The following is a 57,671-nucleotide window of genomic DNA, read 5'->3' as shown; positions in this document are numbered from 1 at the left end:
CGATTGACCCGCGCGATTTGGGCCGCACCTACGAGGCTATTATTCGCGTGAACTCGCAGTCCGGTAAGGGCGGCATGGCCTACCTGCTCAAGCAGGATCACGGCCTGGACCTGCCGCGCCGTGCGCAGGTGGAGTTCTCGAAGATTGTTCAGGCTCGCACCGACGCCGAGGGCGGCGAGATGACCAGCAAGAAGCTGTGGGACATCTTCGCGGACGAGTACCTGCCCGCCACCGATTCCGAGAAGCGCTGGGGTAAGTACCGTATCGAGTCGATTAACATTGATTCGGCCGATACCGGTGCGACCACCCTGCGCGTGGCTCTGAACATTAACGGTCACACCTACAACCGCACCGCATCGGGTACCGGCCCGGTGGATGCTCTGCAGAACATCCTCTCGGGTGAGGGCGTGGATATTCGCGTGATGGATTACTCCGAGCACACGATGTCTTCCTCCTCGACCGCGAACGCGGCCTGCTACGTTGAGGCCGCCGTGGATTCGCGCGTGCTGTGGGGTATTGGCGTGGATAACTCGACGACCCGTGCGGCTCTGAAGGCCATGATTTCGGCCGTGAACCGTGCGCTGCGCGACGCCTAAGCTACGCGGGTTTTCCGCGAGGGCGGGGGAGCGCATCCGGCGCGGATAGGCGCGTTTGACTCGCCCGGCGGCGTTCCGCGGTGTGGACGGGGCGGTTTGCGGAGGTGATATATCACTCTCCGCGGACCGCCCCGTCGCCGTACCCCTGCTGTATCCTTGAAGGCGTGGAATGGATTCAAGCGATTATTTTGGGCTTCGTTCAGGGCCTGACAGAGTTTCTGCCGATTTCGTCATCGGCGCATCTGAACATTGTTGGCCAGATCCTACCGGAGAAGGCCGACCCGGGTGCCGCGTTCACCGCGATCACCCAGCTGGGCACTGAGACCGCGGTTCTGATCTTCTTCTGGCGCGATATTGTGCGCATTGTGAAGGCGTGGTTTGGTGCTCTTGCCGGCCGCGTGCCGCGTAACGACCCGGACGCCCGCATGGGTTGGCTGATTATTATTGGCTCCCTGCCCATCGGCATTTTGGGTCTGGTGCTGGAGGACTACATCGACACGCAGTTCCGCAGCCTGTGGATTGTGGCGACCATGCTGATTGTCTTCGCCGTGTTCCTGGGCCTTGCGGACCGTTTTGGCCGCGAGCAGCGTGAGCTGAAGGATCTGACGTTCCGTCACGGCCTGCTGTACGGTTGCGCGCAGGCGCTGGCCCTGATCCCGGGTGTTTCCCGTTCGGGCGGTACGATTACTGCGGGTCTGTTCATGGGCTACACCCGTGAGGCCGCGGCGCGTTACTCGTTCCTTCTGGCCATGCCCGCCGTGTTCATGTCCGGTCTGTACAAGACCTTCAAGGTGGTCACCGGCGAGGAGGCCACCGGCTTCTACGGTATTCCCTCGACCATCGTGGCTACTCTGGTTGCGTTTGTGGTGGGTTACCTGATGATTGGCTGGTTCCTGAAGTACGTGTCGTCGAAGTCTTACGGCATCTTCATCTGGTACCGTATCGCCCTGGGTATCCTGATTTTTGTGGGTCTGGGTACCGGCGTGCTGAACGCTACTTCTTCGGCCTTCTAAGGCTTTAGCCCTCAGCGTGATATGACATACCCGTCCGTGAGTTTCTCACGGGCGGGTATTCTTATTGGAGTAGATTTTTTGGCACCCGCATGCCTTGAGGTTGGGCGGCGGGTGTGGCGCGTCCACCGGTTGTGGGCGTTTTTACGGAAAGGAAACCCATGCGAGCTTGGGATGCCCCCGCCTCTGTGACTCTGCCCGGTCAGGCCGCGTTGCCGCGTATTTTTGATACTTCTGCCGGTGAGATTGTTCAGGTTCAGGAGGATAAGGCGGCGAGCCTGTACGTTTGCGGTATCACCCCGTACGACGCGACGCATATGGGTCACGCCTCCACCTATGTGGCTTTTGACCTGCTGCACCGCGCCTGGCTGGATGCGGGCGTGCCGGTGACGTACGTGCAGAACGTGACCGATGTGGACGACCCGCTGCTGGAACGCGCGACCGCCACGAACGTGGATTGGCGTGAGCTGGCTGAGGATCAGACGGAACTGTTCCGCACCGACATGAAGGCGCTGAACGTGATTCCGCCGGCGCACTACGTGGGCGTTGTGGAGTCTATCGAGTGGCTGTTCCCGATTATTGAGGACCTGTACCGCCGCGGCCTGGCGTACCGCGTGCCCGGCTACACCGGTGAGCAGGGCGTTGAGCAGCCCGACGGTGACGTGTACCTGGACCTGCAGGCCGTGCGCGCGCTGCCGGCCAACGCCGAGGGCTACTCGTGGGCACCGGGCGAGGTATCGCACCTGAGCCGCGACGAAATGCTCGAGATTTTTGCTGAGCGCGGCGGCGACCCGAACCGCCCCGGCAAGCGTGATGCGCTGGATCCGCTGCTGTGGCGCGTCAAGCGCGAGGGCGAGCCGAGCTGGGACGCCGGCGAGCTGGGCGCGGGCCGCCCGGGCTGGCACATCGAGTGCACCATGATTGCCCGCCAGTTCGTGGACGGTTCGCTGACCGTTCAGGCCGGCGGTAACGACCTGACCTTCCCGCACCACGACCTGGGTGCGGGCCACACCTGGGCCGTGTCTGACCGCCCGCACGCCAAGCATTACGCGCACACCGGCATGGTCGGTTTGGATGGCCACAAGATGAGCAAGTCCCGCGGCAACCTGGTGCTGGTTTCGCGCCTGCGCGCCGCCGGTGAGGACGCGAACGCGATTCGCCTGGCGATTATGGGTCAGCACTACCGTTCGGACTGGTTCTGGACCGACGAGCTGCTCGAGCACGCGAAGGCCCGCCTGGACACCTACCGTCACGCGGTGTCGGTGGCTGAGGGCCGTGAGGGTTCCGAAGGTGTCACCGATGAGGCAGCGGTTGAGCTGCTGGCCGCTGTGCGTGAGGCGCTCGGTGAGGACCTGAATGCTCCGGCGGCGTTGGCGGCTGTGGATGCGTGGGCTGTGAAGGCTCTGGCGGACACTACCGTCGGCGGTGGCGCGCTGGTGCGTGACATCCTGGCGGCACGCCTGGGCGTGGTCCTCTAAGACGGCTTCTATAGCAACGCCCGGCTAGGACGAGACAGCGCGGGGGAGCGGCGCTACGGCATACGGCCGTAGCACCGCCCCTCGCGCTTTTCTGTGTTCACTCCGTGCACGCCGTAACCTCCGGTAGAATGAGTAGAGATTTTTTGCTGGAAACGCTCTCCCCGCCGAGAGGACCCAGCCCGTCAGCACAGACCCACCCGAGGAGAACCACCCCGTGAGCAGCGGCACCCCCACCCCCACCGGCGCAATCAACCGCCGCGGCCCCTTCCGCCCCGGCGAGCGCGTCCAGATTACCGACGAACGCGGCCGCATCACCACCATCACCCTCGCCGAAGGCGGCGAATACCACTCCCACAAGGGCTTCCTCAAGCACGACGACCTCATCGGCGCACCCGAAGGCACCGTCATCGCCAACACCCACGGCATCCTCTACCAGGCGCTGCGCCCCCTCTACAAAGACTTCGTGCTCTCCATGCCGCGCGGCGCGGCCGTCGTCTACCCCAAGGACGCCGCCCAGATCATCGTCAAGGCAGACATCTTCCCCGGCGCGCGCGTCGTCGAGGCCGGCGTCGGCTCCGGTGCGCTGTCCATCGCCCTGCTGCGTGCAGTCGGCGACTACGGTTGCGTGCACTCCTTCGAACGCCGTGAAGAGTTCGCAGACGTCGCCCGCGGCAACATTGAAACCATGTTCGGTGGACCCCACCCGGCGTGGAAGCTGAGCATCGGCGACCTGCAGGACACCCTGCCGCAGGTCGAGGAGCCCGGCAGCGTCGACCGCGTGGTCCTCGACATGCTCGCCCCCTGGGAATGCCTGGACGCCGTGGCGGAGGCGCTCGCACCCGGCGGCGTGCTCATCTGCTACGTTGCGACCGTGACCCAGATGTCGCGCCTGGTTGAGGGCATGCGCCTGGACGGCCGCTTTACCGAACCCGAGTGCGACGAGACCATTGTGCGCGGCTGGCACGTGGAGGGTCTGGCGGTCCGCCCCGACCACCGCATGGTGGCGCACACCGCGTTCCTGGTGGTGGCTCGTCGCCTGGCTGACGGTGCGGTACGCCTGGCGCCGAAGCGTCGCGCCTCCAAGACGGACTTCTCCGAGGAGGACATGAACGCGTGGATCCCCATGAACGTGGGTGAGCGCGAGGTGACCGACAAGAAGATTCGCCGCGCAGCCCGCGATGCGAAGAACCTTGCCGCGCACGCCGCCCGCGCGAACGAGATTGCGCTGGAACAGAACGGTACCGCGCAAAACGGCCTGGAGCCTGAGAAGACCGCCGAGGCTACGCAGAGCACTGAGGCCGCGCAGGACGCCGAGGCGGCTGAATAATTCATACGGGCACGCGGGGGCACGGGTATCAGCCGGTGCCCCCGCGGAGCGCCCGCAGGTTTTGCTCTCAGGAGCCGCCGCGCCCTCACCCCCGGGCCAACCCTCAGAACCCCGAGATGCCGGGGCAAGAGCTTAGAACCGCCGGAAAAATCTAAAACCACCGGGATGAGCGGGAAATAGCTGAGAACTACCGAGAACTACCGGGTCAGCATGTGAGCCCGCAGAGAATTTGGCGCCCCGAACCCCGGCCGAGCCGCGCGTTCTCGATAGACTGAAAGTACCAACCCCGTCCTCGGTGCGGCCCTGACGGAGCCCGCGCATCGAGGCAGCCGAAGGGCCCGCCAGCAACAGCCCGACCCGCCCGGACACGCATAGGAGAGACCGTGACCCCCCACGAATCCGCAGACCGCAACGGAACCCCGCAGCACGGCACCGCGCACAGTGCCGCATCCGCCGCGCCGCACTACTCCGCCGCGTTCGGTTCGACCTCCCTGCCCGGCAGTCAGCCCGTCAGCGCCCAGGAGTATGACGCCGTGCTGCGCCGCCTCACCGCCGCCGAGGCAACCCGCGATAATATGAGCCGACAGATTCGCGGCGCGGGGGAGAAGAACCGCAAGCTCGTCGAGGCCATCACCAGCATGCGCTACCAGGTGGAGCGCCTGCGCGCCTCCCTCTCGCAGAACGTCATGCCGCCGCTGAACTCGGCGATTGTGCTGGCCGTGCACGAGGGCCAGACCATGACCTACGAGCAGGTTGCCGACGATAAGACCCCCGCCGAGATTGACACCTACCTGGACGTGCAGGTTGGCGGCCGCCTCATGCGTATTCCGGTGTCCCCGCTGATTGACCTGTCCACCCTCACCCCCGGCATGACGGTGCTCCTCAACGACAAGTCCGAGGCCGTGGTCGCCCTGGACACCGAGCCCTTTGGCGACGTGGTGACCGTGCGCGAGGTGCTCGACGGCGAACGCGTGCTGGTCGATACCTCCTCGGGCGCCCAGCAGGTGGCGCGCGTGGCCGGTTCCCTCGACGTTGAGCAGCTGCGCACCGGCGACGCGGTGACCCTCGATACGCGCACCCGCATGATTACCTCGCAGGTGCCCGCCTCCCGTTCGCAGGAGCTCGTGCTTGAGGAAATCCCGGACGTCACCTACAGCCAGATCGGTGGCCTGGGCGCGCAGATCGAGCAGATTCGCGACGCGGTGGAGCTGCCCTACCTGCACCCCGAGATTTTCGAGCGCTACCACCTGGCACCGCCCAAGGGTATTCTGCTCTACGGCCCTCCCGGTAACGGTAAGACCATGATTGCTAAGGCTGTGGCGAACTCCCTGGCGGCTCGTGCGGCTGCGCTGAACCCGGGGTCGAATACCCGCGGCTACTTCCTGAACATTAAGGGCCCCGAGCTGCTCGATAAGTTCGTGGGCGAGACCGAGCGCCAGATTCGCGATATTTTCGTGGCCGCCCGCGAGAAGGCTGAGGCCGGTCACCCGGTCGTCGTGTTCTTCGACGAGATGGAGTCGCTGTTCCGCATGCGCGGTTCGGGCCGTTCCTCCGATATCGAGACAACCATCGTGCCGCAGCTACTGGCCGAAATTGACGGCGTGGAGTCACTGCAGAACGTCATCGTGATTGGCGCGACCAACCGTGAGGACCTCATCGACGCCGCCGTGATGCGCCCTGGCCGCCTGGACCTGAAGATTCGCATTAACCGCCCGGACGCCGCCGGTGCCGCCGAAATCTTCGGCCTGTACCTGACCGAGGACCTGCCGCTAGACGCTGCGGAGGTGGCCGCCGCCGGATCCGTCCGCGCCGCCCTGACCTCGATGATTGCCGCCGCAACGGGCCAGCTGTACGCGCGTACCCCCTCCACCGCGTACGCCGTGGCGACCGTGGATTCCTCCATGATTGTGGGCTCTTCGAACGCCGCGACCGGCCACCTCTCCACGCACACGCTCTACCGCGGCGACTTCGCCTCGGGTGCGGTGATTCGCAATATTGTGGACCGCGCGAAGAAGGCCGCGATTAAGGAGCAGCTGCAGGCGCTGACCGCCGCCGGTGCTTCCGGTGCGGCCGAGGTAAACGGCGCGGCGGGTGTGGGTATTGGCACCCGCCACCTGCTGGAGGCTGTGCGCGCCGAGTTTGAGGATCAGGTGGATTTGCCGCCTCTGCCCGATATTGAGGATGCGCTCGCCGTCGCCGGTGTGCGTGGCCGCCTCGTGTCGGTGGAGCCGGCCCGCTAAACTGCCTTTACACGCATGAGCCGGGTCGCGCTCATCCGGCACTCACCGAGCGCTTATCCCGCGACACAACCGGCATTACCGCAGGTCCAGAATTTATATAGGAACCTTTCAGGAGAACCCCATGAACTCCACACCCAGCTACGGCGTGCACCGCATCATGGGCGCCGAAACCGAATACGGCGTCATCGCACCCTCCGCGCCGGGCACCAACCCGACCGTGCTGTCCGCACTGGTGGTCAACACCTACGCCAAGCTCGCCTTCCGCCGCGGCGAGGCCTTCCGCGAGCAGCTGCAGCGCCGCGCCCTGGCCGCCGAGCTCGTCGCCGAGGAGGCCCGCCAAGCCGAGAACTACTCGACCGAACCCAGCGCCCCCGCCGCACCCGAGGGCCAGTGGCTGGGGGAGTCCGAGTCGCCCCTGCGCGACGCCTTCGGCCGGGTGCAGGACGCCTCCACCGCGCACTCGAGCCAGATGACCCACACCCGCACCGAGCTGACCAGCCAGGACATCGCCCTGGAGATTATGCGCGAGGCGGGCGTGCAGGCACCGGGCGAACCCGCCGAGCCGCGCAGCGCCCTGGATGCGCTCGCCGGCGTGCACGGCCGCGGCGGCTTCCCGGAGCGTCTGGATTGGGACCGCGTGACGATGAACGCGATCCTGCCCAACGGTGCGCGCCTGTACGTGGACCACGCGCATCCGGAGTATTCTTCGCCCGAGGTGCTGAGCCCCGCCGACGCGGTGCTGTACGATGCCGCCGGTGACGCGCTGGCCTACCAGGCGCTCGTGGAGCTGGGCAAGCACGCCGAGGACCTGCCGCAGGTGAAGCTGTACAAGAACAACACCGATTCGAAGGGTCAGTCCTACGGCGCGCACGAGAACTACCTGATCAGCCGCGAGGTTCCGTTCGAGCAGGTGGCGGATGCGCTCCTGCCGTTCTTCGCCACGCGCGCGATTTTCACGGGTGCGGGCCGCGTGGGTATCGGCACGCACGGTGAGGTTCCTGGCTTCCAGATTAGTTCGCGTGCTGATTTCTTTGAGCGCACGATTGGTTTGGAGACCACGATTCGCCGCCCGATTGTGAACACGCGCGACGAGCCGCACGCGGACGAGTCGAAGTACCGCCGCCTGCACGTGATTCCGGCGGATGCGAACCTCTCGCACTACTCGAACCTGTTGAAGTTCGGCACGGCGGCGCTGGTCATGAACCTGATTGAGTCGCACAGCGAGCAGCACCCGGTGCTGCCGGGTGTGCGCCTGTCCGACCCGGTGGCGGCGATGCACGCGGTCAGCCACGACCTGTCTCTGTCGGCGCAGCTGCTGCTGGCTCCTTCTTCGGCGACCCTGCCGAACCCGGTGTCGACGAGCGGTTCGGCGAGCGCCCTGCAGATTCAGCGCGCCTACTACGAGGCCTCCCGCGCGCACGAGGAGTCGAACCCGGCGGGTGTGGATGCGGCGACCGCGCAGATTCTCGACCTGTGGGGCGAGGTGCTGGACGCCCTGGAGACCAACCCGCTCTCGCTGGCGGACCGCCTGGACTGGGTGGCGAAGTACGCGCTGGTGCGCGGCTACGTTGAGAAGGGCGTGGATTACGCGAACCCGAAGCTGAAGGCGCTGGATTTGCAGTACGCTGATATTGATCCGTCGAAGAGCCTGTACCATCGTCTGGTGGCGCGCGGGCGCATGCGCACGCTGTTCTCTGCGGAGCAGGTGGAGCGTGCGGTGTCTGAGCCGCCGCGTGAGACGCGCGCGTTTTTGCGCGGCACGCTGATGTCCCGCTGGCCCGAGGAGATTCTGGGTATTAACTGGGATACGGTTTCGTGCCGTGGCCGCTATTCGAAGGAGCTGACTCGCTTTACGATGATGGAGCCGACCCGCTACGGTGCCGCCGAGGTGGAGCCGCTGCTGGAGGAGGCAAACCACTCGGATGCGCTGCTGAACGGCCTGCGCTAGGGCGCGGGGCGGTATCGGGGTTTGGGCCCGACGCGGGGTGCTTCAGCCCCCAAACCCACACGAACTCACATTCCGTCCCGGGGCTGATACCCCCATTCGGAAGGGCGAAAACCACAAAACCCACAAAACCCACTGAGGCGGTGCATCCGGCGCATCCGGCGCGGGAACGCAACCCGCGCCGACCGGCACCACCGCCACAGACCAACTAACCAAACTAACTAACCTAACCAACCTCAAGGAGAGAACCATGAGCCGCGAACGCATTAACGCGCAGCAGACCGAAACCACCGCCGCCGAGCAGGAGCAGGAACTGACCCTGGCCGCCTCCCACGTGGTTTCTGACGTGAGCGAGGTCGACGACCTGCTCGACGAAATCGACGGCCTGCTGGCCGAGAACGCCGAGGACTTCGTGACCGGCTTCGTCCAGAAGGGCGGCGAGTAACCGACGCACCTGCGCGCCGGGTCAGCATCATGGAACACCGCATTTTCGGCATTGAGAGCGAATTCGGGCTCAGCTACGTCCCGCACGGCATGGGCCGGCTGAGCATCGAAGAATCCGCCGCCGCCCTCTTCAAGCCCGTACTGGACCAGTGGCGTTCGACGAACGTCTTCCTGCCCAACGGCGGCCGCCTCTACTTGGACGTCGGCTCGCACCCCGAATACGCCTCCGCCGAATGTAGCAGCATCGACGAGCTGCTCGCGCAGGAACGCGCCGGCGAGCTGCTCTTCGCCGACCTGGCGCGTACCGCCCGCAAGCGCCTGCTCGCAGGTTCGGAGGGCCGCCCCCTCGACGGTGAACTGTACCTGTTCAAGAACAACGTGGATTCGGCGGGCAACTCCTACGGAAGCCACGAGAACTACCTGATTAGCCGCAAGCTACAGTTCAACGACCTGATTGCCCAGCTCGTGCCGTTCCTGGTGACCCGCCAGATTCTGGTGGGCGCCGGTAAGACCCACCCGCAGGGCGGCCCGGTGCCCGGTTCGACCGACCCGGCCTCCAGCACGGGCGTGCCCTCGTACTCGTTCTCCCAGCGTGCCGACCACATCTGGGAGGCGGCTTCGACCTCGACCTCCCGCGCTCGCCCGCTCATTAACACCCGTGACGAGCCGCACGCCGACGCCTCGAAGTTCCGCCGCATGCACGTCATCAACGGCGACTCGAACATGGCCGAGCCGACCGTGCTGCTGAAGATTGCCAGCACCGACCTGGTGCTGCGCATGCTCGAGGACCGCTTCCCGGTCACGAGCCTGGATATTGTGTCCGTCCCGGCGGCCCTGCGCGCCATCAGCCACGATCTGACCGGCACCGCAACCTTCCAGACCACCGACGGGCAGTACTACACGGCGTTGAGCGTTCAGCGCCACTACCTGGATGCGGCCCGCCAGTACGTGCAACAGTACGGAGCGCACCACCGCCACGTGGACTACGCCCTCAACCTGTGGCAGCGCACCCTGGACGCCATCGAATCCGGCGACTACAGCGGCATCGACACCGAAATCGACTGGGCCATCAAGAAGAAGCTGCTGGATGCGTACATCACCCGCGCCCGCGCGGCAGGCCAGCCCGCCGACTACGGTAGCCCCCGCATCCGCCAGTTGGATTTGGCGTACCACGATATCGATCCGGACCGTAGCGTCTTCCACGCCCTGGTTCGCCGCGGTGCGGTCAAGCGCATCCTGCCCGAGGGCGCCGCAGAGGCCGCGAAGACCGAGCCGCCGGCAACCCGCGCCACCCAGCGCTCGCGCTTCATTAACGCGGCGGTTGCGGCGGGGGAGCAGTTCACCGTCGATTGGGTGCACCTGAAGCTCAACGCGTACCCGCAGCACACCCTAGTGTGCAAGGACCCGTTCGCGACCGACAGCGAGGGCCTGCAGGAGGTACTGACCCTGCTGGAAGGCAAGGCGCGTCAGCACCGCGAGGCGGCTTTCCCGCCGCCCTGCTAGACAAGCCCTGCCAGGCGAACTCTGCTCGGGAAACACGTGAAGGGGCGTTTGCTCCGGCGAACGCCCCCAACCTCGCAGACGGCGCCCCAACCCTACGGATACTCCGTCCGCGCACAGCCTGCCCACAGCCGCGGACGGTAGCATGAGACCGCCCAGACCCCGTACCTGTAAACTATTCTGAAGGCGCGCGCATTATCCGGCGCGCACACGACCAGAGGATATATCATGACCAAACGCTCACCCCTAACCTATATCGGCGTCGGAGGCGTCGCCCTCGCGCTCGCTCTCAGCGCATGCGCCCCCAAGGCCGGTCCCAACGACGACCTCTCCGGCGTCAAGTACACCCTCAAGAGCGCCACCGCGGAGCCCGAGGTGTCCTTCGCGACCCCCTTCGCCGCATCCACCCCCACCGCGCACGTGATTGAGACCGGTAACGGCGACTCCATTAACGATGGCGATTTCGTGCTCGTCGAGGCGGCCGTGTTCAACGGTGCTAACGGCAAGGTGGCCGGTTCCACCTACTCCAGCGAACCGATTCTGCTGCCCATCAACGACCAGCTCAAGCAGGCAGCCCCCGAGGTGTACGAGAAGCTCAAGGAAATCAAGGTTGGCGGCTCCTTCTCCTACAGCACCAACATCCTGCAGCAGCGCACCGCCTCCGGCACGCCCACCGCCTCAACCGCGTCCCCGGGTACCGCAACCAACGTTGAGGTGTACACCGTCAAGGCCAAGCTGCCCAAGTACGCCACCGGCACCGCTCAGCCCGCCGACCCGTCCCTGCCCTCCTTCACCCTGGACGAGTCCACCGGCAAGGCTGAAATCAAGCTGCCCGACACCAAGCAGGACGTCACCGAGCTCGTCTCGAAGGACCTCATCGAGGGCACCGGCCCCGAGGTGAAGGCTACCGACACCATCTACGTGCGCTACCTCGGTGTGCAGTACTCCGACGGCAAGGTCTTCGACGGCAACTACGAGAAGATCCCCGCGGCGCTGTCCCTGCAGGGCGTTATCAAGGGCTGGACCGCCGGCCTGACCGGCAAGAAGGTCGGCTCCCGCGTTGAGCTGATTATCCCGGCAGACCAGGCGTACGGTAACGAGTCCGCCAACGGCTCCACCCCGACCGGCACCCTCGTGTTCGTCGTGGACATCCTGGGCGCCGAGGAGAACCCGCAGACCCTGCAACGGGCTCAGGCCGCTTCCGCCGCCGCCGCCTCCGCTTCGGGCGCCTCCACAGATGCGGCCACCGCAACCCCGGCGCCCTCGGCTACCGCGCAGTAAACCCGGGAACGCTACCCACGTTTTCAACCGCGCTCGCCGCCCACATGAGATGGGCGGCGAGCGCACCCCACCATTTCGAATCACTTCGAATCAATCAAAGGAGACCACCATGTCTTTCGGCCAGCGTAAGCTCGACCGCGAAAAGCCCGAAATCGATTTCCCCGAGGGCGACGCCCCCACCGAGCTGGTCATCACCGACCTGATTGAGGGCACCGGCGCCGAGGTCGTTCCCGGTTCCCGCGTGCTCACCCACTACGTCGGCGTGGCCTTCTCTACCGGCGAGGAGTTCGACGCTTCCTGGAACCGCGGCGAGCCGCTGCCCTTCCAGGTTGGCGTTGGCCAGGTCATCCGCGGCTGGGATGAGGGTCTGCTCGGCATGAAGGTCGGCGGTCGTCGTCGCCTGGAGATTCCCGCCGACATGGCCTACGGTGACCGCGGCGCGGGCTCGGTCATTAAGCCCGGCGAGTCCCTGATCTTCGTGGTGGACCTGCTCGACGTTCGCTAAGGACTAGCCAGGTTCTCGCGTTTTTTGCGTAAGAGATACTCGGCCCGGCGTCTCACCCTCGACGGGGGAGAGGCGCCGGGCTTTTGCGCACCGGGGATGCGTGTTGATGGCGCGTGCCGGTGGACTTTCTATGCCGGCTCGCCCTTCCTACGGCTCTTCCGTATCCCTCCCGCCGCCGCCCCAGACTCGAAGCAAGTGCCGCGGAACACACACGGTATGATGGAACCATGTCCACCGCAGCTCAGCTTTTCATGACCCTGAACCGCCTCGCCACCGTCGCCGAGGCGCCCGACGAAGCCACCCGCCGCAACGGCATCAGCCGCGACGAGTTCCTCAGCCTCCTGGGCATCAAGACTTCCGCCCCGGGGGCCGCGCTCTCCGAGGCGAGCGAACGCGCCTTCGAACGCGCCAAGCAGACCCTGCGTGACGCCGGCGCGCGCATCACCCACTTCACCACCGACACCTCCGGACGCTACCGCCTCAACGCAGAAGCCCCCGCCTCGCTGACCGCGTGGAACCCCACCGCCGAAGAATTCCGCCTCCTCAACGCCGAGCTGCGCGGCTGGGAAGGTACCGAACTGCAGGACGAGGCCTACCGCATCCTGCGCAAGATTGCGCTCACGAGCGAGCACCTCACCGACGAGGCGCTCACCGCGGCTAACGTCACCCGAATCGAAGAGATCAAACGGGACAACCAGCCGCCCCTCACCAAAACCGTCAAGCAGCGCGCCCGCGACCTGCACGCCTACCGCGAGCACATCCAGCGCCTGCACTTCAGCGACGACCCGCACCTCTACGAGCTCTTCACCGCCTACGCGCAGCGCAAGACCCTCAACTTCACTTATCAGGGCAGCGGTGGAGACATCAAAACCTACGAGAAGGTCAGCGTCGCCGGCCTCATCTACAGCTACGGCTCCTGGTATCTCGTCGCGCACTTTCCCCTCGGCGACAAAACCCCCGAAGAGCGCAAGACCTACACTTACCGCACCGACCGCATCCGAAGCCTCGACGTGTTCTCAAGCATCGACCCCGCACCCATCAACCCCGCCTACGAGGCCCGCACCCGCCTCAAGAAAATCAGCGGCTACGAAGAGACCCTCACCGTCCTCGACCCCAACCCCGGCGCCGAGGACCCCGCCGCACCCTTCACCGTGCCCTCCTACGGCGCCGTAGACAGCGCCATCGACGCCACCTGCGCCGGCTGGCTCATCCAGCCGCACCACGACGCGAACCCCGCATCCGGCAAGACCCTGACCGGCCGCCAGCAGGACAGCCACACCGCCCAGCGGGAACTTTTGCGTGAGCTCATCGCCCTGCACACCGGCGAACCCGAAACCCCCGCCAAGTGGTTCCTCACAACCCAGCGTTCCCGCAACGACGCCCTCGACGATCTCGACGACCTCATCCTCGCGCTGCACCGCGCCGACCGCTGGGCCGACGTCCACGGCGAGACGCCCATGCCCCTCAACAAGCTCAACCCCCTCTACCGCGTCGACAACAACAACGCAGCCAAGCTCGACAAAATTATCAACGCCATCTACGACGAATTCGACGAGGTACCCTTCTACTCTGAGGCTAAGGATCCCGACGCAGCCAACCCCGCCCGTCTCAACCTGCTCCCCGAATTCAACGATGGCGCCGCGTCCCTCACCCTGCTCAACTACGCCCGCCTCACCGACACCGAGCTGGCAATCCTCGTCTTCACGCTCTCCGCAGCCGACCTGATGTACTCGGGCGACCCGCGACCGGCCGCGATCCTCGCCGCGCTCGCGGAGGCCTACCCGCGCACTACCGACTACGCGAAGCACCTGCTCTTCGCGCCCGAGGACCCCCTGTTGCAGGAGGCGCGCGCCGCCCTCGCCAGCGGACGCGCCCTCACCATCACCTACGGCACCCGCGCCGCGGAACGCGTCGTCGACCCGGTAGCGCTCACCCTGCACCGTGACCGCCTCTACCTGCACGCGTGGTGCCGCGCCAGCGAGGCACGCCACCTCGCCACGCTGTCTGAGGACGCCGCCGCAGAGAGCCCTGCCGCTGAGAACGTGAAGCCCGCGAGCGCGGCGGGGGAGAGCGCCTCCACCAATTCCACCAGCGCCGAGCCCACCCCCGTCGAACCTGTCTTCTGGCGCAACTTCCGCCTCACCCGCATCAGCAGCTACGCGCCCGCAGGCGAAGCACAGCCGCACTACATCGGCCCCAACCACGACAGCACCGTCAACGACTGGCACGCCAAGCAGCACAAAACCACCACCAACCCCAGCGTCGATCTGCGCATCCACCCCACCGACCACACCCCCGGCGGCGAAACCCTCGAAAACCTCACCGCAACCTACAAGCGCCGCAGCGCCGAGCACGCCCGAAAAGGCACCAAAACCACCCACGTCCGCGTGCACTACAACAACATCGCTGGCGCCGGGGATAAGAACATCATCGACACCGTCATTGCACACCGCGGATCCCTCGAAATCACCGGGCCCGCGCACCTGCGCGCCGCCCTCCTCGAGCACCTCACCGCCCTCGCCAACGCCAACCCCGCTTCGCCCAGAGAAAACTAGACCCTACACCCATCCGCAAAAACACGACTAAAACCCCCAGAACACATCAACACCCCACCAAAACAACACCTCAAAACTTGTATAATGGTGCCCATGTCTTGGTGGTTCTGGATTTTGCTATGGGGCGCGCTCATCATCTGCTCGCTCCTCTACTTGGCATGGTTCACCTACAAAGCACTCACTCGCGGTTTCACGCTACTCGACGAAACCGTTACCTGGGTCGAGTCAATCGAGGGACAATTCGACACCGCGCAAGCAAACGCCACTCGAAAACTCCCGCGAGACACCACCCTCGGGGTATTCACACCCATCACCGAGGCATACAATAACTACGAACAAGGCAAACAGACACGCAGGTCTGAGCGGATCAAGCGACGGGTCTCCCGACGAGATCGACTCGGCCAACCTCAAAACATCGGAGACCTGCTCTAACCAGAAAGGCACACCATGGGCCAGATTTTCAGCCACCCCGCGACCATCATCGTCGTCATCCTCCTCGTCGTCCTGCTCTTCGGCGCCCCCAAGCTCCCCGGCATGGCACGTAGCCTCGGCCAGTCCATGCGCATCTTCAAGACCGAGGTCGAAGGCCTCAAGAACGACGCCAAGAGCGACCCCAAGAAGGACGCCACCAAGGCAGAGAACGGTGAAGAGGTCGTCACCGGCGAGGTCGTAGACAACGGCAAGACCGAAACCAAGTAACCAACGGTCTCAACACACCACGCCCCAAACCCGTGCCCGCCCACCGGCCGGCACGGGTTTTGCGGCACCGCCCCCAAACCCCTCAGCCAACCATAGGCACAGACACCCAGAGGACACCCCGTGGCAACACCCGACCAGGACGTGCGCAACCGCAAACTCAACCCTGAAGCGCGCATGGAACTCAAGGAACACCTACGCGAATTTCGCGACCGCTTCATCAAGGCGGCTATCGCGACCATCATCGCGGCCATCATCGGCACGGTCTTCCTCTACCAGCCCTTCATCGAAATGATCTCCGCACCCCTGCAGCAGATCAACGCAGAAACCGGCCGCAACGCCAACCTCAACTACGGTTCCGTTGCATCCCCCTTCGACCAGCTGCTCAAGGTCGGCATGTACATCGGCATGGTGATTGCATCCCCCGTCTGGCTCTACCAGGCGCTGCGATTCCTACTGCCGGCGCTACACACCAAGGAAAAGAAGTATCTCTTCGGCTTCCTCACCGCAGCCATCTTCGCCTTCGGCTGCGGCGTGGCCATCTCGTACTTCACCCTCCCCGGCGTCGTCTACGCACTGCTGAAGTTCACCCCCGTCAACGAAAGTAACTACATTGACGCGGGCGTGTACATCTCCTTCATCCTGAAGTTCGTCGTCACCTTCTCCTGCGCCTTCATCATCCCCGTGATTCTGGTCGGCATTAACATGCTGGGCCTGATTCGCGGTAAGACCATCCTGAAATCTTGGCGCTGGGTCGTCGTCCTCGTCGCAGTCATCGCGGCACTGACCGCACCCGGCAGCGACATCATGATGATGTTCGTCCTCATGGCGCCGCTGCTCATCTTCTTCTTCGCGGCCATCGGCATCTGCATGTTCAACGACAAGCGCCGCGACCGCAAGCTCGCCAAGTTGGCAGAAGGCGCAGACGAAGCAACCCTGAACACCGCAACCAGCGCCGACGACCTGGCCAAGATGGGCTACTTCGACGAAGAAAAAACCTCCTAAACGTTCCTGACGGAACACCACATCACGGGTACTCGCCGAAAGGGCGGGGCACAGATTCACCTTCTGCGCCCCGCCCTTTCCGCATACCCGCCCCCGGACGGCCCCAAAGCCCAGAAGGCGCGCCGGATGCGCTCGCGGTCGGGCTCGAGCCGCCGCGTGCCACCCGTGTTTTCACCCGTGTGTTCGCCCGTACCTGATATCTGCCGGAAGCCGCCGCTTCGAGCCGAGCGCCGGCAGGCCAGCCGCTACACTGGATGTACCATGACTAAGCACCACGCACAGCACACTTCTGACGCACACACTTCTACCGCTTCTAACGAGCAGACCGGCACCGACTACGCCGCCGCCTACGCCGCATCCCGAGAGCGCTCCGCATACGCCAAGAGCGCCCTGGGCGCGTTTGAGGCCTCCTTGGATTTCCCGCTGGACGACTTTCAGCGTCAGGCCTGCGCCGCGGTGGAGGCGGACCGCTCCGTCCTCGTGGCCGCCCCCACGGGCGCGGGTAAGACCATCGTGGGCGAGTTCGGCATCTACCTGGCGCTACGCCGCGGCATGAAGGCGTTCTACACGACCCCGATCAAGGCGCTGAGCAACCAGAAGTACCACGATTTCGTGCGCGCGTACGGCGAGGACTACGTGGGCCTGCTGACCGGCGACACGAGCATCAACACCGAAGCCCCCGTGGTCGTGATGACCACCGAGGTGCTGCGCAACATGCTCTACGCCAACTCCACCACCCTGAACGGCCTGGGGTACGTGGTCATGGACGAGGTGCACTATCTGGCGGACCGTTTCCGCGGCGCGGTGTGGGAAGAGGCGATTATTCACCTTCCCGAGCACGTGAACGTCATCTCCCTGTCGGCTACGGTGTCGAACGTCGAGGAGTTCGGAGCCTGGCTGGACACGGTGCGCGGCGGCACGGACGTCATTGTCTCCGAGCACCGCCCGGTGCCCCTGTGGCAGCACATGATGGTCGGCCACCGCGTGGTAGACCTCTTCGTGCCCGAGGACAACTCGGCACACGGCAAAAACGGCAAAAACCAGGAGCCGGAGGAGCAGCTCTCCCGCAAACAGGCAAAGAAGACGCAGAAGGCCAAGCAGCGCGGCGCATCCGTAGAGGCGGGCGCCAACCCTCTGCTGGCCGGCCTGCGCCTGAACCCGCAGCTGAAGGCACTACGCCCCGGCTTCCATTCCGGCCCGGGACGCGGCCGCTACGGCGGCAAGCGTGAACGCTTCCGCCACCGCCGCGAAGGCTGGCTCAACGAAACCTTCAGCAGCGGCGAGCGCGGCCGCTCAGACCGCACGCGCCGCTACTCAGACGGTGAGCGCGGCGAACAGGCACCGCTGCGCCCCCAGCGCATCACCCGCCCCGAAATGGTCCGCGCCCTCGACAAGCAGGGTCTACTGCCCGCCATCTGCTTCATCTTCTCCCGCGCCGGATGCGACGGCGCGGTCAGCCAGTGCGTGGCAGCCGACATTACGCTCACCACCCCCGAACAGCAGCAGACCATCCGCGCCTACATTGCGGAGGCCACGGCACACCTGGACACCCGCGACCTGAACACCCTCGGCTACTACGAATGGCGCGACGGGCTGATTCGCGGTATCGCGGCACACCACGCCGGCCTGCTACCCCTGTTCAAGGAGGTCGTGGAGGCTCTCTTCACCCAGGGCCTGGTCAAGCTGGTCTTCGCCACCGAAACCCTCGCACTGGGCATCAACATGCCCGCACGCACCGTCATCCTGGAAAAGCTCACCAAGTACAACGGCGAATCCCACGTAGACATCACCCCCGGCGAATACACCCAGCTGACCGGACGCGCCGGCCGCCGCGGCATCGACATCGAAGGCCACGCGGTCGTCATATGGCGCCCCGGCCTGTCCCCGGAACACGTGGCGACCCTCGCCTCAACCCGCACCTACCCGCTGAACTCCTCGTTCCGCCCCACCTACAACATGGCGGCAAACCTCATCGCCTCCTACGGCGCCGAACGCACCCGCAAAATCCTGGAATCCTCCTTCGCACAGTTCCAGGCCGACAAGTCGGTCGTGGGCATCGCCTCCCGCGTACGCAAAAACGAAAACGCCCTGGAAGGCTACCGCGAAGCAATGGCCTGCCACCTGGGCGACTTCACCGAATACGTACAGCTCAGCCGCCAAATCGCCGAACTAGAAAAGAAAGCCTCCAAGAGCAACGAACGCCACGCCCGCACGCAGGCACACCACAGCATCCAGCAGCTGTTGCCCGGCGACATCATCTACATCCCGCACGGCCGCTCCCGCGGCTACGCGGTCGTCATCACCCGCTCCGATTCGCACGCCGACCCCCGCATCGGAATCGTCACCGAGGACGCGCACCAGCGCACCGCCTCAACCCGCGATTTCGAAGGCGCCGTCGAACCGGTCTCACGCATCAAAATCCCCAAGCGCCTAAGCCTCAAAACCCCCAAGGAACGCCGCGACACCGCAAGCCGCATGCGCCAGGCACTCTACGACGGCCGCGCCCCGCGTGCGCTCGCACAGCAGAACATCCCGGCACGCCAAAACAGCATCGACGCGCAGCTGGAGGCTCTACAGGCGCAGCTACGCAACCACCCGTGCCACGGCTGCTCCGACCGCGCAAACCACATGCGCTGGGCCGAACGCTGGCAGAAACTCAACTCCGAAACCGAAGGGTTGCGCCGCCAAATCGCCCGCCGCACCAACACAATCGCCCAGGTCTTCAACCGCATCGCACGCCTGCTGGAAAGCTACGGCTACGTCGAACGCACCGAAAACGGCGAACTGTCGCTAACCACCGGTGGCCAGGCCCTACGCCGCATCTACGGCGAACGCGACCTACTCACCGCCCTGTGCCTAGACGCGCACTTCCTCGACGGGCTGTCACCCGCCGCCATCGCCGCAACCGTCGCCGCACTGACCTACCAGGGCAAACGCGACGCGGTAGAATACCTGGCTCACTACCCGCACCCCTCCCTGCGCGCACCCATAGCCACCATCACGCAGCGCCTCGCCGACCTCAACGCTTCAGAAGAACAGTTCAAGGTCGACCCGACCCCGGCCTGCGACTTCGGCCTGGTCGAACCCATGTACGCCTGGGCAAACGGCGCCCACCTCGCAAAGGCAATCGAAGACACCGGCCTCGCCGCCGGCGACTTCGTCCGCTGGGCAAAGCAGGTACTGGACGCCCTAGACCAGATCGCGCACATCCGATCCCTGGACCCGGTCATCCGCGCTCGCTGTGAGGAGGCCATCGAGGCAGTACGCCGCGGTGTTGTGGCGCTGGACGTCTAACGCGCTCGCGGCGTGCCTCTTGCGGGGGCTGGGGTGCTCCCCGCCGCCATCGCCGTTCCATCATTCGATACCCCCGGAGGGCGCGGGTCATTCTTTGTCGTGAAAGGATGCACATACTACCGCAGCCCCCGGGGTGCTTTTATACTCGGACTAGGGCCTGTTGGGGTGTTCCGCCGCGTTGGCGGATGCGCCCCGGGCCCGAGTTCCAGCGTTCCGCTCAATGGCGAAAGGATTAACAATGGCCACCCGTATTTTTGTGGACGGTAGCGTGTACAGCCCCGTCGACCCCTATGCCACGGCTCTTTTGACGGAGGACGGCGTCGTCCGCTGGGTTGGTTCTGATGCGGGTGCTCATTCGATTGCCGATGAGTCCACCGAGGTGGTGGAGCTCGACGGTGCCCTGCTGACTCCCGCTTTTGCTCGCGCCCTGGCGCCGGTGGGCGGTAAGGAGCCCGTCGAGATTCTCGAGTACCTGGATGTCTACCGCGCCGTGGGTTACCACACCCACACCCTGCTGGCTTCCATGGATGATGCGGCGGATCTGGTGTCGGCCCTGCGCCACAACATCGAGGAGCACGGCCCGGCGGATATCCGTCTGATTCTTGATGCTTCGGGCCCGCGGGTTGAGGGCCGTGAGCGGGCGGGCGTCGACCTTGAGGAGCTGGTGAGCGCAATTAAGGCGCTGCGTCCGCTGACCGAGGGCCCGCGCGCGTTGCCGGGTCTGTCGCTGACGGGTATCCACGTTCCCGCGGGGCTGGCGGAGCGCTACGCCCAGGTGGCTGAGGACGCCGCGCTGGTTCTGTCGATTGACGCTTCCGCAGGTTTTGCTACCGCCGCTGAGGCCGCCCTGTCGATTCGTGGGGAGCGTCCGTGGCTTCCGATTCGCCTGGACGCAGCGTACAGCACGGCTCAGGATCCCATTAGCGATGAGTGGTTGCAGAAACTGGCCGAGGGCCGCGTGCACCTGGGTTTGAGCGTGTGCGAGCCGGAGTCTGACGAGGACGAGGAGGCTGTGCAGGCGCTGGCCACGCTGGCCGCCGGGGGAGAGGGCCAGGAGTCGGTGGCTTCGGTTGCGCGCCGCGCGAACGCTGCGGGCACCTCGATTGCGTTGGGTTCCGATACCCAGCTGTTTGCGCCGGGTGCGTGGGCCCTGGTGCGCGCGCTGGTGAACGATGAGCACGGCGTGTCTGCACGTAGCGCGTTTGCGGCGCTGACCCGCGGCGTGTACCGTCTGGCGCATGAGGAGAACCCGTTTATGGGCCAGCTGGCGCCGGATACCCCGGCCTTCGTGACGCGTTGGCGTGTGGAGGCGCTGATGGTTCAGGCTCCGGATTCGCGCGTTGCCTCGTGGAGCACCGACCCTCGCGCCCGGATTCCGCTGCTTCCGGTCCTGGAGGACGACTCGCCCCTACCCGTTCTTGAGTCTATTTACACTGAAAGTAAATAATTTTTTCGGCTAGTCCACCACCTTTTACAGGAAATGAAATACCCAGATACCCCATTGCGTACCGTCGCTCACATAGTTAACCGGTATACTGGAAATCTACACTGCCCGTTTTATATGCACACGTGAGAGAGTATTATGCGCGTTCTGACTGTCATCCCGACGTATAACGAAAAGGAGAACCTACCGGTTGTGGTGGAGCGTCTTCGCAAGGCAGCTCCCGAGGTAGATATTCTCGTGGTGGATGATAACAGCCCCGACGGCACCGGCCAGATCGCTGACGAGCTCTCGGCCAAGGACCCTCAGATTCACGTTCTGCACCGCACCGTTAAGGACGGCCTGGGCGGCGCCTACCTGGCGGGCTTTGACTGGGGTCTGGAGGCAGGCTACGAGATTCTGATTGAGATGGACGCTGACTGCTCCCACCAGCCCGAGCAGCTGCCCTCCCTGGTGCGCGCCGTTGAGGCGGGCGCCGATCTGGCCATCGGTTCGCGTTACGTGCCGGGTGGCAAGACGAAGAATTGGCCGGCTCACCGCCAGATTCTCTCGCGCGGCGCTAACCTGTACACCCGTATGGTACTGGGCACCTCCATCAAGGACATCACCGCAGGTTTCCGCGCGTACCGCCGCGAGGCCCTGCAGCGTCTGAACCTTGAGGGTATTGACTCGAAGGGCTACGTGTTCCAGGTGGATTTGGCGTGGCGTTCTGAGCAGGCTGGACTGAAGATTGTCGAGGTGCCCATTACCTTCGTTGAGCGCGAGGTGGGCGCCTCGAAGATGGACGGCAACATCATCTTCGATTCGATGTCGAAGGTGACCCGCTGGGGCCTGAAGAGCCACGCGGAGAAGCTGAAGAAGGCCCTGGGCAAGAAGTAGTCCCGGGTCATAACCCAACCTCATATGAGGGGCCGGGTCGGATGCGCATTACGAGCATCCGCCCCGGCCCCTTTCTGTTGGAATCCTCTGAGAGCCCCTAACGCCTCTCGCACATGACGGGCAGGAAGGCATCCGGGGTACACAAAAGGGGCCTTTCGGCGGCTCACATGCCGCTGAAAGGCCCCCTAACGTATCTAGACGTTCCTTAGACCGCGAAGTGGTTGCGGTAGTACTCCAGGCGCTCCTCCAGAGTCTTCTCCAGCTCTTCAATGCTGCGACGCTCCATGAGCATGTCCCAGTGGGTACGTGCAGGCTTCTCATCCTCGGCGTTGGCGGTGGAATCACCGTTGACCAGGAAGGCCTCCTTGCCGGACTTTGCGGTCCAGACCGGGGGAATCTCTGCCTCGGCCGCGAAAGTCACGAAAACACGGTCACCGTCTGCGGTGCGGTACTCGACGCGCTGGCGGGGTGCCGGCTGCACGTTCGATTCGGTTTCCATCGACTGGGAACCCAGGCGCATACCGCGCAGGCTACGATCGCTCATTTTTCCTCCAGTGTCCGTCGTGTGCGCCGGGCGGCGCTTCAGGTATAACGTTGGGCGGGGGAGAGCTATTCCCTCGAACGTTTACAAAACATCCATTATATCGGTAATAGTCTCCGCCCGCCCACTGTGCAGGGGTTGAACCCTATGAATTTTTTAGGTGCCTGCTAGCCGTTGATGCCGTAGCTCTGACCCTCGGCCTTCGGGGCGGAGGACTTTGCGGGTGCATCCGCCAGGTTGGATGCGGGCAGGGTGCCGAACGCGTTACCCAGGCCTCGCAGTGCATCGCCGAGCTCGGTCGGGATGAACCAGAGCTTGTTGGCGTCGCCTTCGGCGAGCTTGGGCAGGGTCTGCAGGTACTGGTAGGTGAGAAGCTGCTGGCTGGGGTTGGCCTCGTGGATGGCGGCGAAGACCTTCTGCACGGCCTCGGCCTCACCGTTTGCGCGCAGGATGGCGGACTGTGCGTCGCCCTCTGCACGCAGAATCTGTGCCTGCTTTTCACCCTCAGCACGCAGGATGGCGGCGCGGGATTCACCCTCGGCGGTCAGAATGTCAGACTGCTTCTGGCCTTCTGCGGTGAGGATTGCTGCGCGGCGGTCACGCTCAGCGCGCATCTGCTTCTCCATGGAGTCCTGGATGGACACGGGAGGCTGAATTTCCTTGATATCCACGCGGGAGACGCGCAGGCCCCAGCGGCCGGTGGTGGAGTCGAGTACGCCTCGCAGCTCCGCGTTGATCTGGTCGCGGGAGGTGAGGGTCTGCTCCAAGTTCAGGCCGCCAACGACGTTACGCAGGGTTGCGCTGGTCAGCTCGTCCACGGCGCGAATGTAGTTGGTGATTTCGTAGGTTGCGGCCTGGGGGTCGGTGACCTGGAAGTACACGACGGTGTCGATGCCGACCACGAGGTTATCTTCGGTAATCACGGACTGCGAGGGGAAGGACACCACCTGTTCGCGCAGGTCGATGAGGGGCAGCACGCGGTCAACCACGGGGATGACGATGTGCAGGCCGGGCTTGAGAACGGCGCGGAACTTACCCAGTCGTTCGACGATGCCGGCTCGTCCCTGCGGGATGACGCGCACGGTCTTGGCGAGCATCGTCAGCACGAAGATGATGAGTAGGACCGTCAGAATAAGGCTGATAGGCATTATTTCTCCTTATCGGTGTGTTATATGGCGTGTTTTTGGGTATCTGAATCTGCTTCTAGAGCCGGTATTCAGGTGGGTATTAGCTGTGGGGGAGAGGCTCTACGATTGCGGTGGCACCATCAATGGACCTGACCTTCGCGAGGCTTCCCGCGGGGAGCGTTCCGGATACGGTACGCGCCGTCCATGTATCGCCGGCCAGTACAACCAAACCGCTTTCACTAGTCACATCTTGAGTGATGCGCACCTCAGACCCGATGAGTGCCTCGACATTGGTGGCGGTGTTACCGGCCGACCGGTTGAGCTTCTTGAGCAGCGGCGGGCGCAGGCCAAGAACCAGAATCAGGCAGATCACTACGAAAATAACGGTTCGGATGAGCATGTTATCCACGAAGGGCGATATTGCCGCGGTAATGCCTGCACTGATCGCCAGCATGAGAAAGAACAGGTCGAGGCTGAGCATCTCAATAACGGCGAAGGCGAGGGCGAGAACAACCCAGAGCGTCCAGGGTGTCTCGAAGAGCCAATCCATGTTTCCTCCTTCGGAGTTTCGGAATGTGTGCCGCGCGGGTGTGAACTCAACACGTCTCGGACGTACCGGGTTCTGAGTCATCAATGTCTCGGCGGCTTACGCCCATTATGTCAGGTGGGGCGCCTGCGGGGATGGGTTATGACGGAAAATGCGGGTGAATACATCGAGTGTTAAGACGGCGTTCAACAAGGCAGAATCGAGTATTCATCAATCTCCCTAAAAAGCCGATAATATACATTATGTAAAGTAGACCTATTTTTCACTACCCCACCGGATGCTCACCGGTGCTTTCTACGCTCTGGCTGGCACGCTCTGACCGATGCAAATTGAGCCCGTGCTCCTCGTGGTGCGACTACGCTGTTCTCGTCCACTGCTCTGAACTCCGCGCGCTTCAGCTTCCTCAATCCGCAGCAGCTATGCGTTCGAACGCCTGACCGTTCACGCCCTGCGGCGCATCCCGGTAAACGACAGGCACCCGAGACCCCGCACCCTTCGGTGCACTCTGTTCGTCTCGAGTGCCTGTCTTTGATTTTCTAGGCCTTTCGGCTTCCAGAGCTCCTAGCCCTTCTCAGCTCGGCTTCTAAAATCAGCCCCGAGGCTCTCGCCTCTGGCTACTAATTCCCTAGTCCTCCGCGTGCTTTTCGCTGAACTCTACCCAGGCGTTGAGCACTCGCTCCGCTGCACCGGATGCAATGGACTCGCGCGCATCGGCCAGGGCCTGAGTGAAGCGCGTCTCAAAGCTCTCGCCGTTGGTCGGGCGGTAGGCCACCAGGCCTGCGGCCGCGTTGATGAGCACGGCGTCGTGAATGGCGCGCAGCGGGCTCTTCGGGGACTCCCCCTCCCCCGCCAAAATGGCACGGAACACACCCGCGTTGTACTCGGCGTCGCCGCCTCGCAGCTGCTCCAGCGGTGCGTTCTGCAGGCCGTACTCGGTCGGGTCAAAACGGTACTCGGTCAGTTTGCCGTCTACAGCCTCCCACAGGCGGCTCGTGGTGGCGATGGTCAGCTCGTCCAGGCCGTCGTCTCCGCGGAAAATCAGGGCGTGATCGCCGCGCTCGGCGAAGACGTGAGCCATCTTCTCAGCCATGACCGGGTTTGCCACGCCAATTGCCGAGGACTTCACGCGGGCCGGGTTGGTCATGGGGCCCAGGTAGTTGAACGCGGTCGGAATACCCAGCAGGCGGCGGGTCGGGCCCACGTGGCGCATGGCCGGGTGGAAGGTCATGGCAAACAGGAACGTGATGCCGGTCTCGCGAGCGCACTCGGCGACGGCGGGAATGGGCATGTCGAGGCGGATTCCGAGGGCTTCGAGGACGTCTGCGGAGCCGGATTTGGAGGTGGAGGCGCGGTTGCCGTGCTTGACGACGGTTGCACCGGCTCCTGCGATGACGAGGGCGGCCATGGTGGAGATGTTGACGGTGTTTTGCTGGTCGCCGCCGGTGCCGACGATGTCTACGGCGTGGGGGTCGATGTCGACGGTCTCGGCTTTGGCGATCATGCCGGCTGCGAGAGCGCCGAGCTCTTCGGGGGTTTCGCCCTTGGAGTGTAGTGCGGTGAGGAAGGACGCGAGGATCGGCTGTTCGGTTTGGCCGGTCATGATTTGGTCCATGGCCCAGGCGACTTCGGTGTCGCTGAGGTTCTGGTGCTTAACCAGTTGGTTGAGGATGTATTTCCAGGTGATTTCGTGCGTAGTCATGTTTTAAGTGTAAAACCCCCGTCGCGTATCTGCACGGTTGGGTGCAGTATGCGAGACGGGGGTTTACTAGGCGTGATGTACCTTGGTGGTGCTTAGCGCCGGGGTGTCTTCGGTTTAGTGGAAGGAGTCACCGCATGCGCAGGAGCCTGCTGCGTTGGGGTTGTCGATGGAGAAGCCCTGCTTTTCGATGGTGTCTTCGAAGTCGATGGTGGAGCCGTCGAGGTAGGGTGCGCTCATCTTATCGACGATGACCTCTACGCCGTCGAAGTCGCGGACTGCGTCGCCGTCGAGGACGCGCTCGTCGAAGTAGAGCTGGTAGATGAGGCCGGAGCAGCCGCCGGGCTGGACGGCGATGCGCAGGCGCAGGTCGGTGCGGCCTTCCTGTTCGAGGAGTGCGCGGACCTTGGCCTGTGCGACTTCGGTGAGGGTGACGCCGTGGGTGGGCAGTTCGGTGGTGGTTTCACTCATGAGTGTTGTCCTTTGTTGTGTTGGTTGCCCGTGTTGGCCGTGTGCGGTGTTTCGGGTGTTTTAGCCTTCACGATACGCGCCGGGGTGAGTTCTTCACAACCTGGGTTGTGTGTAGTTCGCCGGGGGCGTGAGCGTTTGCGCGTGGGCTTTCACGGTAATTCTGCTTCTAGGATACCGAATTTACGGTGGGGGTGGATGTGTTCGGGGACTCATTGGTGGGCCTGCTGGCCGGTTCCCTACCGCGACACCCCGCCTCTGTATCGCAATTGCAGTATCGCGACCGTTGCGGGGGCGCTACTCCCCCGCTTCGGTATCTCGCCGCGGTATTCCGCATTGCCGCGGCGCGCCGGTGGGCCGGTTGGTGTCCGGCGCGCCGCGGTGCTTTGGAGACGCTTCTTCAGCGCCTAGCGGGTGCCGAGTGCGCTGAGTAGCAGTGCCTCCGCCAGGATTGCGTTCTTGAAGTCCGGGATGTACAGGGACTCGTTGGCGCTGTGGGCGCGGGTGTCGGGGTCTTCCACACCGGTGACCAGAATCTGTGCCTGCGGGAAGGTCTGCTTCAGGTCGGCGATGAACGGAATGGAGCCGCCCATGCCGGTCTGTACGGGTTCCAGGTCCCAGGCGGCGCGCATGGCGTCCAGGGCGGTCTGCGCACCGTCTGCGTCCACCTCGGTCGAGAAGGGCATGCCGGAATCCACGGCGGTGTAGCTGACCTCGGCGCCGTGGGGGGCGTGGGCCTTGATGTGCTCGGCGAGCGCGCGGTGTGCGTTTTCGGGGGTGTCGCCGGGTGCGAGACGGGTGCTGATGCGTGCTCGGGAGAGGACTGCCAGGGTGTTGGAGGAGGTTGCGATGGAGGGGATGTCCATGCCGATGACGGAGATGGCCGGCTGGGTCCACAGGCGGGAGGCGACGGTTCCGGTGCCTGCGAGGGGTACGGAGTCGAGGATTCCGGAGTCGTTGCGGAAGTCTGCTTCGGCGTATTCGAGTTCGGGTTCGGGGGCTCGGTGTAGGCCTTCGACGGCTACGGCGCCGGTGGCGTCGTGCAGGGTTGCGAGGAGCTGTGCCATGAGGGTGTGTGCGTCGAGCATGGGGCCGCCGAACATACCGGAGTGGATGGCGTGGCTGCCGACGCGTACTTCGATGTCGCCGGATGCGACGCCGCGCAGGCTGGTGGTGAGTGCGGGTACGCCGGCGCGCCAGTTGGCGGAGTCTGCGACGATGATGTAGTCGGCGGATAGTTCGTCGCGGTAGGTGTTGAGGAAGGAGACGAAGGAGGGTGAGCCTGCTTCTTCTTCGCCTTCGATGAAGAGCTTCACGCCGAGTTTGAAGTCATCGCCGAGGGTTTCGTTGATGGCTGCGAGCGCGGCGAGGTGTACGAGGATGCCTGCTTTGTCGTCTGCTGCGCCGCGGCCGTAGAGGCGGTCGCCCTTGTGGGTGGCGACGAAGGGTTCGGTGTTCCAGAGGTCGAGGTTGCCGGCGGGCTGTACGTCGTGGTGGGCGTAGAGCAGGATGGTGGGGTAGCCTTCGGCGGCGGGTCGCTGGGCGATGACGGCGGGCATGCCCTGCTTTTCGGTGCCGTCGGCGGTGGTGTAGGTGGCGCGTTCGATGCGTGCGTTGTCGAAGCCTGCCTTGCGGGCGAGTGCGGCGACTGCTTCTGCGCTGCGGTCGACCTGGGTGAGGTCGTGGGATTCCCAGGCGATGGAGGGAATGGCGACGAGGTCGGTGAGGGTTTGTAGGGTGGCTTCGAATCGTTCGTTGATTGCGTCGTTGAGGGCGCTGTGGTGGGTGAATTCAGTAGTCATGTTTCTACCTTACATCGCGGGGTGTGGGGGTGTGTTATTCGGGGTCTTGCGGTGGGGTGGGGCTGTGGTGTTTCAGGCTCTGACGTGGTTTTGTTGTGGAGGGGGTGTATCTGTGTGTGTCGGGTATGATGGGAGGGTGTTTGGTCGTAAGAATAAGAAGGCTGAGACTGAAGCTGCTCAGCCGCAGGTTGTAGAGGAGCCGCAGGCTCCGGTTGATCCGAAGTTTACCCCGAAGAAGGGCCGTCCGACTCCTTCGCGTAAGGAGCGGGAGGCGGCTCGTCATAGGCCTCTGGTGGGCGGCGGTGATCGTGCGCTTGCGAATGATCGTGAGGCGCGCGCTGAGCTTCGTCGTCGTGAGCGTGAGGATAACGCTAAGCTTCGTGCTCGTCAGAATGAGGCGTTGCGTGGCGGTGATCAGCGTTTCTTGCCTCTTGTGGATCAGGGTCCGCAGCGTCGTTACATCCGTGATTACGTGGATGCGCGCCGTAACCTGGGCGATTTCATGCTGATTGTTCTGTTGGTTCTGCTGGTTGGCGGCTGGATCGGTCAGGGTGTTTCGGGTTCGTCCGAGGTTGGCGTTTCGATTTATTACGGTTCTGTGTACGCGATGTATGCCGCGATGCTGCTGTGGGTGATTGATTATTTCATTCTGTGGCGTGGCCTGAAGAAGAAGCTGATTGCTAAATTTGGCGAGGTTCAGCGCGGTGGTGGTATGTACACCTTTAACCGTGTGATGATGGTTCGTCGTTGGCGCCGTCCGGTTCCGATGGTGAAGTACGGCGAGTACCCGCACTAAGTCGTTAAGTGCCTTATAGGCGCTTGGGGAGAGGTCCTGAGTATTCTCGGGCCTCTCCCCTATTTTTGTGCCCGCTAAACTCTCCTTACCCTCTTACGTTCTGGGCCTTTTACGCGAGAAGCCACATGTGTTTCGAGAAGCTACTTCTTTGGTGGCTTTTCGAAACGTATGTGGCTTCTGGACGTATATGTCGTGGCTGGATACCGGTACGACTAGGCTTCGATTCGGGAGTAGAGGATCTGCCACCTGCCGTCACGGTGTTCGAGGGCGAACGTGTAGATTTCTTCTTCCTTGTCGCTGTTCCAGGTTTCTTGGCGGCCGTCGGGTTCTACCTCGGTGTGTTTGTCCCATTCGTGGTTGGTTTCCAGGTAGTAGCTTTGATGGTCGTCGGTCCTGGGTATGCCGGCGGGTTTGAAGTATTCGATGCCGTCGATGACCCATCCGCCGCGCTGGTAGAGCGCTTCTATTTCCCGGTAGATTTTGAGTTCTCCGTCGTTTGAGGTGGAGAGGAATTCGCGGGCTTTGCTGTAGTCACCGGTTTGGACGCCGTAGTTAATCCATTGGTTCCAGGCGTCCATGGTTTTGAGGAGGCCGTCGGGGGTCTTTGCGCGGTAGCCGTCTTCGGGGGCGTTGGGTTTGGGGACGTTCTGGGCGGGGCCTTTGGCATCTGCCTTGCGGTATTCGCCGCTACCGGTGTTGTTGCTGGCGCTACGGCTCGAGCTGCTGTTGGTGGCAGGCTTGCCGGAGGCGGTGGATCCGTCTCCTGCAGTTGTGATGTCGTGCGGCACGCAGGCGGCGAGTAGGGTGCTGAGGCTGATGAGTGTGCCTCCGGTCAGCATTGAGCGGCGGTTCAGCGCGTTGGGGGTCATGGGTGGTCCTCCACATCGTTGTAGTGCATGATTTCCCGTCTACCTCCATTATGCGGGGGTGCGCGCCTAGAACCCGTTATTGGTCTATTCCCATCGTCCGGTTGTTGCCCGGTTGTTGTCCGGCGGTGGTCCGTCCGATTACGCGAGCTGTTTGCCCGCGCAGAAACGCAAAAGGGGCACCGCATCCACCCCCCTACGGGTAGAGAACGGTGCCCCCTTTCAGCACGCCAAGTCAACACGCCATGTCAGCGCGCCGGGAAGCATAACGCTCCCGCCTGCAAACCTTCTAGCGGCGAGCGCGGCGCAGCTTCACCAGGCCGCGGTTAATGTGTGCCGCCCAGAGCGGGCCCTCGTACAGGAAGGCGGTGTAGCCCTGTACCAGGTCGGCGCCAGCGTCCAGGCGTTCCTGCACGTCCTCGGCGGTGGTCACGCCGCCGACGGAGATGATGGCGAGGTCGTCGCCGATTTCGCGCTTGAGCAGGCGCAGCACCTCGAGGGAGCGGGGCTTCAGCGGCGCGCCGGAGAGGCCGCCGGCACCGATTTCCTTGACCTTGGTCATATCGCTGGTCAGGCCCAGGCCTTCGCGGGCGATGGTGGTGTTGGTGGCGATGATGCCGTCCAGCTTCAGCTCCTTGGCCAGGGCCGCCACCTCGATGATGTCCTCGTCGACCAGGTCGGGTGCGATCTTAACGGTGAGGGGTACGTGGCGGTTGGGGCTGACGCGGTCTGCCTCCTCGCGCACGGCGGTGAGCAGCGGGCGCAGGGATTCGATGGCCTGCAGGGTGCGCAGGCCGGGGGTATTCGGGGAGGAGACGTTGACGACCAGGTAGTCTGCCTGCGGTGCCAGGGTGCGGGTGGAGATCAGGTAGTCGTCGATGGCGTTCTCGAGTTCCACGATCTTGGTCTTGCCGATGTTCACGCCGATGATGGGGCGTACGACGCCGCGGTATTCGGTTTCGAGGTCTGCGCGGGCGGCGGCTACGCGCGGGCCTGCCGCTGCGGCACCGTCGTTGTTGAAGCCCATGCGGTTGATGACGGCCTTGTCTTCGACGAGGCGGAAGAGGCGCGGCTGCGGGTTGCCGGGCTGCGCCTGGCCGGTGATGGTGCCGATCTCAACGTGGCCGAAGCCAATACCAGCCAGCGCGGCAATGCCCTTGCCGCCCTTGTCGAAGCCCGCGGCCAGGCCGAACGGCGAGGGGAAAGTAATGCCCATGACGGTGGTTGCCAGTTCGGGTGCGGGCTGGAAGTACTTGCGCAGCGCGCGGGTGATGCCGACGTTGCGCAGGGTCTGCACGCCCCAGAAGCCGATGTGGTGTGCCTTCTCGGGGTCCATGCCCTTGAAGAAGATGTTGAAGAAGGTCGGGTAGATGCGCATTTGTTCTCCCTAGTGTTGGAGGTGTGGGTGGTTTGTGGGCGGCGAACCGGGTCGTCGCGTTGGGGCGCTAACGCCTGGGCTTAGTGGTCGGCCTACTCGGTGGCGATGGCGTCGACTGCGCCCCCGTAGCGGCGGTCGCGGCGCGCGTACTCTTCGACGGCTTCCCAGAGGGTGCGGCGGTCGACGTCGGGCCAGAGCACGTTCATGAAGACGAACTCGGCGTAGGCGCTCTGCCAGAGCAGGAAGTTTGAGATGCGCTGCTCACCGGAGGAACGCAGGAACAGGTCAACATCCGGCAGGTCGGGTTCGTCCAGGTACTTTTGGATGGTCTTTTCGGTGATGCTGCCGGGCTTGAGCTTGCCCGCGGCTGCGTCTGCCGCGATGGCTGCGGCCGCGTCGGCGATTTCTGCGCGGCCGCCGTAGTTCACGCACATGGTGAGGGTGCAGACGGTGTTGTCGATGGTTTCGCGCTCGCAGAGCTCGAGCTCTTCGATGACGCTCTTCCACAGCTTGGGTCGGCGACCGGCCCAGCGGATGCGTACACCCCAGGTCTTGAGGGTTGCCAGCTGGCGCTGCAGCACCTCGGTGGAGAAACGCATGATGAACGCAACCTCGCTGGGCGAGCGCTTCCAGTTTTCGGTGGAGAAGGCGTAGGCGGTCACGTAGGGGATGCCCATTTCGATGGCGCCCGCGACGACGTCCAGCAGTGCCGCCTCGCCGGCGCGGTGACCTTCGGTGCGGGGCAGGCCGCGTTCGTTGGCCCAGCGTCCGTTACCGTCCATGACGACGGCGACGTGCTGCGGAATGAACTTCTTCGGAATCGGCGGCGGGGTTGCCCCGGTGGGATGCGGGGGCGGGGGTACGGGCTGGGTGCGTGCCATGTGTGCCTTTCTTCCCTGGCGGGTTCTCCCCCGGGGTCGTTTGCCTAGATATGCGCCAGATATAAACCTGGCGTGCTGTTAGCTATTTTACCGTGGCACGGCGCGCATGGGCGGGCGCTTCGGGGTTTATTTTGCGGGGGTTTCCGCCTCAAGCGCCCCGAGGGTTTTGAGAGGGTGCTCCAACAGATTTTGGGTGGTGGCGAGGTAGAGTTTGAGGATTTTATCGGCGGTTCCGCGGGGTGCGGCGTCGATGGTTTCCCAGGCGCTCGGGTTGGGGCTGGCGGCGGCGAGCGCGTAGGCCAGGTCTTCGGCCGTGAGAGCGGTGAGGGGCGCATCGGTGGCGGGGGCGCACTTCGGGCAGAGGACGGTGTACTGGCCGTAGGTGTGGGCGGTGTGGAAGGCGAGATATCGGCCCGGGGCTTCCGCCGTGCCCTCCCGAGCCGTGGCTTCGGGTGTGAGTGGGGTGCCGCATCGGGTGCATCGTTCGCCGATGAGGGGCCAGCCGGAGCGGTCCATGGCGCGGGCCAGGTAGCGGGTGAGCACGCGCTGGGGGGTGTGCTGCGCGTGGGCTAGGGTTGCGAATGCCCCGTGGGTGAGCGTGTACAGTTCGGTGGTTCCGGCGCTGTTTTGGGTGAGGTCTTCGGCGAGTTCGGCGATGGTGGAGGCGCAGGTGTACGCGGCGTAGTCGGCCATGATGGGGCCGGTGTAGGCGTGCAGGGTTGCGGCCTGGGTGATGGTGTGCAGGTTGGTGCGGCCGCGGCTGAAGGAAAGGTCGGTGTGCATGAACGGTTCGAGTCGTCCGCCGAACTTGGAGGTGGGTTTGCGCACGGCCTTGGCGACGGCGTGGGTGATTCCGCCGTCGCGGGTGAGCATGATGATGATGCGGTCGGTTTCGCCGAGTTTTTGAGTGCGGAGGATGAGGGCGGCATCGCGCCAGGTGCGGGGTTCGCTCACGGGCGTCTCCGTTCTCGAGAGTTGTTCGCTGGCTGTCGTTCTGCGGGTTCTGACGGGTGCGCGGTGGTTCCCCCGCGGGGTGCGTGCAACATCTGCGGCTGCGGTATCTGCGGTGTTCGTCGCGCCGCATGCGGGTGCACCGGGTACGGTTCGACCCCTGCCGCATCACCCCGCGTGGGGGTGGCGATCAGGGGTCGGAACGTATGGTGAGGTGTATTAGTCCTCGTACTCGATATCGTCGTCGTCGATATCGTCTTCGTCGTCGAGGATTTCCTCGAGATCGTCTTCCTCGTCATCACCGTACACGCTCAGGGGGGTGACCTCTTCGTAGGCCTCGAAGAGGGCGTCTTCGTAAGCCTCGAAGGCGTTGGCAATTTCTACGTAGGCCTCATCGATGGCGGGGTCGTGCTCGCCGTTGCGTTCAATCACGGCGGACAGGTGGGCCTCCAGCGCGTCGAGGAGGCGGGTGAGTTCAGTGCGAGGATCAGTGCTCATGCTCTTTATTCTACTACCTACGGGAGCGTGGCGTGTTTTCGCCCGTCATACGTTACGACCCATAGACTGAGCCCGCCGCATCCGGTCATGTACTGTGACGGATGCGGCGGGCTCTCATGGGGCGCTGGCCCCGGGTCTAGCTGTTAGAAGCCCAGCGATGCGGCCGAGGCGCGGATTGCCTCAGCGGATGCCTTCAGCTGTGCCATCTCAGCCTCGTTCATGGGAACCGGCAGAACGCGCTGGATACCCTCTCGGTTGACGATGGTGGGCAGGGACAGTGCAACGTCCTTGAAGCCGTAGAGCTCGCCTGCGATGGTGGTGGAGACCGGCAGCACTGCGTTCTGGCCGCCAAGGAATGCCTCGGCGATACGTGCACCGGAGATACCGATGGCGTAGTTGGTGGAGCCCTTACCCTCGATAACCTTGTAGGCTGCGCGCATAGCCTCGGTGGCCAGCTCGGTGCGGACCTCTTCGGTGAAGAGCTGCTTGCCGTCCTGCTCCCACTCGGTCAGGGGGACCATGCCGATGTTGGCTGCGGACCAGACGGGGAACTCGGAGTCGCCGTGCTCACCAACGACGTTCGCGTGAACGCTCTTGATGGAGACGCCGGCCTTGTTTGCGATCAGCCAGCGCAGACGGGAGGAGTCGAGCACGGTACCGGAGGAGAGCACGCGGTTGGCGGGCAGGCCGGTAATCTTCTGGGCCACGACGGTCAGCACGTCGCAGGGGTTGGTGACGAGCATGATGATGGCGTTGGGGGCCACGGAAAGCACGTTCGGCAGCAGCTTCTCGAGGATAGCAACGTTTGCACCGGCCAGTTCGAGGCGGGGCTGGCCCGGCTTCTGGCGGGCACCTGCGGTGATGATAATCATGTCGCAATCGCGCAGCAGCTCGATATCGTCGCCGCCGGTGACGGTTGCCTCGTGAGCGAACATTGCGCCGTGGGCGATGTCGAGTGCCTCTGCGTGAGCGCGCTTGCCGTCGATGTCGTACAGGACGATTTCATCGGCGGAACCGCGAACCATTGCTGCGTATGCGGTTGCGCTACCGACGCCGCCTGCACCGATGACGCCGAGCTTGGTGGGGGTGTTGACACCGTTCATTGCTGTATGCCCTCTTTCGTGAGAGTTATCTGTGCTGTGCGAGTGTTTTCTCGCGGGATGGCGAAGCGGGGTGTGTGCCTCGGGGTTCTGTTGCACCGCGCACAGTGCGGGGTGCACGTGTGGCCGAGGTGAGGTGTTTCCCGGTGCCTCGCTTCGTTATGTTCTATTATGCCGAAGAATTTGCGTTTTGTGTGGGGTTAATTTGTCTTCTCTGATGGGTCATGGTGACTTTATGAGCGTGCGGGGATGTTTTTCGCTCATAAAACCAAATAATGCGGTTCTGACCTTTTGAGCAATCTCACATCTGCCGGTTGGGTCACTTGGGTATCTTGCCCCCGAGCGGTGCGAGCGCGAACCCCGACAAACCCGCGGGGGCCGGAAACCCCAATACGGCCCCGAAGACCACGGCACGCGACTACTACCCGGCGAAGTAGCCCTCCACATCCACGGCGCCGCCGGCCTCCTCAAAATGGGTGCGCACCGCGCGGGCCAGCTCGTCGTCCACCAGGTAATCCACCGCCACAAACGCCAGGCCGAAGGCGGCATCCAGTGCGCCGGCCACAGCCTCGGGGGTGTTGGCCGCGAGCGCGAACTGCTCGGTGTGCATGCCGGTGCCTTCCGGCGCGATGCCGATGAGCGGGTGAATACCGGGCACGCGCAGGCTCACGTTACCGAAATCCGTGGAGGCCGCCAGGGTATCGCTCACGGTCCCGGGCGGGTACGGGTGCCGACCCACGGCACGTTGGGAGGCCACCCACCGCTTCAGTAGCGGCCCGTTGGTGCGCACGGGCATGGTCATGGGCGAGCCATCCCAGGTCACCTCAGCGGAAACCCCGGCCATGAGGGCGGCACCGCGCAGTACCTCCTCCACGCGGCGCGAGAGCGCTCGCAGGGTGGGGGCGTGCTTGGAGCGGATATTAATGTGTAGGCTCGCGGTGGCGGGAATCAGGTTCGGTGCTTCTCCCCCGCGGTCAATAATCGCGTGGATGCGGTCGGACCCGGGAATCTGCTGGCGCAGCAGGCCGAGCCCCTGGTAGGCGAGGCTGGCCGCATCCAGCGCGTTGCGTCCCATGAAGGGATGCGAGGAGGCGTGCGCACTCACGCCGGTGTAGGTGACGCGACATTCGCGGCGGCCCAGCCACGCCTGGTCCGCCACGTCCATGAAGTAGGGGTGCACCATGATTGCGGCATCCACAGAGTCGAAGGCGCCGGCGCGGGCCATGAGCTCCTTGCCGGCTTCGGACTCCTCGGCGGGAGTGCCGTAGTAGAGTACCCGCCCGCTGAAGGCATCCGGGGTAGCCGCGAGCGCATCCGCCAGGGCGAGGAACGCTCCGAGGCCGGCGGTGGCGATAACATTGTGGCCGCAGCCGTGCCCGATGCCCGGTAGCGCGTCGTACTCGGAGAGGATCGCGATGGTGCGGTGCTTTTCGGGGTCGTAGTCGGCGCTGGTCAGCTCGACCGCGAAGGCGGTGTCGATTCCGAAGGCGGGGTGGGTGACGGTGAGGTCCGGGTGCGCGGTGCGCACTGCCTCGACGAGCGTGGATGAGGCGAAGCGCTCGCGGTAGGCGGTTTCGGGATGCGCGTGGATCGCCCGAAGAATTTCGGTGAGATCGCTGGCGCGGTTGGCGATGGAGTCCGCGAGGGCACGGCGGGTATCGTCCAGGCCGCAGTCGTGGTCGAGGCGATGACCGAAAGGTTTGCCGTGGCGATTGCTCGGGCGTTTCTTGGGGCGCGGGCCGGGCAGAGAGCCTCCGCCGTCGGGTTCTCCGTGGTGACCAGCGGGGTGACCGGCGTGGTGTTTGCCTCTGCCGATGCGGCGGTCGGTGGCGTTCTTGCGCTGTTGCGTCTCGTAAGCGAGCACCTCGGCGTACTCGCTGCCGCGCTGACGGTCGGCATCCGGTGCGGCGTAGCGGTGCACGGTGGGGGCTGGCTGTTCGGGGCGAGAGGGTTCCGCTCCAAGCGTAGTTTTTGCCTCGGGTGCAGCGGGATTTTCGGGAGTGCTTGCGGGGTTCGTGCTCATGGACTCTACGCTACCGTGCGCGCATCACCTACGCTAGCCAACCCGCACATGAAGGGTCGAAGTAACCCTATTCGGTAGGTCAAGATAACTTTATGAAGAAATGTGCGTCACATAAAAGATTTTTTGTATGTCGCCTAGTTTTCTGCGCTTCACAGGAGTAGCGTTAAGCAGTGAGAGCGGTAATCCTACCGTCCTCCTACAACCGGCGTCGCGATGAGCATGTCGGCAGGAAAGTTCACTATCTCGGTGAACGCATCCGCAGGTTGTCCCCTTTTCGACCTCGCGAGCGCGCACCGTCATTCTACCGCTCACCACGGCAGAACCCGATGGTAACTACCTGGCAGATGCACACCGCCGTGAGACGCCACAACCACGTTTTAATACGTTTAAGGAGCTCCATCCCATGAAGGCAGCACGCTTCTACGACCGTAACGACATCCGCATTGAAGACATCCCCGCACCCGAAGCCGCTGCGGGCGAGGTTCTGATTAAGGTCGCATGGTGCGGCATTTGCGGTACCGACCTGCACGAATACCTGGACGGCCCCATCTTCTGCCCCAAGCATGGCCACCCCCACCCGATTTCCGGTGAGGACTCCCCCGTGACCCTCGGCCACGAATTCTCCGGTGTCGTTGAGGCCCTGGGCGAGGGCGTTGACGACCTGAAGGTCGGCGACCACGTCGTCGTCGAACCCTACATCATTGCTGATGACGTCTACACCGGCCCCGAGTCCAAGGACTACCACCTGTCCAAGGACATGAACTTCATCGGTCTGGCAGGTCGCGGTGGCGGCCTGTCCGAGAAGGTTGCCGTCAAGCGCCGCTGGGTTCACAAGATTCCTAACAACATTCCCCTGGACGAGGCTGCACTGATTGAGCCCCTGAGCGTTGGCTACCACGCTGTTGAGCGTGCCGGCGAGTTCAAGGAAGGCGCATACGCACTGGTCACCGGTGCCGGCCCCATCGGTCTGCTGACCTCCGCCGTGCTGAAGGCTAAGGGCGCTAAGGTCATCATCTCCGAGCTGTCCTCCCTGCGCCGCCAGAAGGCTCTGGACTCCGGCGTTGCCGACTACGCTTTCTCCCCCGCTGAGACCGACGTTCTGGCCGAGATTCACAAGCTGACCGACGGTCGTGGCGCCGACATCGCTTTCGAGTGCACCTCCGTTCAGCCCGCTCTGGACCTGATTCTGGATGCCCTCAAGCCCACCGGTAAGGTCGTCATCGTCTCCATTTGGGGTAAGCCCGCTTCCCTGGATGTTCAGAAGATTGTGCTCAAGGAGATCGATATCCGCGGCACCATCGCTTACGTGAACTCCCACCCCGAGACCATCAAGCTGGTTGAGTCCGGCAAGATTGACCTCAAGCCCTTCATCACCGGCAAGATTGCTGTGGAGGACCTGATTGACAAGGGATTCGACACCCTGATTCACCACAACGAGACCGCTGTGAAGATTCTGGTCACCACCGACCCGGAGCGCCTGGCAGAGTAATACGGTTCGCGCAGCGAGTTTCAAGCCCTGCACTAGCGGGGTGAACTAGATAGCGGGGCGGGGTTCCTCATGGAGCCTCGCCCCGCTACTTTTTTGTGTACTTTTTACCGGGCATACAAAAATCCCCGGTTCCGAAGAACCGGGGATTATCTGTGCGCGAGGGGGGACTTGAACCCCCACCCTCTAAATGCGAGGACTAGCACCTCAAGCTAGCGCGTCTGCCTATTCCGCCACCCGCGCAGGTGACTCTCGAACGTTTTCCTTGCGGTGCCGTTCGAAGCAACACGTAATACTATACGGACTTTCGGGGATCTCCGCAAATCAAGAAAGCATGTTATGCATCACACTATTGTGCGGAGGGTTCGCGAGTGATTAGGAGCCGTGCGCATCCGCCAGAATACCCTCACGTCCCCTACTCCGCGGAGGTTATATGACGGGAACGGCCCGCAAACTCCCAGATTTCTTTCAGGAACGATTAGAATAAGGAACTATGAACAACGAGAACCTCTCCCGCGAAGAAGCCGCAGAACGTTCGGCTCTTATCAGCGTTGATAGCTACGACGTACACGTCGACCTGACGAACGCCAAGGACCCCGAATTCGAGTCCTACCCCACCGCAACCACCGTCCGTTTCTCCTGCAACACCCCCGGCGCAGAAACCTTCATCGACTACATTCACCACAGCATTGACTCCATCAAGCTCAACGGTGTCGAGCTGAAGCTGGACGAAGTCGTTGACGGCGCACGCATCCGTCTGGCCAACCTGAAGGCCGAGAACGTGCTGACCATCCACGGCCGCTCCTACTACTCCCGCTCCGGCGAGGGCCTGCACCGCTACTTCGACCCCTCCGACGGTCGCGTGTACCTGTACACCCAGTACGAGCCCTCCGACTGCCGCCGCGTCTTCCCCAACTTCGAGCAGCCCGACCTGAAGGCCGTCTTCAACTTCCGCATTACCGCACCCAAGGACTGGGTCGTTAGCTCCAACGCCGTGCTCGAGTCGCAGGTGACCGACCCCTCCGACGACTCCGTCTCCAAGCGCGTCTTCGCCCCCACCGCCAAGATTTCCACCTACATCACCGCAATCCTGGCCGGCGAGTACTTCACCGCAACCACCACCTACAAGCCCAAGAGCAAGGTCAACAGCGGTGACATTCCCCTGGTCGCCTACTGCCGCCAGTCCCTGAAGCCGCACTTCGACTACGACCACATCTTCAAGGTCACCGAGAACGGCCTGGACTTCTTCCAGGATCTCTTCGACTACCCCTACCCGTACCCCAAGTACGAGCAGGCCTTCGTGCCCGAATACAACATCGGCGCTATGGAGAACCCCGGCCTGGTCACCTTCACCGAGGACTACATCTTCGTTTCCGGCGCTACCGAGGACGACCTGGAGGGTCGCACCAACACCATCTGCCACGAGATGGCGCACATGTGGTTCGGCGACCTGGTCACCATGAAGTGGTGGGACGACCTGTGGCTCAAGGAGTCCTTCGCAGACTTCATGGGTACCCTGGGTGCCAAGGAAGCTAACCACTTCGAGGATGCGTGGGTCACCTTCGCTAACAACCGCAAGGCCTGGGCCTACATGCAGGACCAGCTGCCCACCACCCACCCCATCGTCGCTGATATCCCCCATCTGGAAGCCGCAGCACAGAACTTCGACGGCATCACCTACGCTAAGGGCGCCTCGGTCCTCAAGCAGCTGGTCGCCTACGTTGGCTTCGACACCTTCATCGAAGCAGCACGCGTGTACTTCAAGCGCTTCGAGTGGGGCAACACCTCCCTGAACGACTTCCTGCAGGTACTCAACGAGGTGTCCGGCCGCGACATGCAGGCATGGGCTAACGCATGGCTGCAGACCTCTGGCGTGTCCGCGCTGGGCACCAAGCGCGTCTACGGCGAAAACGGTCAGCTCACCGACCTGATCCTCACCCAGGAACTGCCCGCACAGCAGCCCGCAGGTCTGGGCCGCCCCCACGTGGCAAAGCTGGAAACCTTCGCGCTGACCGACGGCAAGCTCATCTCCACCGGCGTGCTCTCCCTCGAGTACCCGGCAGAGCCCGTCTCCGAGTACCGTGTGGAGCTGACCGATGAGCAGAAGAAGCTCGTGGGCGAGGCCGACCTGCTCATGCTCAACGCCGAGGACCACACCTACGCCAAGGTCGCCCTGACCGACGAGGACGGCCTGCAGGCCGCCATCGAGGGCGTCTCCACCCTCGAATCCGCGCTCTCCCGCGGCCTCATCTGGGGCTCCCTCTGGGAGAACGTCCGCGACGCCCGCCTGCCCGTCACCACCTACGTGGATGCGGTCGTCCGCAATGTCTCCAAGGAACCCAGCGCATCCCTGCTGGGCACCATGGTCAACAACTCGCAGGTCGCCATCGCCACCTTCTCGGCACCCACCGGCCGCGAACGCCTCTACGACGCCCTCTACGACGCATTCTCCGCCGCCCTGGCCCAGGCTAAGCCCGGTTCGGACGAGCAGCTGATCCTGCTGCGCGGCCTGATCTCGGTCTCGACCAACGCCACCAAGGGCGAGGAGCTCTGCCGCGACATTGCCCGCGGTGCATTCGAGGACACCACCGGCGATATCGCAGATGCGACCGGCATCCCCTACGACCAGAACCTGGGTTGGAGCGCCCTGGGTGCGCTCGCAAGCCGCAACCTGGTCACCGTGGAGGAGCTGGAGCGTGCCTCCAAGTACAGCCCCTCCTCGATTTCCTCGAACGGTTACGCGTACGCAATGGCCGCTCTGCCGAACGCCGAGCGCAAGGCTGCCGCGTACAAGACCATCATGGACGACGAGTCGCTGTCGAACGATGCTCTGGCCTCGACCATTAATGGTTACGTGCGCGGCCCGGTGGAGTTGCGCGAGCAGTACTACGGCCCCTACTTTGAGGCCCTGCTGGGCGTGTGGGAGTCCCGCTCGATTGGTATGGCTTCGCGTATTGTGCGCGGCCTGTACCCGAAGGCTCCGTACAACACCGGTTCGACCGAGGGCCTCGGCGTGGACGACAACCCGTCGGTCAAGCTGGCTCAGCAGTGGCTGGAGGCAAACCCCGAGGCTCCCTCGGCTCTGCGCCGCCTGGTGCTGGAGGCTCAGGATCACGGCCACCGTTCGATTGTGGCTCAGAAGTTCAACGCCTCCCTGCAGGCTAAGTAGTAGCCAAGCTAAGCGCTTACGCTTAGGATGCGGGCCATAGCGTCCCGCAATGATGAACCGCCGCTCGGCGCGCTCCCGGTATATTCCCGGGAATGTGCCGAGCGGCGTCTTGCGCGTCCCGGTGCAGAGCGTGCGCGGAGAAGGTTACCCGGCAGGGATGCCGCACCGCGTAGGCCGGAAGAGAGCCGGAAGAAAAGACAGATAAACGTCACCCGCATATGTGAGCTGTGCGCCCGTAAACCATGAGAGAATGGACTAGGTATCAGCTCATTTAGACACGGATCAGAAGGAGTTTTCAGTGGTCGACTACGCACTCGGTGATCGCGGTAGCGTCGAAATTGTCACCGACGATTACTATGAAGCGGAAACCCTCCAAGTTTTTGAGGAACTGCACATCGACCGTGAACGCATCTGGTACGGTGAAGCGCGACTCGTCCCCGAGCCTGATAACCCCTACGAGCCGAATAGCATTGCCGTCTATATTGACGAGTTCAAGGTCGGTCGCATGAGCGCTGCCGATTCGGCGGCCTATTGGGAGCCCATCACCCGCGTGGTTGCCTCCGGGTACGAGCCGATTGCGCATCTGCAGCTCTCCGCCGTGGCCGTTCGCATCGAGAACGGTGACATGCGCGTGAAGAGCTCCGGTGTGCTCTCCCTGTCCGCACCCGGTTCACTGTTCCCCCTCAACGATGCGCCCACCCGTGCCACCCTGCTCCCCCAGGGACCGTCCATGAAGGTTCTGGACGAGAAGGAGCACTCCGAATACCTGCACAGCATTTTGCCGCCCAGCGGTGAGGGTCGCGTGATTCTGACCCTGGAGGCTAACCAGCTGAAGACCTCCGACGGTCGTGTGGTCGATAGCGTGGAGGTGCGTCACGATCGCAAGCTGGTGGGTCGCCTGAGCACCCAGATGTCTGAACAGCTGGCCCCCGTGATTCGCTATGCCTTTGAGCACGATCGCCTCACAAGTGCCTGGGGTACGATTCGTGGTAACACTCTGGAGCTGTCGCTGACCGTTCAGGCTGCACGCCCGGTCGACATTCCGCAGGAATGGTACGAGACTCTGCCCAATAATGTTCCGGCTCTGCTGCCGGCCGGTGAAGAGTACGAGGTGCCCGCAGCCTACGTGCCGAGCGAGGGTGAGCGACACCGCGCCGAGACTGCGGCTCAGGCGCCGAAGAAGCGCCGTGGGTTTATCAGCTCCCTGACCGGTGGTTCCTCAGCATCCGAGCCGTCTGCTGATGAGCCGGTCGCCGAGAAGCCGGTGATTGAGTACACTCTGGAGGAAGAGGAGTACTACGAGCCCTCGGAACGTGAGCGACTGCTGAACCTGGTCAAGGGTGCTGGCCTGGCGGTTCTGCTGGCCGGCCTAATTTCGATGCTCTGGACCCCGATTCTCGGTATCCTGATTGCAATCATGGGTGGTGCCGTGGCTGCGGTGGCCTTCTACTTCGGTCGCCGGGCCGACGAGTACGACATTTACGAGGACGAAGAGTACATCGAAGAGGAGGCGGACGAGGAGGAGTACGAATCCGCGCAGGACTCCTCCACCACCTCGGTGTAGTCCTCCCCCGTTTAAGAGAGCGTCAGAGAACGGCACGCCGCCGTTCTCTGACGCTCTCTTTGTGTGTTCAACTTTCCAGAAGAATCTTCCACTCCATCCGCGGTGGGTGCACTATCGGGAAACCCACGAAACGGTTCAGCTCGGGTATAGCAGAGGGCGGCCCCTCACCTTTCGGTGAGGGGCCGCCCTCGTTCCTAAACCCGCACCGGGTAAGGAGAGGTTAGTCCTGGCCGTAGGTAGCCATGAACTGATCCATCGTATCGTGCTGCAGCGCGTTTGCCAGCTGAGCATTTGCCGCCTGGTTAACCAGAACGATGGACTGGCCATCGTACGACCAACCCGGGCCGGCGTTCGGCAGGGTCGTCATGTGCATCGAGGTGTCACCGCTGGTCAGCACCGGAGCCGCAAGCTGAGCAATCTGCATTGCGTTCAGACCGGAGTCCACACGCATGTAACCAGCAAGAGACTCAACAGCAGACTGGAAAGAAGCAACATTGCTCAGCGCGCCCTTAGCCTTCATCGTGCTGTACAGACCGCGCAGGAATGCACGCTGGTTACGAACACGCTGATAGTCACCATCAGCGAAAGAGTAACGTTCACGCACGAAGGTCAGCGCCGCGCTACCGTTCATGTGCATCACACCGGGGGTAAAAGTCCAGACGTTACTGGTGAACGCGAAGGGAACCTGAACGTCCACGCCGCCAACAGCGTTAACCAGGGACTTGAAGCCCTCAAATTCAATCTCAGCCACGTGGTCGATCTTGACACCCACCAGGTTCTCAACGGTTGCCACCTGCAGAGAGATACCGCCGTAGTTCAGCGCCGCGTTAATCTTTGCGGGACCGTAGCCGGGGATGTTCACCCAGGTATCACGCATAATCGAGATGATGTACACACCCTTGCCGTCGGCGGGAATGTGCATCAGCATGATGGTGTCCGCACGAGAACCACTCACCAGAGCAGCCTCAGAACCGGAACGGGTATCACTACCGAGCAGCAGGATGTTCTGGCCCGGTCCCTTCACGACGTCGTAGCTGTAGCCGTCATCGAGAATACCGTCGCCGTTCTTATCATGCTCGCTCGCGTTAGCGGCCAGCGCGGCCTCGGCACCCTCTCCAGAGGAAGAGCCATTCTGGTTGGTGACCTTCGGTGCCTGCAGCTCGGAAACGTTCAGTGGCTTTGCCTCGCCAAGCTTCTCTTTAATCTTGGCTTGGTCTTCATCCACCTTGGTGATGGAATCAAATTTCTCGGTCTGGCTATCCCAGGTATGGCCGGCACGCCATAGGAAGAAGCCAACGCCGAGGGCGATAACCAGCAGAAGAATCAGCAGAATCAGCAGGGTACGCTTAATCCATTTCTTCTTCTGCGACGGTTCAGAGTGTTCGTCGCTCATTATTATCCTTTGTTTGAAGTGGTGATAGGCGAGAAGGCAACGCCCATTTCGCCGTAATTCCCCGGTGATGTGGTAGCCGGAGCATCATCGGTGCTAGTGAAGGGCGGTGTGTGCACACCTCGCAAAATACTTTCCCATTGTAGCGCTGTCAGCTGTGTAGCGGGCACCCTATCCCGCCCGTGGCAGTACAGCGTTCCTCACGTTCTAGCGAAAAAACCCCGCCCCCCTTGAAAGCCAAGGGAAGCGGGGCCTTTAAAACGCTATACGGCGCAATCTTTCGGGAAGAATTAAGCCTTCTTGCCGAAGTTTGCAAAACGTGCGTTGAAGCGCTCGACGCGACCTGCGGAGTCCATGATGCGCTGCTTACCGGTGTAGAACGGGTGCGACTCGGACGAGATTTCAACCTCGATGATCGGGTACTCGTTGCCGTCTTCCCACTTCTCAACCTTGTCGGAGGTGCGGGTGGAACGGGTCAGGAAGACCTTGCCGGATGCGAGGTCGCGGAACAGAACCGGCTTGTATTCCGGGTGGATATCTGCCTTCATTGATTTACCTTCTTCTGCTACTGGATTTTGCCAGTAGCCCTTATATAGATGGAGTAGGTTTTTCGATGTGCGGCTGTCGAGAAAACTTGAGAGCGCATCACCATTGCACCCGCATGGGCGAGCACAACCCGTTAAGGGTACCACCTTTAGGGTTTAAATCCCAGCGCCGCGGCCAATCACGTAACGATTTCCCGCCGCGTTCGACCGGCCCCTAGCGCGGGCGCGTCTCCCAGAAGGCGACGGCGCTCGCCGCGGCCACGTTCAGCGAATCCACGCCGTGGGACATGGGAATCATCACGGTATCGTTGCAGGCCGCCAGGGTGCGCGGCGAAAGACCGTGCCCCTCGGTGCCCAGGATGAGCGCAAGCTTTTCATCGCCGCGGGCGGCCAGCTCATCCAGGCTCAGGGAGTCCTCCTCCAGGGCCATGGCTGCGCTTCTGAAACCCAGCTCGTGCAGGGTCTGCAGGTCGGTCGGCCAGGACTGCAGCCGGGCCCACGGAACCTGGAATACGGTACCCATCGACACGCGAATCGACCTGCGGTACAGCGGGTCGGCGCATCGCGGGGTGACCAGCACGGCGTCCACATCCAGGGCCGCCGCCGAACGGAAAATCGCGCCCACGTTCGTATGGTCCACGATGTCTTCTAGAATGGCTACGCGACGCGCCCCGTTCAGTAGCTCCTGCAGGGGCTGAGGCGCCGGGCGGGCCATTGCCGCGAGTGCGCCGCGGTGCAGGTGAAAGCCGGTCACCTGCTCCAGCTGCTCCTCGCTACCCACGTAGGCGGGGGTGCCCGGGTGTTCCCGCAGGACGTCCGCCAGGTCATCAGCCCATTTCTCACTCATGAGGAAGGAGACAGGCTGATGACCGGCCGCGAGCGCCCGACGAATCACCTTGGAGGATTCGGCAATGTAAATCCCCCACTGCGGTTCCAGGGCGCTACGCAGCTTCACATCGGTCAGCTGCGTGTAGTACCGCAGCTGCTGCTCGGGGGCCTGATCCAGGGGCGTGACCGACTCGATTGCGTAGACGCGTTCGGCGCGCTCGGCAATCTGCTCGGCGGTCAGCTGCTTGGGGCCTCGACTCATGCGCGCTTGAAGGCCGAGAAGCGACCCGACGAGGTCACGGTCAGGGCCAGGTCCATGTCGTAGGTTGCGGCGAGGTTGGCCTCGGTGATGGTGGAGAGAATCGGGCCGGCCGCAACCACGCTGCCGTCGCGAATCATCAGGGCGTGGGTGAAGCCGGAGGGAATCTCCTCGAGGTGGTGGGTAATGAGCACGGTGGCCGGTGCGTAGGGGTCAGCGGCCAGGGCGGTCAGTCGCTCCACGAGGTCCTCGCGGCCGGAGATGTCCATGCCCGAGCCGGGCTCGTCCAGTAGCAGCAGTTCGGGGTCGGTCATGAGGGCGCGGGCGATGAGGGCGCGCTTGCGCTCGCCGTCGGAGAGGGAGCCGAAGGTGCGGTCGGCAAGGGTGTCGACGCCCCACTCGGCCAGCAGCTCGGTGGCGCGCTCATCGTCCATGACGTCGTATTCTTCGTTCCAGCGGCCGGAAACGGCGTATGCGGCGGTGACGACTACGTCGGAGACCTTCTCGGTGGCGGGAATCTGGGTTGCGGAGGCGCCGGAGGACAGGCCGATGCGCGGACGCAGTTCGAAAACGTCGACCGCTCCGAGGGTCTCGTCAAGAATCTCAACCTCGCCGCTGGTGGGGTGCAGGCGGGCCGCCGCGACGGAGAGCAGGGTGGACTTACCGGCGCCGTTGGGGCCCAGCACGACCCAGCGTTCACCTTCGTTCACGGTCCAGGAAACGTCGTTGAGGATCTTGCGGCCGCCGCGGACGACGGAAACGTTCTGCAGGTTGAGTACGGTGCTCATGGTTCTTCTTCCAGTGAATTGGCGGGTGGGTGATGCCTCGCTCACCCGCACCATCCGGTGACGGGTGGCGCGGGTGAGGAGGTGCGCGGCGGCACCCTGCGTTGGGTGCCGCCGCGGCGGGAGTCTTTAGTCGATGAAGCCGCGTGCGCCGCCGACCAGCTCAACGTGGCCGGTCTCGACGTCTGCGGTAACCATCTTCGCGATTTCGTGGGCGAACTCGTTGACGGTGTAGAGCTTGCCCGCGGTCTCACGGCGCTGCTCGATGGCGCCCGGGTGCAGGCGGTTGAGCAGGGTTGCGGTGACGGTGCCTTCAATCATGTCGGCGGAGACCACGACCAGGGAGATACCCTTCTCAGAGAGGGCGGGAATCTCGGCAATCAGGGCGTCTTCGCCGGCGCGCTTGGACTCGGCGACGGGCTGGTACTCGTCCATGGTCTCGACCTCGCGGATGAAGTGCGCCTGGTGGCTGGTCACGAAGACGATGCGTCCGCCTTCGGGCATCTTCTCTGCGGCCAGGCGTGCCAGGTTCAGCTGGGCGTCGCGGTTCAGGCGCATCGCGTAGTCCTCGCCCATGCCGGTCTCCATGCCGCCCGAGGCGTTCAGAATCAGGTAGTCCAGGGATCCAAAGGTCTCGACGGCGGTGTTGACGAGGGTCTGCAGATCCTCGGCCTTGGTCACGTCAGCCTGCACGGCGACGGCCTTGCCGCCGACCTCTTCGATGGCCTTGACAATCTTGTTGGCGCGCGGTGCCTTGGAACGGTAGTTCACGACGATGTTGGCGCCTTCGGCGGCGAGAATCTGTGCGGTGTCTGCGCCGACGCCTCGGGAGGAGCCGGTGATGATGATGGTCTTGCCGGTCAGCTGTGCCATTCGGTGTACGTCCTTTGTGTTGTTCAACGATGGTGTCTAACGTTGCGTGCAACGTCGATGTCTTGTGGCGCGGCCCGCGCACGCAGGCGGCGGTGCGACGAGCCGCGCGACGGGCGGACGGTAGTCGTACCGCCACCCCCGCCGGGATGCAGTCTTTGCGGGTTTTAGTGGCCCATACCCAGGCCGCCGTCCACGGGGATGACGGCGCCGGAGATGTAGTTTGCCTCGTCGGAGGCGAGCCAGCGAACCACGCGTGCAACCTCTTCGGCCTCTGCGAAGCGGCCGGCCGGGATGGAGGCGAGGTAGTTCTTCTTGGTTTCCTCGGGCAGAACATCGGTCATGGCGGTGTTGATGAAGCCCGGTGCCACCACGTTCGCGGTGATGTTGCGGCCGCCCAGCTCGCGGGTGATGGAGCGGGCCATGCCGACCAGTGCCGCCTTGGAGGCGGAGTAGTTGACCTGGCCGGGCGAACCGTACAGGCCCACCACGGAGGAGATGAGGATGATGCGGCCGCGCTTGAGCTTGAGCATGCCCTTGATGGCGCGCTGCACCACGCGGAACGAGCCGGTGAGGTTCGTGTCAATCACGTCGGTGAAGTCGGCTTCCTTCATGCGCATCAGGAGCATGTCGCGGGTAATGCCGGCGTTGGCAACCAGCACCTCAACGGGGCCGTATTCCGCCTCGATGGCCTTGAAAGCTTCGTTAATGCTGTCGGCGTCGCGCACATCCGCCTTGACGGCGAAAAATTCTTCGGGAGCCTCGCCGCTGCGGTAGGTGATGCAGACGTTGTGGCCCGATGCCTGGAATTCCTTGGCGATTTCGTAGCCGATGCCTCGGTTACCGCCGGTGACCAGGACGGTCTTGGGAGTGTTTTCGCTCATGAGCTTCCTTGGTGAGTCGACCCCTCGCGGTCGGCGCCGATGCAGCGGCTCCGCGGCCGGGGTGTGGACGGATGGACAGTCGAAGCCTATTTTACCGCGTTTTACGCTCGAGGTGCCGCAGGCTACACCGCACTCGCTCCCCCGTCACTACCCTATCGCGCCTCGAGAACGCCCTTTATACACGCTGCGCCCGCGCGTAGACTAACTCATGGTGCCTCCGCGGCGGAGGCGCCCGTACCGTTCGTGAAAGGATTGGGAATCATGGATCTTCTGGGTTCGCTCTCGCAGGATGCGCAGCCCGAGTACGCGAAGTGCTCGCGTAAGGGGTGCCGGCAGGCGGCGGAGTTCCAGCTACTGTGGAACAACCCCAAGGTACACACCCCCGAGCGCCGAAAGATTTGGCTGGCCTGCTCGGAGCACGTTGGCTGGTTGGAGAACTACCTGCGCGAGCGCGAGTTCTGGAAGCAGACGCTACCCTTCGATGGCTCCATGGCGGACTCCTCCGAGTAGCCGGCGGAAAGGGCTCGGCGAAGGGACTACCCCTCAATCGAAACTACTTTCGATATATGCTATATTTGTTCTAATAGCTTTAGATTGAGGCGCTCTCCGCGCACCCCCAGCGCCCACCAGCACTCCAGGAGGCAACCCCCATGATGGGATACTCGCACACCGTCAGCGCCGCCGCCGGCTGGTTGGCCCTGGTCGAGACGGGAGTTGTGCAGGTTCCGGACACTCCCACGCTCGTTGTCACGACCCTGGCGTGCGCCGGGGCCGGCATGCTACCGGACATTGACCATCACAACGGCAGTATCGCGAATTCCATCCCGCCCGTTTCGCGGTGGGCGGCACGCATCGTGGGGGCCGTGAGCGGCGGTCACCGCAAGGGCACCCACTCCATTCTGGGCCTGATGGCCTTCTGGGCCATCGCGTACTTCAGCGCAAGCATTAGCTACAACGGCATCCCGTGGGCTTCACTCCTTCTGGCTGCCTTCTCGGGAGGCCTGGCCCTGCGGGTCCTGGGAGCCCCGGGCGGATGGATTGGCGCCGTCGCACTGGGTTACGCCGCCTACACGACGGATTCGCTCACGCTCCTCCCCTGGGCCTTCTCGGTGGGCGCCACGATTCACCTCATCGGCGATCTGCTCACCACCCGCGGCCTACTCCCGCTCTACCCCATCGTCATTAAACCGCTAGTGGCCTCGCCCCTGTGGAAGAAGAGCGGCTACATGGCACTGCCCATCCTGGGGGACGCCGGTAGCGTACGCGAAAAGGCCCTGACCCTCGCGTTGAGCATCTACATTGGATGGTACGCCGCCGCCATGATGGGATTCGCGGAGTACCCGCTCCAGACGTTTGGACTGGGCGTCCACGCCGTAAAGTAGCACCGCAGCCTCACGGATGGTTTTTTACGAGCCAACATCCCGAGGACAAAGCGACCCCGCAGCAGCTCGGCGGCAGAATATATAACCACCCCAAAACACGAAGGCACCCCGTCACTTCACTAGGAAGCGGCGGGGTGCCTCGCAATAATCATCCCGAACCTGTCGGGCTAAGAGACTAAGCGTCCTGGATGGGCCAGAAGACGTCAACCTCAACGTTCTCTTCACCGGAGGTGGGGTACTTCTCGAATTCAGTGTTGTGCATTGGTGTTCTCCATTCATGAGCGGGCGGGAGTTTCCTCTCCCCCGCGTCAGCTCGTCGATGGTGACGAGCTTTAGATTCGCTTGTGCGTCCTCGCATCAGCGGGAACAACTCCAGTCTATACCCGAAGGATGTTGTGTTTCTACCAAAAATCCCACAATGTCAGTAGGCACACACGAAAAATTCAAAAACCCCACACGTACGCTCGAATATCTCGGGTGAAAACGTTTCTTTGAAATATAAAAACCCACAAGGCAACATTGTTTTTTCGTCAAATAGTGCCTGTGATTCATAAGGTTCCACCCACAAACCCAATGCACTAATGAGCAATATAGGCATATACGACCAGAAAGCAATACAACCCCACGGGTCAGGTCACATTTTTTCGTGATATTCGAGAAGGTAACTCCATAAAAAACACGAAAGAGGCCCCGGCACCATACGGCGCCGGAGCCTCCTTACCTTTATGCTGGCGAATTACGTTTTAGGCCAGCGAGATGAGGTCCTGGTACTCCTTCGACCAGAGGTCCTCCACCGCATCCGGCAGAAGCAGCACGCGCTCGGGGTTGAGCGCCTCCACCGCACCCTCATCGTGCGAAACCATGACGATTGCTCCCTGGTACGCCTTCAGCGCATGCAAAATCTCCTCGCGGGAGGCCGGGTCGAGGTTGTTGGTCGGCTCATCCAGCAGCAGCACGTTCGCGCTCGAGGCCACGAGCGTCGCCAGGGCAAGACGGGTCTTCTCGCCACCGGAGAGAACGCCGGCCGGCTTATCCACGTCATCCCCCGAGAAGAGGAAGGAACCCAAAATCGTGCGCACTCGCGTGTCGTCCAGGTCGGGCGCCGCGGACTTCATGTTCTCGAATACGGTGCGGTCGCCGTCCAGAATCTCGTGCTCCTGGGCAAAGTATCCCAGCTTCGCGCCGTGACCGTAGATGACCTCGCCGGTATCGGGCTTCGTCGTGCCGGCAAGCATGCGCAGCAGCGTGGTCTTACCCGCACCGTTCAGGCCCAGCACCACCACACGGGAGCCGCGGTCGATGGCCAGGTCAACGCCCGTGAAAATCTCGAGCGAGCCGTAAGACTTCGACAAACCCTCCGCCGAAAGCGGGGTCTTGCCGCAGGGGGCCGGATCCGGGAAACGGATTGCCGCCACCTTGTCCACCTGACGTTCCTCCTCCAGGCCGCGCAGAAGCTTCTCGGCACGCTTAATCATCTGCTGGGCGGCAGCGGCCTTCGTGGCCTTGGCTCGCATCTTATTCGCCTGCTCCATGAGGGCGCTCGCCTTCTTCTGGGCGTTGGCGCGCTCGCGCTTGCGGCGGTGCTCGTCCTGCTCGCGCTGGGCCAGGTAGTTCTTCCAGCCCATGTTGTACTGGTCAATCACGCAGCGGTTGGCGTCCAGGTAAAAGACGCGGTTGACGACGAGCTCCATGAGGTCCACGTCGTGGCTGATGACCAGCAGGCCACCCGAGAAGTTCTTGAGGAAGTCCCGCAGCCACATGATCGAGTCGGCATCCAGGTGGTTGGTCGGCTCGTCCAGCAGCATGGTGTCCGCGTTCGAGAAAAGGATGCGCGCCAGCTCCACGCGGCGACGCTGACCGCCCGAAAGGGTCGATAGCGGCTGGGAGAGCACGCGCTCGGGCAGGTCCAGGTTGGAGGTGATGACCGCGGCCTCGGACTCGGCGGCGTACCCACCGCCGGCAATAAACTCTGCCTCGAGACGGTCGTAGCGGCGCAGGCCCTTGGCGCGCACCGCCTCGTCCTCGCTGGCCATGTCTTCCTGGGCCTGACGCATCTTGCGGGCCACGCCGTCCAAGCCGCGAGCCGAGAGGATGCGGTCACGGGCCAGCTGGCTCATGTCGTCCACCTTGGGGTCCTGCGGCAGGTAGCCAATCTCGCCGCTGCGGGTGACGGTGCCGTCCGCGGGCAGGGTGAGTCCGGCCAGTACCTTGGTCATGGTGGTCTTGCCGGCGCCGTTGCGGCCCACCAGGCCGATCTTGTCGCCCTTGTCGATGCGGAAGGTGACGTCTTCCATCAGCAGGCGCGCGCCGGCGCGCAGTTCAAGGTTCTGTACGGCAATCATGGGTGTCTTTCGGGTGGGACGGTCTGCGTGGTGTTGGTGCTCCGGGCCGATTCCCAAGAGGAGAACCACTGGGCGAGCACCCCATCAATTTTAGTGCAGGGATGCCGTGCGTGCATGTGGGTTTGCTTTTATTTCTGTGGTGACGGGTGTAGGATACCTATCGAACACTGTTCAATGGTAATGTTCTGCAGGGGCATTTCGCCGCCGCGCAATGACGCCACACGAACCAGGCCCCTCCGGTTCTCCCCCGAGCCGACCCACCAAATCCGTACCCAAAGGAGTACACGCCGATGTCCGAACCCACGCGCGAATCCGCGCCGCGCCGCAACGACGCCGCCCGCAGCTCGGTCGCCACCGACCTTTCCCTCATCGCCGTCTTCGCGGCCCTCATCGCCGCCCTGGCCATCATGCCCGCAATGACCCTCGGCGGCATTGCCGTTCCCTTCACCTTCCAGACCCTCGGTATTTACATCACCGCCCAGGTACTCGGCGGCAAGCGCGCCACCGCCGCCGTGGCGCTGTACCTGCTGGTTGGCTTCGCCGGCCTGCCCATCTTCGCGAGGGGCAGCGCGGGCCTGGGGTCGCTCGCATCCCCGACCGCCGGCTATCTGCTGGGTTTCCTGCCCTTCGCCGCCATTGCCGGCACCCTCGCCTACCTGTTCACCCGTAACACCCGCTCGATCGGTGCCACTTTCCTCATGGCCCTGCTGGCAAACTTCTGCGGTTTTGTGGTTCTGACCGCCTGCGGCATCGCCGGTATGATGGTGAACGCCCACATGAGTTTTATCGCCGCGTTCAACGCGGCCATGGTATTCGTTCCCTGGGATCTGGTGAAGTCCGTCATCGCGGTTCTGGTCGGCTTGTCGGTGCGCCGCGCCTTCCCGTCCCTGACTTCCACCCAGCGTTAGAGACGCCTCCAAACCACCCGAGAGGAAGCTATGTTTTTCCGCCGCTCCCCGCGCCAGAGTACACCGCAGACCGTGCAGAGCGAGCAGGCGGATAGCGCCTCCACTAGCATGCCCGCCCTCGAGCTCGAATCGGTGAGTGTTTTCACCGAACTGCCCGAAGGCGGGCATCGCCGTATCCTCAAGAACGTGAGCCTGCGCTTCACCGCGAAGCGCACCGCGGTGCTGGGCCTCAACGGTAGCGGCAAATCGACCCTGCTGGGGCTTTTTAACGGGCTCACCCACCCGGACGAGGGCATTGTGCGCGTCAACGGCGTGGACACCCTGCAGGCGCCGAGCCGCAGCTCCAACGGTATCGGCTCGCAGGGCGCTTTCGAGGGCGTGGGGATGCTCTTCGCTCAGCCGGAGGCGCAGCTCATCATGCCTACCGTCGCAGAAGACATTGACCTGAGCCTGCGCCGCGCCGCGGCCGTTGAGAGAACCGCGCTCAACGGCGAGCAGCGCCGCGAGCGGGTTCGTGAGCTCCTGCGCGAGCGCGGCCTCGAGCGGCTGGAGAACCAGAGCGTCTTCACCCTCTCGGGAGGCGAAAAGCAGCTGGTGGCCCTCACCAGCGTTCTTGCGGCTGGCCCGCAGATCCTTCTGCTGGATGAGCCGACTACCCTGCTGGATCTGCGGAACCGGGCGCGGTTACTGAAGCACCTGGAGTCCCTGGACCAGATGCTGGTGCTCAGCACGCACGATCTGGATTTGGCGGCCTCCTGCGATGAAGCCGTAATCATTCACGACGGGTGCCTGCTCGCCCGGGGGGATGCGGCGCAGATGGTGCAGCGGTACCGGCTGTGGTGTGCCGAGGGGTTCCCGAATGAGGGGGCAGCCGAAGGTACGGATTCAGCGGGAGGCGCGCATGAGCGCTAACACGCCGCGCGCGAACCCCCGTGTGAATCCTCGCCCCGCCTCCCGGGGGTCCGGCTTCAACCCCGGCACCCTGCTGGTGGGTTTCTACCAGCCGCTGAACACGCCGGTGCATCGGGCGCCGCTGTGGTTCAAGGGAACGCTTTTCTTTGGGTTGTTCATTGTGCTGGCGGTGACCGGCTGGCAGGTGGCGCTGGTGGCTTTGGCTGCGGCCACGCTGTGCGCGCTGTGGGCTGGGGTGTCCGCCTCCCAGCTGTGGCTGGTGGTCCGAACGCTGGCGCTATTGCTGCTGATTATGGCCGCCTACTACGTGCTGACGGGCCAATACGCTTCCGGTGCGGATGCCATCGCGACCATGCTGACGGCCTTCTACGCTTCCCGTACTCTGCTGGTGAGTACTCCCCTGCCGGTTCTGTTTGACGGTTTTGTGCGGCTGTGCTCACCCCTGCGTTTTATGGGTCTTTCGCCCGAGCGTCTGGGGTTGCTGATTGCCCTCATGATTCGTTCCATCCCGGCGCTCGTGGACCGCTGGGGTGCCCTGCAGCGGGCGGCGGTGGCGCGTGACCTTCCGCGCCGCATGTATTGGCGCCTACTGATTCCCTGGGTGGTGCAGGCGGTGGATTACGCGACGGCGACCGCTCGGGCTTTGCGGGCGCGTCGTGTGGACGAGCTGAAATAGGCGGACTGGGGCGGTGACGCACGGTAAACCCCCGCAGAGAGTAAGGGCGGGGTGAAGAGTCACCCCGCCCTTACGCTTTTACCCCGGGTTGAGTTCAGCCGCCTTTAGGGCGTCTCGACGACCACTGCCGCCGGGAGCTGCTCCCACCACAGGTACCAGTCGTGCTGGCCGTAGAGCGCCTCCACGAGCTTGTCGAAGCCGCGGTAGACGCGCACCGGCATTGCCGAGGAGACCATCGTGTGCTCGACCGCCAGAATCTCGGTGTCGCGGCGGGTGGTCACGGGAACCGGCGTGTAGAACTCGATGAATTCGGCCGCGATGACCGCCGGGTAGGCGTCGTCGCGTTCCAGCCAGTAGCGGGCGATGGCCAGCATGGTTTCGGGGGCGGGGCTGACGTCCCAGCCGCCGAAGGGGAAGTACGCGAAGACGTCGGAAGCAACCTGAACCGGCATGTCCACGATGAGAAGTTCGGAGGCCCGCTCGATATCGGTGGCTTTGACCTTCTCATTGAGGACCCCGGCGGTCAGCTCGAAGGGGTATTCCGCGTCCAGCGGTGCGTTGAGGTCTTCCTCGCTGAGCTCACCGTGTTCCATGAGGTGCCGGTAGACGTTCAGGTAGGTGGTCTCGTTGAGGCTCCGGAAAGCCTCGTGCGCGGCCCGTTCCACGCCAACCTGTCGCAGGTGTTCGTACTGGGCCACGAGGAGCTCAACCGCGTACTGCTGAATCGTGTCAGCGGTAATCTCCCCGACGGGTGTTGAGGTGCGCATGGATACGTTGTTCTCAATGGTCCCGAGCAGGGTGGAGTCAAGGGCAACCACGATGGGGGTTATTCCCTTATTCTTGCCCTCGTAGAGGTGTTCGAGGTATCGCCGGTTGAGTTCGGCTCGTGGGGCGCCGTGGCGGATTCGCTCGTGGGGGTAGGGATACAGGGCGACGAAGCGCTCGTAGAGCTCTGCCATGGTGTTCTCCGATGTTTGGTTACCCCAAGTTTAGCGCTTATTTCCGGGGAAAAAAGGGGGTTTTTAGTGCCCCGGAGCACCCCTCCGAATCGCGCGTTTTTTTCGTTTGATGAGCTGCTATCGGTGAGGTCCAAACGGGTCTAAACGTTCGTTGTATTGGGCGGTTTCGACGAACAAATCTTCCGAAAAAAGTTTGGAATTTTTTGGTCGTCTGCTGAGACGAAGGGCGGGTCGTGCTCCCCCGTCGCGGGGCCTACCGAGCGGGGCTGAGCCGGCGCCCGGTTGGGCCGTCCGAACCCGCGCCCGCGTTCGTTCCCGAGCGCTCGCAGATTTCGCGCACAGCGCCTCCCGCCCTCGCGCGCATCTTCCCTGGAATGATACCCAACGTCAGGTGCGGGCGATAAGCTTCCCGATCCTCCCGACTGGCCCGTCATATTTACGTATTTAAGCGCTCTTATGGCGTTTCTCTGGTGGTATTTGACAGGGTGCCGTACAGTAGGGGTACCAGCTATCTATACCTCGGTTTGTATAGCCGGTAGCGTCAATTGATCGAGTCGTAACCAACGGAGGTTCTCGTGACGAATAGCTACTACAAAGAGATGATTCGCCTGGCAGACAGCATCGCTGATAAGGCGCATGAGGGACAGACGGACCGCAACGGCTGGCCTTACATCTCTCACCCTCGTCGTGTTGCCCTGGGGGCACGCAAGCTCGTTTCTGAGATGGCATCCTCGACCTCTCCCGACACTTCCCTGGAGGAGCTGAAGGCTGAGGTACAGATTGTCGCCCTGCTGCATGACACGGTGGAAGATACCGGAGTGTCGCTGCCCTACCTGGCTCGCTACTTCTCCCCTCAGATTGTGGACGCCGTCGAGGCGCTGACCCGCCGCCCCGGTGAGTCGCGCGTTTCGTACCTGGGACGTGTTCGCGCCAACGATTTGGCCCGTCTGGTGAAGCGTGCTGACATCATGGACAACCTGGACCCGCACCGTCTGGCAAAGCTGGACGAGCCGACCCGCTCCTGCCTGCACATTAAGTATGAGCACTCGCTGGAGCTTCTGGGCCTGAACGAGTAGCCTTTCTAGCCGCGGCGAATAGCGTCTCGGAGCATAACAAAGCCGCCCGGTGTGTGGATACTGTATCCACGCACCGGGCGGCTTCTAAATTATCTGTTGAATTAGTTCAGATGGGAGACTGCGTAATCGGCCTCTTCCTCGGTGAATCCTTCAACCGAAGAAGTCAGCTGAGAACGAATTGCCTCGGGAGACATGCTCATCGTCTTCTGGTAGCTCTTAGCCTTCTCCAGGGCATTCGCGTTCCAGTCAGCCTTCACGTTGTCCACAGCGTACTGGGCCGCCTCGGGGCTGAACTTCTCAAATTCGCTGGTGAGCTGGTTATAGATACCCTGCTTAGACATGTGCATGGTGCGAGAGTACGATTCAGCCTTCTTCAAAGCAGACTTATATTCGGTGGGAACGTTGTTATCGTTCTGCTTCGTGTTGGATTCTGCCGCGCCTGCAGAGGAAGATTCACCGCCAGATTCCTGAGAAGCTTCAGCAACGGCAGAAGAATCGGCAGCCGCCGAAGATGAAGAAGCGCTCGTAGACTTGCTGGAGCCACCACCCATCACCGAAGCGCAACCACCAAGAAGAACAAGAATAACGAGAGTGATGAACCACCAACGGAGGTAGAAGGGCTTCTTCTTAACGTAGACAGAACCGTCAGCGGCGATAATCTTTTGTGCCATGATTTCCTTTCGGCGTCCTCAAGCGGCCGTTGCATGAGGAGCCTAGTATGACGTGAGTGTATGATTCACAAGGAATCATACTTGGACCCCCCCCC

Annotated in this window: 48 protein-coding genes and 1 tRNA gene (1 of these 49 only partly in view); 26 read left to right on the top strand and 23 right to left on the bottom strand. The window is 63.3% G+C overall.

The features are described from left to right. The 16 genes from leuA to HMPREF2944_RS07055 form a co-directional block, all read left to right on the top strand. Positions 1 to 596, top strand: the end of a protein-coding gene (leuA, locus tag HMPREF2944_RS07135) for a 2-isopropylmalate synthase (RefSeq protein WP_070681925.1). It extends 1,144 nt beyond the left edge of the window; 596 of the gene's 1,740 nt are visible here — the last part of the coding sequence; the start codon falls outside the window, past its left edge; the stop codon is at positions 594 to 596. Between the two features lie 164 nt (positions 597 to 760). Continuing rightward, a complete protein-coding gene (locus HMPREF2944_RS07130) occupies positions 761 to 1,609 on the top strand; it encodes an undecaprenyl-diphosphate phosphatase (protein ID WP_070681922.1) in 849 nt (282 codons plus the stop codon). Between the two features lie 158 nt (positions 1,610 to 1,767). Further along, positions 1,768 to 3,084 (top strand): cysteine--1-D-myo-inosityl 2-amino-2-deoxy-alpha-D-glucopyranoside ligase, encoded by a 1,317-nt coding sequence (gene mshC, locus HMPREF2944_RS07125; RefSeq protein WP_070681919.1) that lies wholly within the window; start codon positions 1,768 to 1,770, stop codon positions 3,082 to 3,084. Positions 3,085 to 3,298: 214 nt separating this feature from the next. Next, positions 3,299 to 4,411: a tRNA (adenine-N1)-methyltransferase gene (locus HMPREF2944_RS07120; RefSeq protein ID WP_070681915.1), complete on the top strand. Its 1,113-nt coding sequence runs from the start codon at positions 3,299 to 3,301 to the stop codon at positions 4,409 to 4,411. Positions 4,412 to 4,794: 383 nt separating this feature from the next. Then, positions 4,795 to 6,651 (top strand): proteasome ATPase, encoded by a 1,857-nt coding sequence (gene arc, locus HMPREF2944_RS07115; protein ID WP_070681911.1) that lies wholly within the window; start codon positions 4,795 to 4,797, stop codon positions 6,649 to 6,651. 121 nt (positions 6,652 to 6,772) lie between these two features. Beyond that, positions 6,773 to 8,599 (top strand): depupylase/deamidase Dop, encoded by a 1,827-nt coding sequence (dop, locus tag HMPREF2944_RS07110; RefSeq protein ID WP_070681908.1) that lies wholly within the window; start codon positions 6,773 to 6,775, stop codon positions 8,597 to 8,599. Positions 8,600 to 8,846: 247 nt separating this feature from the next. Continuing rightward, complete coding sequence (locus HMPREF2944_RS07105; protein ID WP_049334195.1) at positions 8,847 to 9,041, top strand: ubiquitin-like protein Pup; 195 nt, start codon at positions 8,847 to 8,849, stop codon at positions 9,039 to 9,041. 29 nt (positions 9,042 to 9,070) lie between these two features. Beyond that, a complete protein-coding gene (pafA, locus tag HMPREF2944_RS07100; protein WP_070681905.1) occupies positions 9,071 to 10,543 on the top strand; it encodes a Pup--protein ligase in 1,473 nt (490 codons plus the stop codon). A gap of 225 nt (positions 10,544 to 10,768) precedes the next feature. Then, the gene (locus tag HMPREF2944_RS07095; RefSeq protein ID WP_070681902.1) at positions 10,769 to 11,821 is read left to right on the top strand and encodes an FKBP-type peptidyl-prolyl cis-trans isomerase; all 1,053 of its coding nucleotides are present in this window, start codon (positions 10,769 to 10,771) and stop codon (positions 11,819 to 11,821) included. 109 nt (positions 11,822 to 11,930) lie between these two features. Next, positions 11,931 to 12,326, top strand: coding sequence for an FKBP-type peptidyl-prolyl cis-trans isomerase (locus HMPREF2944_RS07090; RefSeq protein ID WP_049334192.1), 396 nt, complete (start codon positions 11,931 to 11,933; stop codon positions 12,324 to 12,326). Positions 12,327 to 12,553: 227 nt separating this feature from the next. Next, complete coding sequence (locus HMPREF2944_RS07085; protein WP_070681900.1) at positions 12,554 to 14,881, top strand: helix-turn-helix transcriptional regulator; 2,328 nt, start codon at positions 12,554 to 12,556, stop codon at positions 14,879 to 14,881. A gap of 447 nt (positions 14,882 to 15,328) precedes the next feature. Further along, positions 15,329 to 15,580: a Sec-independent protein translocase subunit TatA gene (gene tatA, locus HMPREF2944_RS07075; protein ID WP_049334189.1), complete on the top strand. Its 252-nt coding sequence runs from the start codon at positions 15,329 to 15,331 to the stop codon at positions 15,578 to 15,580. A gap of 120 nt (positions 15,581 to 15,700) precedes the next feature. Further along, positions 15,701 to 16,582, top strand: a complete 882-nt coding sequence (gene tatC, locus HMPREF2944_RS07070; protein WP_070484405.1) for a twin-arginine translocase subunit TatC — start codon at positions 15,701 to 15,703, stop codon at positions 16,580 to 16,582. 261 nt (positions 16,583 to 16,843) lie between these two features. Continuing rightward, positions 16,844 to 19,876, top strand: a complete 3,033-nt coding sequence (locus tag HMPREF2944_RS07065; protein WP_070681897.1) for a DEAD/DEAH box helicase — start codon at positions 16,844 to 16,846, stop codon at positions 19,874 to 19,876. 238 nt (positions 19,877 to 20,114) lie between these two features. Then, positions 20,115 to 21,323, top strand: coding sequence for an amidohydrolase (locus tag HMPREF2944_RS07060; RefSeq protein WP_070681893.1), 1,209 nt, complete (start codon positions 20,115 to 20,117; stop codon positions 21,321 to 21,323). A 135-nt stretch (positions 21,324 to 21,458) separates the two neighbouring features. Then, positions 21,459 to 22,196: a polyprenol monophosphomannose synthase gene (locus tag HMPREF2944_RS07055; protein ID WP_070681890.1), complete on the top strand. Its 738-nt coding sequence runs from the start codon at positions 21,459 to 21,461 to the stop codon at positions 22,194 to 22,196. Between the two features lie 205 nt (positions 22,197 to 22,401). On the opposite strand, the gene HMPREF2944_RS07050 is transcribed toward HMPREF2944_RS07055, so the two are convergent. The 6 genes from HMPREF2944_RS07050 to HMPREF2944_RS07025 form a co-directional block, all read right to left on the bottom strand. Further along, entirely contained in the window at positions 22,402 to 22,740 is a 339-nt protein-coding gene (locus HMPREF2944_RS07050) for an RNA polymerase-binding protein RbpA (RefSeq protein WP_049334184.1), read from the bottom strand. 164 nt (positions 22,741 to 22,904) lie between these two features. After that, positions 22,905 to 23,885, bottom strand: a complete 981-nt coding sequence (locus HMPREF2944_RS07045; RefSeq protein WP_070681887.1) for an SPFH domain-containing protein — start codon at positions 23,883 to 23,885, stop codon at positions 22,905 to 22,907. Positions 23,886 to 23,964: 79 nt separating this feature from the next. Further along, positions 23,965 to 24,414, bottom strand: a complete 450-nt coding sequence (locus tag HMPREF2944_RS07040) for an NfeD family protein (RefSeq protein WP_049334182.1) — start codon at positions 24,412 to 24,414, stop codon at positions 23,965 to 23,967. 622 nt (positions 24,415 to 25,036) lie between these two features. After that, on the bottom strand, positions 25,037 to 26,110 hold the full coding sequence (gene trpD, locus HMPREF2944_RS07035; protein WP_070681885.1) for an anthranilate phosphoribosyltransferase: 1,074 nt from the start codon (positions 26,108 to 26,110) through the stop codon (positions 25,037 to 25,039). Positions 26,111 to 26,224: 114 nt separating this feature from the next. Then, complete coding sequence (locus HMPREF2944_RS07030) at positions 26,225 to 26,578, bottom strand: HesB/IscA family protein (protein WP_070649410.1); 354 nt, start codon at positions 26,576 to 26,578, stop codon at positions 26,225 to 26,227. A 404-nt stretch (positions 26,579 to 26,982) separates the two neighbouring features. Then, complete coding sequence (locus tag HMPREF2944_RS07025; protein WP_070681881.1) at positions 26,983 to 28,377, bottom strand: M20/M25/M40 family metallo-hydrolase; 1,395 nt, start codon at positions 28,375 to 28,377, stop codon at positions 26,983 to 26,985. A 136-nt stretch (positions 28,378 to 28,513) separates the two neighbouring features. Here HMPREF2944_RS07025 and HMPREF2944_RS07020 point away from each other — a divergent pair, with 136 nt between their 5' ends. Continuing rightward, entirely contained in the window at positions 28,514 to 29,173 is a 660-nt protein-coding gene (locus HMPREF2944_RS07020; protein ID WP_070681878.1) for a DUF3043 domain-containing protein, read from the top strand. Positions 29,174 to 29,385: 212 nt separating this feature from the next. Here HMPREF2944_RS07020 and HMPREF2944_RS07015 read toward each other — a convergent pair whose 3' ends face one another. From HMPREF2944_RS07015 to HMPREF2944_RS06985, 7 genes are all read right to left on the bottom strand, one after another. Continuing rightward, positions 29,386 to 30,042 carry a DUF6318 family protein gene (locus HMPREF2944_RS07015; protein WP_070681874.1) on the bottom strand — a complete coding sequence of 219 codons (657 nt, stop codon included), beginning with the start codon at positions 30,040 to 30,042 and terminating at the stop codon, positions 29,386 to 29,388. Between the two features lie 286 nt (positions 30,043 to 30,328). Beyond that, the gene (locus tag HMPREF2944_RS07010) at positions 30,329 to 31,417 is read right to left on the bottom strand and encodes a quinone-dependent dihydroorotate dehydrogenase (protein ID WP_070649418.1); all 1,089 of its coding nucleotides are present in this window, start codon (positions 31,415 to 31,417) and stop codon (positions 30,329 to 30,331) included. Positions 31,418 to 31,509: 92 nt separating this feature from the next. Then, positions 31,510 to 32,298 carry an isoprenyl transferase gene (locus tag HMPREF2944_RS07005; RefSeq protein WP_070681871.1) on the bottom strand — a complete coding sequence of 263 codons (789 nt, stop codon included), beginning with the start codon at positions 32,296 to 32,298 and terminating at the stop codon, positions 31,510 to 31,512. A gap of 126 nt (positions 32,299 to 32,424) precedes the next feature. Further along, complete coding sequence (gene recO / locus HMPREF2944_RS07000; RefSeq protein WP_070681868.1) at positions 32,425 to 33,252, bottom strand: DNA repair protein RecO; 828 nt, start codon at positions 33,250 to 33,252, stop codon at positions 32,425 to 32,427. Between the two features lie 216 nt (positions 33,253 to 33,468). Continuing rightward, positions 33,469 to 33,747, bottom strand: coding sequence for a hypothetical protein (locus HMPREF2944_RS06995; RefSeq protein ID WP_049334173.1), 279 nt, complete (start codon positions 33,745 to 33,747; stop codon positions 33,469 to 33,471). A 143-nt stretch (positions 33,748 to 33,890) separates the two neighbouring features. Further along, positions 33,891 to 34,850 (bottom strand): L-lactate dehydrogenase, encoded by a 960-nt coding sequence (locus tag HMPREF2944_RS06990; protein WP_049343314.1) that lies wholly within the window; start codon positions 34,848 to 34,850, stop codon positions 33,891 to 33,893. A gap of 418 nt (positions 34,851 to 35,268) precedes the next feature. Next, positions 35,269 to 36,870: an amidohydrolase gene (locus HMPREF2944_RS06985; RefSeq protein ID WP_070681865.1), complete on the bottom strand. Its 1,602-nt coding sequence runs from the start codon at positions 36,868 to 36,870 to the stop codon at positions 35,269 to 35,271. Positions 36,871 to 37,273: 403 nt separating this feature from the next. On the opposite strand from HMPREF2944_RS06985, the gene HMPREF2944_RS06980 reads away from it, so the two are divergent. After that, positions 37,274 to 38,359, top strand: a complete 1,086-nt coding sequence (locus tag HMPREF2944_RS06980; RefSeq protein WP_049343316.1) for a 2,3-butanediol dehydrogenase — start codon at positions 37,274 to 37,276, stop codon at positions 38,357 to 38,359. 153 nt (positions 38,360 to 38,512) lie between these two features. On the opposite strand, the gene HMPREF2944_RS06975 is transcribed toward HMPREF2944_RS06980, so the two are convergent. Next, positions 38,513 to 38,599, bottom strand: a tRNA-Leu gene (locus tag HMPREF2944_RS06975). Between the two features lie 250 nt (positions 38,600 to 38,849). Here HMPREF2944_RS06975 and pepN point away from each other — a divergent pair. Beyond that, complete coding sequence (gene pepN, locus HMPREF2944_RS06970) at positions 38,850 to 41,525, top strand: aminopeptidase N (protein WP_070681862.1); 2,676 nt, start codon at positions 38,850 to 38,852, stop codon at positions 41,523 to 41,525. 298 nt (positions 41,526 to 41,823) lie between these two features. Beyond that, positions 41,824 to 43,089: an HIRAN domain-containing protein gene (locus tag HMPREF2944_RS06965; RefSeq protein ID WP_070681859.1), complete on the top strand. Its 1,266-nt coding sequence runs from the start codon at positions 41,824 to 41,826 to the stop codon at positions 43,087 to 43,089. Between the two features lie 220 nt (positions 43,090 to 43,309). On the opposite strand, the gene HMPREF2944_RS06960 is transcribed toward HMPREF2944_RS06965, so the two are convergent. The 6 genes from HMPREF2944_RS06960 to HMPREF2944_RS06935 form a co-directional block, all read right to left on the bottom strand. Beyond that, positions 43,310 to 44,482 (bottom strand): LCP family protein, encoded by a 1,173-nt coding sequence (locus HMPREF2944_RS06960; protein ID WP_049334167.1) that lies wholly within the window; start codon positions 44,480 to 44,482, stop codon positions 43,310 to 43,312. 287 nt (positions 44,483 to 44,769) lie between these two features. Continuing rightward, the gene (locus HMPREF2944_RS06955; RefSeq protein WP_049334166.1) at positions 44,770 to 45,027 is read right to left on the bottom strand and encodes a type B 50S ribosomal protein L31; all 258 of its coding nucleotides are present in this window, start codon (positions 45,025 to 45,027) and stop codon (positions 44,770 to 44,772) included. Between the two features lie 211 nt (positions 45,028 to 45,238). Further along, complete coding sequence (locus HMPREF2944_RS06950; RefSeq protein WP_070484370.1) at positions 45,239 to 46,114, bottom strand: TrmH family RNA methyltransferase; 876 nt, start codon at positions 46,112 to 46,114, stop codon at positions 45,239 to 45,241. Continuing rightward, positions 46,111 to 46,899 (bottom strand): ABC transporter ATP-binding protein, encoded by a 789-nt coding sequence (locus HMPREF2944_RS06945; RefSeq protein WP_070681856.1) that lies wholly within the window; start codon positions 46,897 to 46,899, stop codon positions 46,111 to 46,113. The genes HMPREF2944_RS06950 and HMPREF2944_RS06945 overlap by 4 nt, the downstream gene beginning before the upstream one ends. A 126-nt stretch (positions 46,900 to 47,025) precedes the next feature. Continuing rightward, positions 47,026 to 47,769 (bottom strand): SDR family oxidoreductase, encoded by a 744-nt coding sequence (locus tag HMPREF2944_RS06940; RefSeq protein ID WP_070681853.1) that lies wholly within the window; start codon positions 47,767 to 47,769, stop codon positions 47,026 to 47,028. A gap of 164 nt (positions 47,770 to 47,933) precedes the next feature. Continuing rightward, entirely contained in the window at positions 47,934 to 48,650 is a 717-nt protein-coding gene (locus tag HMPREF2944_RS06935; RefSeq protein WP_049334162.1) for a beta-ketoacyl-ACP reductase, read from the bottom strand. A 261-nt stretch (positions 48,651 to 48,911) separates the two neighbouring features. Here HMPREF2944_RS06935 and HMPREF2944_RS06930 point away from each other — a divergent pair, with 261 nt between their 5' ends. Together HMPREF2944_RS06930 and HMPREF2944_RS06925 are read left to right on the top strand one after the other, a co-directional pair. Beyond that, positions 48,912 to 49,160 carry a hypothetical protein gene (locus HMPREF2944_RS06930; protein ID WP_049334161.1) on the top strand — a complete coding sequence of 83 codons (249 nt, stop codon included), beginning with the start codon at positions 48,912 to 48,914 and terminating at the stop codon, positions 49,158 to 49,160. Positions 49,161 to 49,300: 140 nt separating this feature from the next. Next, on the top strand, positions 49,301 to 50,032 hold the full coding sequence (locus HMPREF2944_RS06925; RefSeq protein ID WP_070681850.1) for a metal-dependent hydrolase: 732 nt from the start codon (positions 49,301 to 49,303) through the stop codon (positions 50,030 to 50,032). 743 nt (positions 50,033 to 50,775) lie between these two features. On the opposite strand, the gene abc-f is transcribed toward HMPREF2944_RS06925, so the two are convergent. Continuing rightward, positions 50,776 to 52,374 carry a ribosomal protection-like ABC-F family protein gene (abc-f, locus tag HMPREF2944_RS06920; protein WP_049334159.1) on the bottom strand — a complete coding sequence of 533 codons (1,599 nt, stop codon included), beginning with the start codon at positions 52,372 to 52,374 and terminating at the stop codon, positions 50,776 to 50,778. A gap of 290 nt (positions 52,375 to 52,664) precedes the next feature. Between abc-f and HMPREF2944_RS06915 the strand changes: the two genes are divergently transcribed. Genes HMPREF2944_RS06915 through HMPREF2944_RS06905 form a run of 3 tightly spaced genes read left to right on the top strand, consistent with a single transcriptional unit; the run spans position 52,665 to position 54,870 of the window. Further along, entirely contained in the window at positions 52,665 to 53,282 is a 618-nt protein-coding gene (locus HMPREF2944_RS06915) for a biotin transporter BioY (RefSeq protein WP_070681847.1), read from the top strand. A 30-nt stretch (positions 53,283 to 53,312) separates the two neighbouring features. Beyond that, positions 53,313 to 54,194, top strand: coding sequence for an energy-coupling factor ABC transporter ATP-binding protein (locus tag HMPREF2944_RS06910; protein ID WP_070681844.1), 882 nt, complete (start codon positions 53,313 to 53,315; stop codon positions 54,192 to 54,194). Continuing rightward, positions 54,184 to 54,870, top strand: coding sequence for an energy-coupling factor transporter transmembrane component T family protein (locus tag HMPREF2944_RS06905; protein ID WP_070681840.1), 687 nt, complete (start codon positions 54,184 to 54,186; stop codon positions 54,868 to 54,870). Before HMPREF2944_RS06910 ends, HMPREF2944_RS06905 begins: the two co-directional genes overlap by 11 nt. A gap of 104 nt (positions 54,871 to 54,974) precedes the next feature. On the opposite strand, the gene HMPREF2944_RS06900 is transcribed toward HMPREF2944_RS06905, so the two are convergent. After that, on the bottom strand, positions 54,975 to 55,829 hold the full coding sequence (locus tag HMPREF2944_RS06900) for a DUF4253 domain-containing protein (RefSeq protein ID WP_070681836.1): 855 nt from the start codon (positions 55,827 to 55,829) through the stop codon (positions 54,975 to 54,977). Between the two features lie 575 nt (positions 55,830 to 56,404). Between HMPREF2944_RS06900 and HMPREF2944_RS06895 the strand changes: the two genes are divergently transcribed. After that, entirely contained in the window at positions 56,405 to 56,905 is a 501-nt protein-coding gene (locus HMPREF2944_RS06895) for an HD domain-containing protein (protein ID WP_049334154.1), read from the top strand. A gap of 101 nt (positions 56,906 to 57,006) precedes the next feature. On the opposite strand, the gene HMPREF2944_RS06890 is transcribed toward HMPREF2944_RS06895, so the two are convergent. Beyond that, positions 57,007 to 57,576, bottom strand: coding sequence for an Ltp family lipoprotein (locus HMPREF2944_RS06890; protein WP_070681833.1), 570 nt, complete (start codon positions 57,574 to 57,576; stop codon positions 57,007 to 57,009). Positions 57,577 to 57,671: the final 95 nt, after the last annotated feature.

It is taken from the genome of Rothia sp. HMSC072E10, assembly GCF_001813965.1.
Lineage (GTDB): Bacteria > Actinomycetota > Actinomycetes > Actinomycetales > Micrococcaceae > Rothia > Rothia mucilaginosa_A.
This window is presented reverse-complemented; position numbering and strand designations above follow the sequence as displayed.

Coding starts and splice junctions, on each gene's coding strand:
- mshC (WP_070681919.1), top strand. CDS start 1,768: ATGCGAGCTTGGGATGCCCCCGCCTCTGTGACTCTGCCCGGTCAGGCC.
- dop (WP_070681908.1), top strand. CDS start 6,773: ATGAACTCCACACCCAGCTACGGCGTGCACCGCATCATGGGCGCCGAA.
- HMPREF2944_RS07105 (WP_049334195.1), top strand. CDS start 8,847: ATGAGCCGCGAACGCATTAACGCGCAGCAGACCGAAACCACCGCCGCC.
- pafA (WP_070681905.1), top strand. CDS start 9,071: ATGGAACACCGCATTTTCGGCATTGAGAGCGAATTCGGGCTCAGCTAC.
- HMPREF2944_RS07095 (WP_070681902.1), top strand. CDS start 10,769: ATGACCAAACGCTCACCCCTAACCTATATCGGCGTCGGAGGCGTCGCC.
- HMPREF2944_RS07090 (WP_049334192.1), top strand. CDS start 11,931: ATGTCTTTCGGCCAGCGTAAGCTCGACCGCGAAAAGCCCGAAATCGAT.
- HMPREF2944_RS07085 (WP_070681900.1), top strand. CDS start 12,554: ATGTCCACCGCAGCTCAGCTTTTCATGACCCTGAACCGCCTCGCCACC.
- tatA (WP_049334189.1), top strand. CDS start 15,329: ATGGGCCAGATTTTCAGCCACCCCGCGACCATCATCGTCGTCATCCTC.
- HMPREF2944_RS07065 (WP_070681897.1), top strand. CDS start 16,844: ATGACTAAGCACCACGCACAGCACACTTCTGACGCACACACTTCTACC.
- HMPREF2944_RS07060 (WP_070681893.1), top strand. CDS start 20,115: ATGGCCACCCGTATTTTTGTGGACGGTAGCGTGTACAGCCCCGTCGAC.
- HMPREF2944_RS07055 (WP_070681890.1), top strand. CDS start 21,459: ATGCGCGTTCTGACTGTCATCCCGACGTATAACGAAAAGGAGAACCTA.
- HMPREF2944_RS07050 (WP_049334184.1), bottom strand. CDS start 22,740: ATGAGCGATCGTAGCCTGCGCGGTATGCGCCTGGGTTCCCAGTCGATG.
- HMPREF2944_RS07045 (WP_070681887.1), bottom strand. CDS start 23,885: ATGCCTATCAGCCTTATTCTGACGGTCCTACTCATCATCTTCGTGCTG.
- HMPREF2944_RS07040 (WP_049334182.1), bottom strand. CDS start 24,414: ATGGATTGGCTCTTCGAGACACCCTGGACGCTCTGGGTTGTTCTCGCC.
- trpD (WP_070681885.1), bottom strand. CDS start 26,110: ATGACTACGCACGAAATCACCTGGAAATACATCCTCAACCAACTGGTT.
- HMPREF2944_RS07030 (WP_070649410.1), bottom strand. CDS start 26,578: ATGAGTGAAACCACCACCGAACTGCCCACCCACGGCGTCACCCTCACC.
- HMPREF2944_RS07025 (WP_070681881.1), bottom strand. CDS start 28,377: ATGACTACTGAATTCACCCACCACAGCGCCCTCAACGACGCAATCAAC.
- HMPREF2944_RS07015 (WP_070681874.1), bottom strand. CDS start 30,042: ATGACCCCCAACGCGCTGAACCGCCGCTCAATGCTGACCGGAGGCACA.
- HMPREF2944_RS07010 (WP_070649418.1), bottom strand. CDS start 31,417: ATGCGCATCTACCCGACCTTCTTCAACATCTTCTTCAAGGGCATGGAC.
- HMPREF2944_RS07005 (WP_070681871.1), bottom strand. CDS start 32,298: ATGGCACGCACCCAGCCCGTACCCCCGCCCCCGCATCCCACCGGGGCA.
- HMPREF2944_RS06995 (WP_049334173.1), bottom strand. CDS start 33,747: ATGAGCACTGATCCTCGCACTGAACTCACCCGCCTCCTCGACGCGCTG.
- HMPREF2944_RS06990 (WP_049343314.1), bottom strand. CDS start 34,850: ATGAACGGTGTCAACACCCCCACCAAGCTCGGCGTCATCGGTGCAGGC.
- HMPREF2944_RS06985 (WP_070681865.1), bottom strand. CDS start 36,870: ATGAGCACGAACCCCGCAAGCACTCCCGAAAATCCCGCTGCACCCGAG.
- HMPREF2944_RS06980 (WP_049343316.1), top strand. CDS start 37,274: ATGAAGGCAGCACGCTTCTACGACCGTAACGACATCCGCATTGAAGAC.
- pepN (WP_070681862.1), top strand. CDS start 38,850: ATGAACAACGAGAACCTCTCCCGCGAAGAAGCCGCAGAACGTTCGGCT.
- HMPREF2944_RS06960 (WP_049334167.1), bottom strand. CDS start 44,482: ATGAGCGACGAACACTCTGAACCGTCGCAGAAGAAGAAATGGATTAAG.
- HMPREF2944_RS06955 (WP_049334166.1), bottom strand. CDS start 45,027: ATGAAGGCAGATATCCACCCGGAATACAAGCCGGTTCTGTTCCGCGAC.
- HMPREF2944_RS06950 (WP_070484370.1), bottom strand. CDS start 46,114: ATGAGTCGAGGCCCCAAGCAGCTGACCGCCGAGCAGATTGCCGAGCGC.
- HMPREF2944_RS06945 (WP_070681856.1), bottom strand. CDS start 46,899: ATGAGCACCGTACTCAACCTGCAGAACGTTTCCGTCGTCCGCGGCGGC.
- HMPREF2944_RS06940 (WP_070681853.1), bottom strand. CDS start 47,769: ATGGCACAGCTGACCGGCAAGACCATCATCATCACCGGCTCCTCCCGA.
- HMPREF2944_RS06935 (WP_049334162.1), bottom strand. CDS start 48,650: ATGAGCGAAAACACTCCCAAGACCGTCCTGGTCACCGGCGGTAACCGA.
- HMPREF2944_RS06930 (WP_049334161.1), top strand. CDS start 48,912: ATGGATCTTCTGGGTTCGCTCTCGCAGGATGCGCAGCCCGAGTACGCG.
- HMPREF2944_RS06925 (WP_070681850.1), top strand. CDS start 49,301: ATGATGGGATACTCGCACACCGTCAGCGCCGCCGCCGGCTGGTTGGCC.
- abc-f (WP_049334159.1), bottom strand. CDS start 52,374: ATGATTGCCGTACAGAACCTTGAACTGCGCGCCGGCGCGCGCCTGCTG.
- HMPREF2944_RS06915 (WP_070681847.1), top strand. CDS start 52,665: ATGTCCGAACCCACGCGCGAATCCGCGCCGCGCCGCAACGACGCCGCC.
- HMPREF2944_RS06910 (WP_070681844.1), top strand. CDS start 53,313: ATGTTTTTCCGCCGCTCCCCGCGCCAGAGTACACCGCAGACCGTGCAG.
- HMPREF2944_RS06905 (WP_070681840.1), top strand. CDS start 54,184: ATGAGCGCTAACACGCCGCGCGCGAACCCCCGTGTGAATCCTCGCCCC.
- HMPREF2944_RS06900 (WP_070681836.1), bottom strand. CDS start 55,829: ATGGCAGAGCTCTACGAGCGCTTCGTCGCCCTGTATCCCTACCCCCAC.
- HMPREF2944_RS06890 (WP_070681833.1), bottom strand. CDS start 57,576: ATGGCACAAAAGATTATCGCCGCTGACGGTTCTGTCTACGTTAAGAAG.